Origin of the sequence: Albibacterium sp., assembly GCF_035514885.1 — a bacterium.
In the GTDB taxonomy this organism is placed as follows: domain Bacteria; phylum Bacteroidota; class Bacteroidia; order Sphingobacteriales; family Sphingobacteriaceae; genus Albibacterium.
Window position 1 is genome coordinate 115,343 of sequence record NZ_DATJCH010000012.1, and the last position, 57,671, is coordinate 173,013.

53 protein-coding genes (2 of these 53 running past the window's edge) are annotated in these 57,671 nt (G+C 37.0%); 26 read left to right on the forward strand and 27 right to left on the reverse strand.

What is annotated here, in order from left to right:
• Positions 1–65, reverse strand: partial view of a HAMP domain-containing sensor histidine kinase gene (locus VL047_RS04335; RefSeq protein WP_325358871.1) — the beginning only. Its footprint begins 1,318 nt before the window's first position; the window shows 65 of its 1,383 coding nt (coding positions 1–65); its start codon is at positions 63–65; the stop codon falls past the left edge of the window.
• Between the two features lie 178 nt (positions 66–243).
• Between VL047_RS04335 and VL047_RS04340 the strand changes: the two genes are divergently transcribed.
• Genes VL047_RS04340 through VL047_RS04355 form a run of 4 tightly spaced genes read left to right on the forward strand, consistent with a single transcriptional unit; the run spans position 244 to position 8,308 of the window.
• Positions 244–3,234, forward strand: a complete 2,991-nt coding sequence (locus VL047_RS04340; protein ID WP_325358872.1) for a TonB-dependent receptor — start codon at positions 244–246, stop codon at positions 3,232–3,234.
• 34 nt (positions 3,235–3,268) lie between these two features.
• Positions 3,269–4,897, forward strand: coding sequence for a RagB/SusD family nutrient uptake outer membrane protein (locus VL047_RS04345; RefSeq protein WP_325358873.1), 1,629 nt, complete (start codon positions 3,269–3,271; stop codon positions 4,895–4,897).
• A gap of 39 nt (positions 4,898–4,936) precedes the next feature.
• The gene (locus VL047_RS04350; RefSeq protein WP_325358874.1) at positions 4,937–6,331 is read left to right on the forward strand and encodes a DUF1080 domain-containing protein; all 1,395 of its coding nucleotides are present in this window, start codon (positions 4,937–4,939) and stop codon (positions 6,329–6,331) included.
• Between the two features lie 27 nt (positions 6,332–6,358).
• Entirely contained in the window at positions 6,359–8,308 is a 1,950-nt protein-coding gene (locus tag VL047_RS04355; RefSeq protein ID WP_325358875.1) for a c-type cytochrome, read from the forward strand.
• A 93-nt stretch (positions 8,309–8,401) separates the two neighbouring features.
• Here the strand turns inward: VL047_RS04355 and VL047_RS04360 are convergent, their stop codons facing one another.
• Complete coding sequence (locus VL047_RS04360; RefSeq protein WP_325358876.1) at positions 8,402–9,382, reverse strand: hypothetical protein; 981 nt, start codon at positions 9,380–9,382, stop codon at positions 8,402–8,404.
• 118 nt (positions 9,383–9,500) lie between these two features.
• Between VL047_RS04360 and VL047_RS04365 the strand changes: the two genes are divergently transcribed.
• The 4 genes from VL047_RS04365 to VL047_RS04380 all read left to right on the forward strand — a co-directional run bounded on the left by VL047_RS04365 (position 9,501) and on the right by VL047_RS04380 (position 11,761).
• Positions 9,501–10,064, forward strand: a complete 564-nt coding sequence (locus VL047_RS04365) for a DNA-3-methyladenine glycosylase I (RefSeq protein WP_325358877.1) — start codon at positions 9,501–9,503, stop codon at positions 10,062–10,064.
• 33 nt (positions 10,065–10,097) lie between these two features.
• A complete protein-coding gene (locus tag VL047_RS04370) occupies positions 10,098–10,487 on the forward strand; it encodes a DUF1398 domain-containing protein (protein ID WP_325358878.1) in 390 nt (129 codons plus the stop codon).
• A 52-nt stretch (positions 10,488–10,539) separates the two neighbouring features.
• Complete coding sequence (locus VL047_RS04375) at positions 10,540–11,094, forward strand: Crp/Fnr family transcriptional regulator (protein ID WP_325358879.1); 555 nt, start codon at positions 10,540–10,542, stop codon at positions 11,092–11,094.
• A gap of 76 nt (positions 11,095–11,170) precedes the next feature.
• Positions 11,171–11,761, forward strand: a complete 591-nt coding sequence (locus tag VL047_RS04380; RefSeq protein WP_325358880.1) for an NAD(P)H-dependent oxidoreductase — start codon at positions 11,171–11,173, stop codon at positions 11,759–11,761.
• A 19-nt stretch (positions 11,762–11,780) separates the two neighbouring features.
• Here VL047_RS04380 and VL047_RS04385 read toward each other — a convergent pair whose 3' ends face one another.
• A complete protein-coding gene (locus VL047_RS04385; protein ID WP_325358881.1) occupies positions 11,781–12,122 on the reverse strand; it encodes a helix-turn-helix domain-containing protein in 342 nt (113 codons plus the stop codon).
• Positions 12,123–12,239: 117 nt separating this feature from the next.
• On the opposite strand from VL047_RS04385, the gene VL047_RS04390 reads away from it, so the two are divergent.
• Positions 12,240–12,794: a YceI family protein gene (locus VL047_RS04390; protein WP_325358882.1), complete on the forward strand. Its 555-nt coding sequence runs from the start codon at positions 12,240–12,242 to the stop codon at positions 12,792–12,794.
• Between the two features lie 111 nt (positions 12,795–12,905).
• Here VL047_RS04390 and VL047_RS04395 read toward each other — a convergent pair whose 3' ends face one another.
• On the reverse strand, positions 12,906–13,262 hold the full coding sequence (locus VL047_RS04395) for a helix-turn-helix domain-containing protein (protein WP_325358883.1): 357 nt from the start codon (positions 13,260–13,262) through the stop codon (positions 12,906–12,908).
• Between the two features lie 112 nt (positions 13,263–13,374).
• Between VL047_RS04395 and VL047_RS04400 the strand changes: the two genes are divergently transcribed.
• From VL047_RS04400 to VL047_RS04415, 4 genes are all read left to right on the forward strand, one after another.
• On the forward strand, positions 13,375–14,370 hold the full coding sequence (locus VL047_RS04400; RefSeq protein WP_325358884.1) for an SDR family NAD(P)-dependent oxidoreductase: 996 nt from the start codon (positions 13,375–13,377) through the stop codon (positions 14,368–14,370).
• A 69-nt stretch (positions 14,371–14,439) separates the two neighbouring features.
• Complete coding sequence (locus VL047_RS04405) at positions 14,440–15,030, forward strand: LuxR C-terminal-related transcriptional regulator (RefSeq protein WP_325358885.1); 591 nt, start codon at positions 14,440–14,442, stop codon at positions 15,028–15,030.
• A gap of 484 nt (positions 15,031–15,514) precedes the next feature.
• Positions 15,515–18,589, forward strand: coding sequence for a TonB-dependent receptor (locus VL047_RS04410; protein WP_325358886.1), 3,075 nt, complete (start codon positions 15,515–15,517; stop codon positions 18,587–18,589).
• 12 nt (positions 18,590–18,601) lie between these two features.
• Positions 18,602–20,554 carry a RagB/SusD family nutrient uptake outer membrane protein gene (locus tag VL047_RS04415; protein ID WP_325358887.1) on the forward strand — a complete coding sequence of 651 codons (1,953 nt, stop codon included), beginning with the start codon at positions 18,602–18,604 and terminating at the stop codon, positions 20,552–20,554.
• Positions 20,555–20,636: 82 nt separating this feature from the next.
• On the opposite strand, the gene VL047_RS04420 is transcribed toward VL047_RS04415, so the two are convergent.
• From VL047_RS04420 to VL047_RS04430, 3 genes are read right to left on the reverse strand one after another with little or no spacing between them, the layout of a single operon-like run.
• Positions 20,637–23,492, reverse strand: coding sequence for a glycosyl hydrolase 115 family protein (locus tag VL047_RS04420; protein ID WP_325358888.1), 2,856 nt, complete (start codon positions 23,490–23,492; stop codon positions 20,637–20,639).
• A gap of 45 nt (positions 23,493–23,537) precedes the next feature.
• Positions 23,538–25,673 carry an alpha-glucuronidase family glycosyl hydrolase gene (locus VL047_RS04425; RefSeq protein ID WP_325358889.1) on the reverse strand — a complete coding sequence of 712 codons (2,136 nt, stop codon included), beginning with the start codon at positions 25,671–25,673 and terminating at the stop codon, positions 23,538–23,540.
• A gap of 1 nt (position 25,674) precedes the next feature.
• Entirely contained in the window at positions 25,675–26,712 is a 1,038-nt protein-coding gene (locus VL047_RS04430; protein ID WP_325358890.1) for a LacI family DNA-binding transcriptional regulator, read from the reverse strand.
• A gap of 369 nt (positions 26,713–27,081) precedes the next feature.
• Between VL047_RS04430 and VL047_RS04435 the strand changes: the two genes are divergently transcribed.
• Positions 27,082–27,903, forward strand: coding sequence for an SDR family oxidoreductase (locus VL047_RS04435; RefSeq protein ID WP_325358891.1), 822 nt, complete (start codon positions 27,082–27,084; stop codon positions 27,901–27,903).
• 30 nt (positions 27,904–27,933) lie between these two features.
• Positions 27,934–29,097 carry a mannonate dehydratase gene (gene uxuA, locus VL047_RS04440; RefSeq protein WP_325358892.1) on the forward strand — a complete coding sequence of 388 codons (1,164 nt, stop codon included), beginning with the start codon at positions 27,934–27,936 and terminating at the stop codon, positions 29,095–29,097.
• A gap of 35 nt (positions 29,098–29,132) precedes the next feature.
• Here uxuA and VL047_RS04445 read toward each other — a convergent pair whose 3' ends face one another.
• Positions 29,133–29,738 carry a hypothetical protein gene (locus VL047_RS04445; protein WP_325358893.1) on the reverse strand — a complete coding sequence of 202 codons (606 nt, stop codon included), beginning with the start codon at positions 29,736–29,738 and terminating at the stop codon, positions 29,133–29,135.
• A complete protein-coding gene (locus tag VL047_RS04450) occupies positions 29,719–30,516 on the reverse strand; it encodes a metallophosphoesterase (RefSeq protein WP_325358894.1) in 798 nt (265 codons plus the stop codon). Before VL047_RS04450 ends, VL047_RS04445 begins: the two co-directional genes overlap by 20 nt.
• 244 nt (positions 30,517–30,760) lie before the next feature.
• Between VL047_RS04450 and VL047_RS04455 the strand changes: the two genes are divergently transcribed.
• From VL047_RS04455 to VL047_RS04465, 3 genes are read left to right on the forward strand one after another with little or no spacing between them, the layout of a single operon-like run.
• A complete protein-coding gene (locus tag VL047_RS04455; RefSeq protein ID WP_325358895.1) occupies positions 30,761–31,738 on the forward strand; it encodes a formylglycine-generating enzyme family protein in 978 nt (325 codons plus the stop codon).
• Positions 31,739–31,758: 20 nt separating this feature from the next.
• The gene (locus tag VL047_RS04460) at positions 31,759–33,069 is read left to right on the forward strand and encodes a Gfo/Idh/MocA family oxidoreductase (protein WP_325358896.1); all 1,311 of its coding nucleotides are present in this window, start codon (positions 31,759–31,761) and stop codon (positions 33,067–33,069) included.
• 10 nt (positions 33,070–33,079) lie between these two features.
• The gene (locus VL047_RS04465) at positions 33,080–34,081 is read left to right on the forward strand and encodes an FAD:protein FMN transferase (RefSeq protein ID WP_325358897.1); all 1,002 of its coding nucleotides are present in this window, start codon (positions 33,080–33,082) and stop codon (positions 34,079–34,081) included.
• A 9-nt stretch (positions 34,082–34,090) separates the two neighbouring features.
• Here the strand turns inward: VL047_RS04465 and VL047_RS04470 are convergent, their stop codons facing one another.
• The 6 genes from VL047_RS04470 to VL047_RS04495 all read right to left on the reverse strand — a co-directional run bounded on the left by VL047_RS04470 (position 34,091) and on the right by VL047_RS04495 (position 40,285).
• Positions 34,091–35,068, reverse strand: a complete 978-nt coding sequence (locus VL047_RS04470) for a diaminopimelate dehydrogenase (RefSeq protein ID WP_325358898.1) — start codon at positions 35,066–35,068, stop codon at positions 34,091–34,093.
• Between the two features lie 85 nt (positions 35,069–35,153).
• The gene (locus VL047_RS04475; RefSeq protein ID WP_325358899.1) at positions 35,154–35,729 is read right to left on the reverse strand and encodes a DUF4256 domain-containing protein; all 576 of its coding nucleotides are present in this window, start codon (positions 35,727–35,729) and stop codon (positions 35,154–35,156) included.
• Positions 35,730–35,803: 74 nt separating this feature from the next.
• Positions 35,804–36,271, reverse strand: coding sequence for a hypothetical protein (locus VL047_RS04480; RefSeq protein WP_325358900.1), 468 nt, complete (start codon positions 36,269–36,271; stop codon positions 35,804–35,806).
• 2 nt (positions 36,272–36,273) lie between these two features.
• The gene (locus tag VL047_RS04485) at positions 36,274–38,442 is read right to left on the reverse strand and encodes a sensor histidine kinase (protein WP_325358901.1); all 2,169 of its coding nucleotides are present in this window, start codon (positions 38,440–38,442) and stop codon (positions 36,274–36,276) included.
• On the reverse strand, positions 38,439–39,146 hold the full coding sequence (locus VL047_RS04490; protein WP_325358902.1) for a hypothetical protein: 708 nt from the start codon (positions 39,144–39,146) through the stop codon (positions 38,439–38,441). The genes VL047_RS04485 and VL047_RS04490 overlap by 4 nt, the downstream gene beginning before the upstream one ends.
• 11 nt (positions 39,147–39,157) lie before the next feature.
• Entirely contained in the window at positions 39,158–40,285 is a 1,128-nt protein-coding gene (locus tag VL047_RS04495) for a ThiF family adenylyltransferase (protein WP_325358903.1), read from the reverse strand.
• 193 nt (positions 40,286–40,478) lie between these two features.
• Here VL047_RS04495 and VL047_RS04500 point away from each other — a divergent pair, with 193 nt between their 5' ends.
• Positions 40,479–40,943 carry a response regulator gene (locus VL047_RS04500; protein ID WP_325358904.1) on the forward strand — a complete coding sequence of 155 codons (465 nt, stop codon included), beginning with the start codon at positions 40,479–40,481 and terminating at the stop codon, positions 40,941–40,943.
• A 17-nt stretch (positions 40,944–40,960) separates the two neighbouring features.
• Here the strand turns inward: VL047_RS04500 and VL047_RS04505 are convergent, their stop codons facing one another.
• Positions 40,961–41,383: a hypothetical protein gene (locus tag VL047_RS04505; protein ID WP_325358905.1), complete on the reverse strand. Its 423-nt coding sequence runs from the start codon at positions 41,381–41,383 to the stop codon at positions 40,961–40,963.
• A gap of 187 nt (positions 41,384–41,570) precedes the next feature.
• Between VL047_RS04505 and VL047_RS04510 the strand changes: the two genes are divergently transcribed.
• A complete protein-coding gene (locus VL047_RS04510) occupies positions 41,571–42,278 on the forward strand; it encodes a DUF6266 family protein (protein WP_325358906.1) in 708 nt (235 codons plus the stop codon).
• Between the two features lie 17 nt (positions 42,279–42,295).
• On the opposite strand, the gene namA is transcribed toward VL047_RS04510, so the two are convergent.
• The 3 genes from namA to VL047_RS04525 are packed head-to-tail and all read right to left on the reverse strand — an operon-like array spanning position 42,296 to position 45,032.
• Positions 42,296–43,363: an NADPH dehydrogenase NamA gene (namA, locus tag VL047_RS04515; RefSeq protein ID WP_325358907.1), complete on the reverse strand. Its 1,068-nt coding sequence runs from the start codon at positions 43,361–43,363 to the stop codon at positions 42,296–42,298.
• Between the two features lie 22 nt (positions 43,364–43,385).
• Positions 43,386–44,642, reverse strand: a complete 1,257-nt coding sequence (locus VL047_RS04520; protein ID WP_325358908.1) for a M56 family metallopeptidase — start codon at positions 44,640–44,642, stop codon at positions 43,386–43,388.
• 18 nt (positions 44,643–44,660) lie between these two features.
• The gene (locus VL047_RS04525; RefSeq protein ID WP_325359541.1) at positions 44,661–45,032 is read right to left on the reverse strand and encodes a BlaI/MecI/CopY family transcriptional regulator; all 372 of its coding nucleotides are present in this window, start codon (positions 45,030–45,032) and stop codon (positions 44,661–44,663) included.
• Positions 45,033–45,181: 149 nt separating this feature from the next.
• Here VL047_RS04525 and VL047_RS04530 point away from each other — a divergent pair, with 149 nt between their 5' ends.
• Together VL047_RS04530 and VL047_RS04535 are read left to right on the forward strand one after the other, a co-directional pair.
• The gene (locus VL047_RS04530; protein ID WP_325358909.1) at positions 45,182–45,880 is read left to right on the forward strand and encodes a CDP-alcohol phosphatidyltransferase family protein; all 699 of its coding nucleotides are present in this window, start codon (positions 45,182–45,184) and stop codon (positions 45,878–45,880) included.
• A gap of 6 nt (positions 45,881–45,886) precedes the next feature.
• Positions 45,887–46,294 carry a GtrA family protein gene (locus VL047_RS04535; RefSeq protein WP_325358910.1) on the forward strand — a complete coding sequence of 136 codons (408 nt, stop codon included), beginning with the start codon at positions 45,887–45,889 and terminating at the stop codon, positions 46,292–46,294.
• On the opposite strand, the gene VL047_RS04540 is transcribed toward VL047_RS04535, so the two are convergent.
• Entirely contained in the window at positions 46,295–47,050 is a 756-nt protein-coding gene (locus tag VL047_RS04540; RefSeq protein WP_325358911.1) for a cupin domain-containing protein, read from the reverse strand.
• A 124-nt stretch (positions 47,051–47,174) separates the two neighbouring features.
• On the opposite strand from VL047_RS04540, the gene VL047_RS04545 reads away from it, so the two are divergent.
• Positions 47,175–48,095 (forward strand): SMP-30/gluconolactonase/LRE family protein, encoded by a 921-nt coding sequence (locus VL047_RS04545; RefSeq protein WP_325358912.1) that lies wholly within the window; start codon positions 47,175–47,177, stop codon positions 48,093–48,095.
• Between the two features lie 55 nt (positions 48,096–48,150).
• Here the strand turns inward: VL047_RS04545 and phoU are convergent, their stop codons facing one another.
• The 7 genes from phoU to VL047_RS04580 form a co-directional block, all read right to left on the reverse strand.
• Positions 48,151–48,804 (reverse strand): phosphate signaling complex protein PhoU, encoded by a 654-nt coding sequence (gene phoU / locus VL047_RS04550; RefSeq protein WP_325358913.1) that lies wholly within the window; start codon positions 48,802–48,804, stop codon positions 48,151–48,153.
• A 16-nt stretch (positions 48,805–48,820) separates the two neighbouring features.
• On the reverse strand, positions 48,821–49,612 hold the full coding sequence (gene pstB / locus VL047_RS04555) for a phosphate ABC transporter ATP-binding protein PstB (protein WP_325358914.1): 792 nt from the start codon (positions 49,610–49,612) through the stop codon (positions 48,821–48,823).
• A complete protein-coding gene (pstA, locus tag VL047_RS04560; protein WP_325358915.1) occupies positions 49,588–50,421 on the reverse strand; it encodes a phosphate ABC transporter permease PstA in 834 nt (277 codons plus the stop codon). Before pstA ends, pstB begins: the two co-directional genes overlap by 25 nt.
• Before the next feature lie 22 nt (positions 50,422–50,443).
• A complete protein-coding gene (pstC, locus tag VL047_RS04565; RefSeq protein ID WP_325358916.1) occupies positions 50,444–51,331 on the reverse strand; it encodes a phosphate ABC transporter permease subunit PstC in 888 nt (295 codons plus the stop codon).
• A gap of 4 nt (positions 51,332–51,335) precedes the next feature.
• Positions 51,336–52,319, reverse strand: coding sequence for a PstS family phosphate ABC transporter substrate-binding protein (locus VL047_RS04570; protein ID WP_325358917.1), 984 nt, complete (start codon positions 52,317–52,319; stop codon positions 51,336–51,338).
• A gap of 118 nt (positions 52,320–52,437) precedes the next feature.
• Positions 52,438–53,640 (reverse strand): pyridoxal phosphate-dependent aminotransferase, encoded by a 1,203-nt coding sequence (locus VL047_RS04575; protein ID WP_325358918.1) that lies wholly within the window; start codon positions 53,638–53,640, stop codon positions 52,438–52,440.
• Positions 53,641–53,747: 107 nt separating this feature from the next.
• Entirely contained in the window at positions 53,748–54,131 is a 384-nt protein-coding gene (locus tag VL047_RS04580) for a DUF1573 domain-containing protein (protein WP_325358919.1), read from the reverse strand.
• A 256-nt stretch (positions 54,132–54,387) separates the two neighbouring features.
• Here VL047_RS04580 and VL047_RS04585 point away from each other — a divergent pair, with 256 nt between their 5' ends.
• The 3 genes in view from VL047_RS04585 to ispE are tightly spaced (at most 36 nt apart) and all read left to right on the forward strand, a layout consistent with a single transcriptional unit that may run on beyond the window.
• The gene (locus VL047_RS04585; RefSeq protein ID WP_325358920.1) at positions 54,388–56,781 is read left to right on the forward strand and encodes an alpha-ketoacid dehydrogenase subunit alpha/beta; all 2,394 of its coding nucleotides are present in this window, start codon (positions 54,388–54,390) and stop codon (positions 56,779–56,781) included.
• Positions 56,782–56,793: 12 nt separating this feature from the next.
• Positions 56,794–57,444, forward strand: a complete 651-nt coding sequence (locus VL047_RS04590) for a hypothetical protein (protein ID WP_325358921.1) — start codon at positions 56,794–56,796, stop codon at positions 57,442–57,444.
• A 36-nt stretch (positions 57,445–57,480) separates the two neighbouring features.
• On the forward strand, positions 57,481–57,671 hold the 5' portion of the coding sequence (gene ispE / locus VL047_RS04595; protein WP_325358922.1) for a 4-(cytidine 5'-diphospho)-2-C-methyl-D-erythritol kinase. The gene runs 607 nt beyond the window's last position; the window shows 191 of its 798 coding nt (coding positions 1–191); the start codon lies at positions 57,481–57,483; its stop codon lies off the right edge, out of view.

The window sequence follows — 57,671 nt, forward strand, 5'->3', positions numbered from 1 at the left end:
ACAAAAATTAATATTGCTAAACTTAAGAAGGCAATAACTTTATACAGCTTTATTGTTGAACTCATGTGTTAGGTTTGGAAATAACTAAAATAGAGAAATTTATTTAAGAACAATCCCGTTAAGTATCCATTAACAATTCGTTAGGATTTCATTAACAAAGCCCCCCATCAATAATATCTAATTTTACCCTACAGTTAACCAAATCATTTATAACCAAATCATTTATTGGATTAATCAAATTCTATGAAAAATTCATTACCAAAAGAAAAACTGGTATTTTTTAGATTAAGAGCCCTTTTTACTTTATTAGGTTTTTTCCTGCTTCTTAATTTAAATAATGCCTATTCACAACAAAATTCCATTAAAGGAGTTGTGAGAGATGGAGCTAATCAGGAAACTTTGCCTGGTGTTTCCGTGAGTGTGAAAAACTCTACAAAAGTCGCAGTAACAAACGAAGAAGGACAATTTACGATTGAAGCATCACCAGAAGATGTCCTCGTATTTTCTTACATAGGTTTCCTAGTAAAAGAAGAAACAGTGGGAAATCGTACCGTGATTAATGTTGCAATGCAGGCGGATAAAAAGCTTTTAGATGAAGTAGTCGTAATTGGATATGGAACTCAAAAAAGGAGCGAAGTTACTTCTGCAGTTGCTACTGTAAAAGAGGAAGACTTTAACCAAGGCGGTTCAAGATCTGCAATGGATTTAATTCAAGGAAAGGTAGCGGGATTGAATATTACCAGAGCAGAAGGAAGCAATCCAAATTCAGGTACAGCTATACAACTTAGAGGAATCACTTCACTCACTGGAACACGCGAGCCACTGATTGTAATTGATGGTATCCCCGGTGGAAGCCTAGATTTACTGCAACAAGAAGACATCGAGTCTTTTGATGTTTTAAAAGACGGATCAGCAGCAGCAATTTATGGTACCCGTGGAAATGCAGGGGTAATCTTAATTACTACTAAAAAAGGAAAAGCAGGTGACCCTGTATATGAATATTCAACCTATTTTCAGCGGGAGTTCATTGATAAAAAGCCTGCCTACTTAAGTGCAAATCAGTTCAGAGATTTAATTAAAGACGGTGTAATCAATAGTTCCCAAGACCTGGGTTCCTCTACCGATCTGTATGACCTTCTAGTGGATAAGGATAATTTAAGCCAATATCATACGCTAGCAGCCTCTGGCGGAACAGCGAAAGCAAATTACAGAGCATCTTTGTTTTATAATGATGCAAATGGAATTGCTGTTCAAAACGGGCGTAAACAGTTTGGTGGACGATTAAACTTCAACCAAACTGGTTTGCAAGACCGATTAAAATTGCAAATGAATGTGGCAACGAATTTTAACAGAGCCAATCTTTTAGGTGGTGATCGTGGTTTCTTCGAACAAGCAATTCAACGTAACCCTACTGCACCAATTTATAATGAGGATGGTACTTTTGTTGAAACTCAAGCTTTTAATAATTACAATCCTCTTTCTCGTCTTGCAAACAGAATTAATGAGAGAAATCAACAGACTTTTTCTGGCGACGCAAAATTATCCCTTGAAATAATTGATGGATTAACAGCTTCTGCTTTCGGATCGTATGTTAGAGACAACTACAATGACAGGCAATATAGATCAAAAAATGATTGGGATCAACGTCCTAACTCGGATTATCAAGGAATGGGTTATGCCTATAAAAGCAATTTTTTAAACTGGACTCAAACTTTTGAATCCACAATTGATTATAGTAAAACCTTTGCCGAGGTTCATGCTTTAAGTGCAGTATTAGGTTATAGTTACCAATATAGTTCTGAAGAAACCTTTAACGTCAATAACAATGGGTTTACAACAGATGGTTTTCTTGATTGGAATATCGGTGCAGGAAGTGCAATTAATAATGATTTATTACCTAGACCCGGCATGGGCAGCAATAAATTTGATAATCGTCTAGCTGCATTTTTTGGTAGAGTTAATTACGCATATAACGGAAAGTATTTTGTACAGGCAATATTACGTAGAGAAGGTTCTTCCCGTTTTGGTGCCAATCACAAATGGGGTAATTTTCCTGCTATGTCTTTAGGATGGACACTTTCGGAAGAAGAGTTTATGCAGGGAATTACTGCCATCAACAATTTGAAGCTTCGTGTAGGATATGGTGTAACAGGTAACCAAGGTATTCCAAATTACCAATCCTTAGTAACACTTGGAACTGGAGGAGTATATCCTATTGATGATGTTTACTATCAAACATACGGTGCAGCCAGAAACCCTAACCCTGATTTGAAATGGGAACGTAAAGCAGAATGGAACTTTGGTTTAGACTTTGGTGCTTTTGCTAATCGTATTACTGGATCCATCGACGTATATAGAAGAAATACTACCGATTTATTGTATCGATATAATGCACAACAACCTCCATTTGTTAGAAACACGTTATATACTAATGTAGGCTCAATTAGTAATAAGGGAGTAGAAATTTTACTTTCTGGAACGCCTATTCAAAATGACGATTTTAGTTGGAATGTAAGCTTAACTGCAAGCTCTCAGTTCAATAAACTTACCAAGTTGTCTAACGATGTTTTTCAAGCAAACTACTTAGAGTTTTACGGACTTCCATCTCCCGGTAATTTAGGAAACGCATTCCGATTGGAAGAGGGGGGAGAAGTAGGAAACTTTTACGGAAAACGATTTGCAGGATTCAATGATGAAGGAAAATGGCTTTTTTATAAGGCAGATGGAAGTGTGGCACTGGCAGGTGAAATGAATAACGATGATTTAGCCATCATTGGCAATGGGGTTCCTAAATACAATGCCGGTTTAAGTAATACCATTAACTATAAAAATTTTGATCTAACAGTGTTTTTCAGAGGAAAATTTGATTTCGATATCTTAAATACTAAAGAACTTTATTTCGGAAATAAGAAGTGGTTGCCAAATAACGTGTTAGAAAGTGCAATAGGAAAGAATAGTGAACTAAATGATGATCCACAATACTCTGATTATTATTTAGAAAGAGGAAACTTTGTGAAATTGGATAACCTTACATTAGGATATCGATTTAACTTAAAAACTCCTTACATACGAAATATGCGCCTGTATGTTTCAGGAAGGAACTTAGCGACCATAACAGGATATAGTGGAATAGATCCTGAGTTACAAGATACCGGATTCGAAACTGGAGTAGATAGAAGAGATTTTTATCCAAGAACGAAATCATGGACAATCGGATTAAATGTCGGCTTCTAATCTATAATTCCTAACAATTTTAAATAAGACATCAATGAAGAAATATATAAATAAAGGCCTTTTTATAAGCATGTTAAGCTTATGTATGGTATCGCTAAGCAATTGTACAAAACTAGATGAAAAACTGTACAATGAATTGAACGAGAATAATTTCTATAATAATAAACTTGAGGTAATGCAGGCCTCTTTAAGACCATTTACTCATATGCAAGCTTGGCTTGCACCTACAGGCCAAAGTGCCTATTATTATCATTCTGAACTTTCGTCTGATCAGTTGGCATGGCCTCAGAAAGGTCGTCATGGTTACGATGGAGGAGACCATTTTCGCCAGCATTATCATACTTGGACCTCAAATGAAGGTAGAATGAGAAGCACGTGGGAATTAATGTGGACAGGAGTAGGTTATGTGAATTCAGCCATAGAAGATTTATCAAAATTAGATTACGTTAAATTAGGTATGACCGAAACTGAAATGAACTCGGTTTTAGCTGAGCTAAAAGTATTGAGAGCTTTTCATTACATGAAAATTATGGATTTATGGGGAAATGTACCTATCGTAACCACCGTTGGTGAACCTGTAAACCCACCAACCCACCCTCGTAAAGAAGTATTTGAATTTGTTCAAAGCGAACTGGAAACTTATGTTCCCGCTTTACAACCTTATTCAAATGAATTAATTGGTCGAGTTTCACAAGCAGCTGGTTATGCTATGTTATCAGAACTGTATCTGAATGCAGAAAAATGGTATGGAACGCAGATGTGGGATAAGTGTATTGAAGCATCTAACAAAATTATTGATGGATCTGCCGGAGGTATTAATGGTGGACCAAAATTAGCCCCAGATCTAGAATTAAATTTCAGTAATGTCAATAAAACTTCACCAGAGGCGCTTTTTCAAGTTGCTTATAGCCGTAAAGGTGGTTTTGAATTTGGTTGGGGTGGATTCTTTATGGGTTACGATTCGATGAAAGAAGTGTTAAACGTAGGGTACGGAGGTTGGAATGCATTTGTAGTAGTGCCTAGTGCATTTGATGCCTATGCAGAAAATGATTTACGTAAAAAAGAATGGTTCCTATTTGGCCCTCAGTATAAATACCAAACAACTACTCCAGTTATGGGAAGTGAAGAATGGAGCGGAAAACCTCTTGTTTTCGTAAACAGTATTCGTCGTGAAAGTGAAGGTGATTTAACAAGTGAAGGTAGCATGGCTGAAGGAGAAGAAAATAGCGGTGCACGTTTCAATAAATATAAATCTGGAACCTTAGACGATCCTAATTACTTAGAAAATCATTATATCCTTTACCGTTTAACTGAAATCTACTTTAATAAAGCAGAAGCCATTATGCGAAAAAATGGAGGATCAGCAACATCCGAAGCAGTTGAATTGATTAATGCAAGTAGAAAGAGAGCATTCTCGGCCGCTGATTGGCCAGCTGCAAGATACACTACTGCCACACTAACTTTAGATGAATTGCTTGCAGAAAGAGGTAGAGAGTTTGTCTTTGAAGGAAAAAGGAGAACTGATTTAATTCGATTTGGCGAATACATCAATGGAACCTGGTGGGATCATAAGCCAACAGGAGATGTAAATAGGGAGATTTATCCAATTCCTCATACACAAATTGCAGCAAATCCTAATTTAATTCAGAATCCAGGATACTAAATCTTATTATTGCGAATAAAAAAACTAAAACCATTTACTTTGAAAAAAAACTTAATTAACGTCTACTTATTAATGCTGAGTACCACATTGGTCTTGACTAGTCAAACAAATGCAGTATTTGGACAAGAAAAATCAAATCCGATTCCATTACAGAATCTTAATGCCTTTAACGATCCAGGTAAAAGCTGGACTATTGTTGGAGATGTAAATGGCTACATTAATGTAGCCAATACTTTATCTGCCGTTAACGGAGAAGGCGTATTGCTTAATTTACCAACTAAAAAGGTGAAAGGAACAGACCTTTATACCTTGCTCGAATACGGTGATGTAGATGTTGAAATGAAGTTTTTAATGTCTAAAAACGGGAATTCAGGTATTTACTTACAAGGTCGTTATGAGGTACAACTCGGAGACTCATGGAATTTATCAAACAGTACTTCAGCTAGCAATGGTGGAATTTACAACTTGAAAGCACCTCGTATCAATGCATCAAAAGCACCGGGTTTGTGGCAGGATTTGAAAATTTCTTTTCAAGCCCCACGCTTTAATTCTTCAGGAGAAAAAATTCAAAATGCGAGAATCTTAAAAGTATTGTTAAACGGAGTATTGGTTCAGGAAAACGTGGAATTGTTTAATCCTACTCCGGGGGCAATCAGTAACCAAGAAGTAGCAAAAGCTGCATTACGAATTCAAGGAGACCATGGCGCTATTGCATTTAAAGACCTGGTTATCTCCGAAATAAAAGAGAAGGATGTGAAAGAGAATGAAGGGGGTTATGCCGCTGATCCTATTCTTGTAGAGGCAAATGAAAATACGATATTAAGAAGTTTCATGGATGTAGATAAAGACGTTCGAGTGGTACATGCAGTTTCTGTAGGTAGCGCTAATAACGTTCATTATACTTATGACATGGATCACGGTATGTTGGTGCAGGCTTGGCGTGGCCAATTTCTAGACGCAACACCTATGTGGGATGGTCGAGGTAATGGAACCTCGATTCCTATGGGTGCTGTTCAATATTTTGGCCATCCGGCTTTTACCCTTGCAAAGCTATCCAATCAACAGGAAGCTTGGCCTATAGATACATTGAATTCGCATTACAAGCCCGATGGTTATACAGTAGATTCTGTCGGTATTCCCACTTTTGTTTACAGAATCTTCGATTCAGAAATTAAAGACAAATTAAGTGTCTTAAATGATGGGAGTGGAATAAGTAGAGAAATCACGGTTGAAAATGGGAACGATATGTATGTAAGATTGGCGAAGTCCTCACAGATTTTAGAAATTAAAAACGGGTACTATCTTATTGGCGATAAAGAATATTATTTGCAATTACAGGATCCAAAGAGCCAAGTTGTTTTACGGGATGTAAATGGCGAGAAAGAGTTGATCGCTCCAATTAAGGATCATCTTAATTATTCAATATTATTTTAATCGAAATCAGATAAAAAAACTTGTTATATGTTATCGAATCTTATTCATTTTTATACTAAAAGCATCTTAATAGTTCTCCTTTCTTTTGGCACAATCTTAACATTTGCACAAGAAACACCTAAAGAGGAAGATTTCTATAAAATAGTAAAGTTGCCCGCTCCGGAGCATGTTTTACTTGAAGTAGGAGGTTTGGTTACTTTGCCGAACGGAAACTTGGGCGTATCCACTAGAAGGGGTGATGTTTATATTGTTGAAAATCCGACCAGTGCTAAACCTTATTTTAAAAAGTTTGCATCAGGTTTACATGAAATTTTAGGATTAGCCTATAAAGACGGTGCATTCTATGCTGCTCAGCGTGGAGAACTCACTAAATTAATAGACACAGATTTAGATGGTAAAGCTGATGTTTATAAAACCATTTACGCATGGCCTCTTTCTGGACACTACCATGAATATAGTTTCGGCCCAAAAATAGCACCTGATGGATCATTTTTTGTAACGGGCAATGTTGCCTTTGGAGATGAAGAATGGTGGCGTGGCGAAAGTAGAGTGCCTTGGAGAGGCTGGACCATGCAAATCTTTGAAGACGGAACCATGAAACCTTGGGCGACTGGTATGCGCTCGCCAGCTGGACCAGGTTTTATCAATGGAGAATTTTTTTATACCGATAATCAAGGCGATTGGTTTGGATCAGGAGGTCTTTGGCGAGTTCCAAAAGGCTCATTTACAGGACACCCAGCAGGATTGGTTTGGACCGGAGAGGCAAATTCTCCATTAAAGCTTAAACAGCAGACTCTCTTTGATTTAGTTGATGAACGTAGGATTAGAGATGAAAATGGAAGAGCAATAAAGCCTGAGAATATAATTCAAGGTGAATTTAAAACCAGAGCCGAAGCAAAGATGTCAATACCAGAACTTCAGCTTCCGGCAGTATGGCTTCCGCATGCAATTTTAGGTATTTCAAACTCTGAACCTATCGAGATTCCTGAAAATACTTTTGGTCCCTTTGCCGGTCAGGTCTTAATCGGAGACCAAGGGATGAGTATGATTACTCGAGTTATGTTAGAAAAAGTAGATGGCGAATATCAGGGTGCAGCAATTGCATTAAGAAGTGGTTTTCGTTCAGGAGTACTAAGATTAGCCTGGGCTAAAGATGGCTCCTTATTTGTTGGAGAAACGAATCGGGGCTGGGGCTCTGCTGGAGATGCAAACGAAGGTTTACAACGCTTAATTTTCAATCAAAAGGACATGCCTTTTGAAATGAAAAATATAAAAGCAATGCCAGACGGTTTTGAAATCGAGTTTACTTTACCTGTGGATAAAAATTCGGCAGAAGATCTTGCCTCTTATTCATTAGAGACATTTACCTATAAGTACAACTCGGTTTATGGTAGCCCAACGGTCAATCAAGAAACTTCTGTAATTAAAGGAGTAAAATTATCAAACGATGGATTAAAAGTTCGCATTGTAACCGATGATTTAAGAAAGCATTATATACATACTCTTACCTTAAATGGAATACGTTCTAAAGAATCTTTCTATTCTTTGATTCACCCTACAGCTTATTACACCTTACATAATATTCCAAGTGGAGCTAAATTGTCGTTGGCAGAATTAAGTACAAAAGATTCTTCAATTCCTGTCAAGAAACCATCGACCAAGTCAACTACTAAGGTAATACCGGAAAAGAAAACTGAAGCGAAAGCAAATGTAGAACGAGTGCCTACACTTTCAGAAGTACAGGGATTGTTAGCTAAAAACACTTGTATTGCATGTCATAATGCCGATACTAGACAAGTAGGCCCTGCATTTAAAGAAATTGCAAAAAGAAAATACACCAATGAAGAAATTGTAGAGTTAATCTATAATCCAAAACCTGCAAATTGGCCTGGTTACGCTACTGAAATGCCACCCATGCCTCAAGTTTCAAAAGGTGATGCTTTAAAAATAGCTGCATGGATCAATTCTTTAAATTAATTTAAGATAGCTCTCGCACTGTCTTAATAAGCATAAAAAAAACCTGTAATCTTTTGATTGCAGGTTTTTTAAATTTCAATGGGTATTCTTAATTTACAGCCAGATAAAGGATTCTGATGCACATGCGTGAATAACCTCACCCTTTGAATCCAAAGGTTGTAAAGGGTCCACTGGTTTATTATTAACACCATCTTCTGGTACGGGTATCGGTTCATTTGGATTCGCCGGCATGATGCGTATTTCGCCACATTCCGCTACTCCTGTAATATTTGCTGTAAAAATAATGGATTGTCCGTCCGGACTCCATGCCGCGTCAGTTTCTCGGAAACGTGATTGCGTTATTTGCTTTGGCGTGTTATCTTTCTGAACAGTTGTTGTAAACAGATGATCGGATTGTGTAAAGACGACTTGTTGTCCATTCCGTGATACTGCTATTCCTTCCGGTAATTGAGCATAATCGGGATATTCATGAATGATAATGCTTTGTTGATCCTCCTCAGATTGATAATTCTTTAAAATCGCTAATGCAAAACCTATGGATTCTCCTTGGGTATTGAGCGCTTCAGCAGATAATACCAAATCTTTGCCATTAGGTAAAAATACAAAATCTTTGACATGAGGAATACGTCCGGTAATTTGATTCTCAGTGTTAAAGAAAATAAGATCTGTCCGACTGATGGGGTCGTCTTCAGCTCTTGCAAGTGCTGCAAATAGATCTGTTTTTCCTATAGCAAAACGTGGAGTGTGTTCAATGATCACAGGAATCTCAATAGTTTGATACTCGGTTGGTGTTTGCAGGTTATGAACTTGGATCTGCGTATTCCCGCTAGTAAAATCGTTTTTATACCAGAGGAATTGCTTTGCATTTTCAGAAATTCTATAATTATCCCCTCCTGAAAAGAGTGTTATTTCCTGTTTTGATTGAAAATTATATTGAACCAACGCGCTTGCAGAAGAGTAATATAGCGTGCCATTTTTCTCTTGAATGTTAGAGTCAGTCTTTTTACATCCCACGGCTATAAAGAGAAGTATTAACACACAATATCCGGTTTTTTTTATAGGTAGCTTTTTCATAAAATTATCTTTAATTTCAACTGGATAGACCAAAGTTACTGAGAATGAGAGCTAAAATCATTCCATAAAAGGACTATTTTTGTAGTAATTTCATACTATCTAATATATTTAAAAAGCTATGTCCTACTGTTCTGCTATTGAAGCCATGCAATCTGAAGAAAAAAAGGCTTTACATAAGAAATATCACGATTTTCATTATGGTTTCCCGATTCACGACGATAATGAATTGTTTGGCCGGCTGATTCTGGAAATTAATCAAGCTGGTTTGAGCTGGGAAACTATCCTAAAGAAAGAATCTTCCTTCCGAAAAGCATACAATAATTTCAACATTGAGAAAGTTGCTGCTTATACAGATGCAGACAGGGAAAGGCTTTTATCGGATGCTGGTGTTATTCGCAACAAACTAAAGGTAAATGCAGCTATCGACAACGCGAAAGCTATTCTTCAATTGCAAAAAGAGTTTGGCTCATTTGAAAAGTGGTTGGAACATCATCATCCGAAAACGAGAGAGGAATGGGTAAAGTTATTCAAAAAGACATTCCGCTTTACAGGTGGCGAAATTGTAAACGAATTTCTAATGAGTATTGGTTATTTATATGGAGCTCATTCTGAAAATTGCCCTATTCACAAAGCGATTCTGAAGCAAAATCCAAAGTGGGTGTCGGGACGGCGATCTGATTAGCAATCCACAAATTTGACAATTAAAATCAATAAAATGTTTACAATAGCACAAATCAAGCAGGCGCACAGTAAAGTGCAATCAGGTGCAGATTTTCCCGCATATATTCAGGAAATTAAGCAATTTGGGGTAATGTATTTTGAAACATTTGTTTCAAATGGACGAACTGATTATTATGGTTCTAATGAATATAAAATAGCTGGACCGGCAGAGTACCCAGAGCTAACTATTGCAGATAGATGCAATATAGAACAGTTCAAGCAAGGCTTACAAGAGCATCAGCAAGGAAAGACAAATTATTTGACTTTTGTTGAAATGTGTGCAGAGTTTGGCATTGAAAAGTGGCAAATGCATATAGGAAAAATGACTTGTACTTATTTTGATAAATCAGGAAATGAAATCTTGAAAGAGCAAATCCCTCAATGATAAGAACAAGTTTTTTAAATTTGTTCTAGAAAGACGATTGAAGAAAATAAGAATGAACGAAAGAACGATAGCCAAAATTAATGAATGGGATAAATTCAATCATCTCTTTAAACGTCACGAATTACCTGCTAAAACAGTGCTTTTGCGTGAAGGAGATATTTCAAAAAATCTCTATCGTATAGAAAAAGGTTGTTTACGCACTTGGTTTAATAATGACGGAAACGATATAACAACCCAGTTCTTTTTCGAAGGAGATAGCGTCTCATCTCTTGAGAGTTTTAAAATGAATCAACCCAGTCTTTTTAGTATCGAAACCATAGAGCCTTGTATTCTACAATCTATATCAAGAAAGGATTTTCAGTTTGTTATGGACAGTACTCCAAGCATAAAATTGGATATTGAAGAGCATCTATTCAAAAGACTTGTCTACTGCCAAAAACTGCTTCTTTCACATATTAAAGACAGTCCTCAAAAACGTTATGAAGAAATACTGAATCAACGTCCGGATATTATCATGCGTATACCTCAACATTATATCGCTTCCTTTTTAGGTATTACAAAAGTTCATCTTAGCCGTATAAAAAGCAAATTGGCCAGAAAGGAATAATTGCGACGTTTAATAACAAATGTTATCGCTAGCCGCCCTTGGACGGTTTAATTTTGCTCTATAAAATAATATAAAAATGAGAGTAGCGATCGTATTTAATCATCCTTATGAAGGAAGTTTTGGAAACGCAATTTTAAATGCAATAACAAAAGGACTTAACGGTGCCAATCATGAAGTTGACCTTATGCATCTTGATAAAGACGGATTTAATCCTGTAATGTCAAAGGCAGACTTAAAAGCTTTTGTAGAACACAAACCTATTGACCCGCAGGTAATAGATTATAATGAACGCCTGAAGAAAGCAGACCACTTGATTTTTGTTTTCCCAATTTGGTGGGATTTGATGCCCGCAATGACCAAAGGGTTTATTGATAGGGTTCTTGCTCCGGGTGTTGTTTATGATCATCATCCAAGAGGTTTTGGATTAGTGCCTCTTTTAAAAAACATGAAAAGCGTAACCATTATCACAACAATGAATAAACCCAAAATAATGTATTCCTTACTTATTGGCAATTTAATCAGAAAAGCAATGTTAAGGAGTGTCTTTAAAACAATGGGTTATAAAAATCTTAAATGGATAAGCTTCAACAGAATAAAGGTCGTAAGCCAAAAGAAAAGAGTAAAATGGTTAAACGATCTTGAAAAACAATTTTCAAGATTTAAATAAGATTGTGTAATTGACAGTCTTATTTCCCAACAACTTCTTTTCGAAAATGAACGCCCCAATTTATAATCTCATCAAGTAGTGTATTCATTGACTGTCCCAAAGGAGTTAGAGAATATTCAACAGTTACAGGCATACTATCGTAAAGCTTTCTACTGATAATTTTGTTTATTTCTAAAGCCTTTAACTCTTGCGATAGCATTTTGGGTGATATGTCAACAATCTCTCGTTGTATCTCTCCAAATCTTTTATTCCCAAATGTTAAAGAAATGATAATGGGTATTCTCCATTTGCCTTGAATTACTTCCATGGTATCCCGCGTAACCATTAGTCTTTTTTGACAAACTGTATCCTTCTGATTCATAAATGTTTAATAAAATACTTACTTCTAGGTAACTACTTACCTATAGGTAACAACTATTCTTTAGATACCAAATGTAATTACTTTTGTATTGTATTTTAAAATTTAAATAAAAAAACAATGGCAAATTCAACAACATGGGCAATTGATCAAATGCACTCCGATGTGTTATTTAAAATTAAACATTTAGTAATTTCTAATGTAACAGGCTCATTCAAAAAGTTTGACGGAAAAATAGTTACTCAAGGAGATACTTTTAATGATGCGAAAATAAATTTTACGATCGATGTAAAAAGTATTGATACAAATCAAGCTGATCGTGATGGACATTTGAAGACAGGAGATTTTTTTGCTGCAGACTTATATCCCCAAATTACTTTTGAATCAACATCATTTACACATGTAGTGGGCGATGATTACAAAATGGCTGGTAATTTAACTTTAAGAGGAGTAACAAAGCCGATTGAACTCAATGTTGAATATGGCGGTTCTGAAGATAATGGATACGGAGTTCTAAAACACGGCTTTGAAGTAACAGGAGTAATTAATCGTATGGAATTTGGAATGACTTGGAATACGCTCACAGATACAGGTGGTCTCGGATTAGGAGAAACCATTAAGTTAATTGCGAACATCCAAATTGCAAAATCAGTTGAAGAAACAGCTGAAGCATAACACACAAAATTTAAAAGCCCTTGTTCGGCCCGAGAGCGAACAAGGGTTTGATTTGTTGCTCTACCAATTGTTGCTCTATATTTGTACCTCTATCACAGAAAAAAACAAATTTTAATCTCTCCCTATAATTTCTTTTCGATGTTCTATTCCCCAATCTGTCAGATTATTAATGATGGTCTGTAAGGTCTTGCCATGTTTCGTTAGTTCATATTGAATAGTCACCGGATGTGTGTCTAAAACTGTTCGTTTAACCAGTTTGTTTATTTCCAACTCCTTCAATTCTTTGCTCAGCATTTTGTTCGAGATGCCGATTACATCATTTAAAATATCAGAAAATCTTCTTTTATTATAATGGCAAATAGATGAAATAATATAGATTTTCCATTTCCCACTCAGCACATCCATCGCATCGTGGATAGCCATCATTTCCTGCTTACGATCCTGCTCAAACTCTTTTTTGCACTCCATAGGTTACTTTGTTACTTCAAGGTTACTGTTACTTTTATATACAAAGTTACTAAAATAAACTTCACTATAATACCTTTGTAGCTCAAACATAAATTAATAAATAATAAACAAAATGGCACAAAATAATTATGAAGGAGCGTTACAGAAACCGATTGGTTCAGGGTTTAGCGCTACATCCATTACAAGTGATGTAATTAAAGGTGTAAATCTTAACGGAAAAATCGCGATTGTTACAGGTGGTAACACAGGCATTGGATTGGAGACTGTAAAAAGCCTTTCTAAAGCTGGCGCTACCATCATCGTACCTGCACGAGATGTTGAAAAAGCAAAGAAGAACCTGCAAGGACTTGCCAATGTTGAAATTGAAGAGATGGACCTGGCAAATCCTGACTCTATCGATGCTTTTGCTGAAAAGTTTTTAAGTTCAAACAGACCCTTACACTTACTTATAAACAATGCAGGAATTATGTTCGTACCCTTACGTCGTAATTCAAAAGGATATGAATCGCAGCTTGCCATTAATTACCTTTCAATCTTTCAGCTTACTGCCAGATTGTGGGTAGCGTTAAAAAAAGCGAATAATGCAAGAGTGATAAACGTTTCTTCTCAAGGGCATCATTTTGCAGCTTTTGATTTTGATGATCCGAATTTCGAAAATCGAGCTTATGATATGTTGCAAGCGTATGGCCAGTCCAAAACTGCTGTTAATCTGTTTACCCTTGAATTGGACAGCCGTGCCAAGGCATCCGGCATCAGAGTATATTCAATTCATCCCGGGAATATTTGGGGAACAGAATTAGCCAGAGAGGCTCCAATAGAAATATTACAACAATTCGGCTTCTTGGATGACAAAGGAAATCCTGTTCCTGAAGTTGTCGCATGGTTAAAAACCATTCCTCAAGGTGCGGCTACAACGGTTTGGGCTGCTACAAGTCCTTTATTAGAAGAAATAGGGGGTGTGTATTTGGAAGATGTTGATATAGCCGAGTTAGCTACAGATCCGTCAATAGCCAGTGGCGTAAAACCCTATTCATTAGGTGAAAATTCTGCGAAACAATTGTGGAAATTGACAGAAGAATTGACCGGTATTATATTTAATATTGGTTAATTCATGAGTTATATTTCTTAACAGTAGAGTAGTAGAGGCAGAAAGACAAAGAAAATGTCTATTTCTCATATGAGCGAATCCCTATTTGAAATGCATGACTTCGATTCGGAAAATATTTCGTTTAATGATATATTGGGTGCTATTCATCCAGACGATATTGATTTTGTAATTAGAGCAGAAAATTTCTTAACCAAGTTTTTTCTTGAGAGAGTTAGTCGGAAGAAGTTAATGAGCTATAAAATTAGTTACAATCACAGGGCTAGATTAAAGAATGGAGAATACGTTTTGTTTAATCACCAGGCACTCATGCTCACGCTGGATGAAAGTGGAGGCTATGGTAAATCGCTAAATATTCACACCCGAATCGACCACATTAGTAATATTTCCAACTATAAGATTTCGCTTATCGGTTTACATGGCGAACCCTCATACATGAATTTAAGTATCGATGGAAATACCGAAGATCCTAAACCATTTTCTAAAAGAGAAATAGATATCATTAGAAATATTGGCGACGGTTTAAGTAGTCAGGAAATAGCGGAAAAGCTTTTTATAAGTGAGTTTACAGTTAAACAGCACCGCAAGAATATCTTGAATAAATCAGACTGCAAAAACACGGCTCAGTTAATCAAAAATAGCATACTGCAAGGACTAATCTGAGTCATTTCTAATAAAGTAATAACATTCCTCGAATTTCATAGAATCTTTTAGGGACATCCAAAGGATATTGTTAGGACCTGTTCCTACAATGTCCTTTGAATATTCCTTGAGCTATAATTGAATAATAGGATAGTTTAATGCCGAAGTCTTCTTGTTTATTTGCAATCGATAACAACGTTTTTGAGGTCAGAATCGATGTTATATCGGTCTGTTTTGTCATAGTATATTTTTATTTTATGCAATCGGTTGCAAAAATAAAAACTAATTGATACCTTTAATTTTACAATCGTTTAATCTATTATGAACATACAATAATGGAAGCGATAGTAAATGTTTTTTTAACCGCTTAAATTTTAACCCTTTATGAAACACAAAATGATCTCTGATGCAGAGTGATTTCTAGCAGTCTTTATCCCTGACAGAAACTCTGGATTAACTTTTAATCAGCCCGGTCGAATGCTGAAAACTATTTAAATTCTTAATTATGAAAAAAACTAAACAAAAAACTTATTTAAAGAGTATAACGCTAGCCATGTTTTTGGTAGTGTTTACACCATACTTCCTCTTTGCTCAAAGGACGCTTACTGGGAAGGTGATAAGTGAGGATGGAATGCCTCTTCCAAATGCAAGCGTGCAGCTTAAAAATAGTGCTACAGGAACGCTAAGTAAAGATGATGGAACATTTACGCTTACAATCCCCGCTTCTGAAACAACCTTGGTAGTTTCTTTTATCGGGTATTTTAGTCAGGATGTTGATATTACTGGTAAAACAGATATACTGGTTGCATTGCAATCTGAAAGTACCAGCCTGCAAGATGTTGTAGTTGTTGGTTATGGAACACAAAGGGCAGAAGCAGTTACCGGTTCCGTTTCTTCTATACAGGGAGATGCGTTACGAGAGGTTCCTGCTGCTAATATTTCCCAGGCTTTACAAGGTCGTTTACCTGGAGTAGAGCTTTCGCAAACTTCATCTCAGCCTGGTGCGGCTATGCAGATTAGAATAAGGGGTACTCGCTCCTTATCTGCAAGTAATGATCCATTAATTGTGTTGGATGGAATACCATTCGCAGGATCAATCGGAGATATTAACGCTAATGATATTAAAAGTATTGATATTTTGAAAGATGCGTCGGCAACTGCTATTTATGGTTCAAGAGGTGCAAATGGGGTTATCATTGTAACAACTAATAAAGGCCAGATAGGTCAAAAGGCTAGATTTAACTATAACAGCTATGTTGGTACTAAAGATTTGTTTGCTAAATTTCCAATGATGAACGGTTCTGAGTTTGCTGCTTTACGTAAAGCAGCAGGTCAATACAGCAATTCATTAGATGAGTCGGATGATACGAATACCGATTGGCAAGACTTACTATACAGAACTGGAATGACAACTAGCCATGATTTTGGTGTTTCTGGTGGAACAGAAAAAGGCACTTACTATTTTAATGCTGGTTACTTCGAAGATCAAGGCGTGATTCCTACTCAAGGATATAAACGTTATTCTATTCGTGGTAGCATTGATCAGGGAATTGGTGAATATTTCCGTGTTGGGTTTACTACAAACAGTAACTTCAATATCACTCAAGGGTCTAACGTAGGTTTATATGGTGCATTAAGTATGTCACCCATCGCAAATCCTTATAATGAAGATGGTAGCTGGAAAAGAACTATTAGAATGCCTTTAGATGAGACATGGTCTTATTCAAGAGATATTGTAAATAGTTTAAAAGATGAATGGTTAAGTCAGAATAGAGCATACGGAACCTATAATACATTATATGGTGAAGTGAAAATACCTGGTGTAGAAGGTTTAAAATACAGAGCTAATTTAGGCTTAAACTATCGTCAGGCTAATGGTGGTAGCTACACAGGTACTGGAATAAATAGTTCTAACCCTGAAACGGTATCGACGGCATCTATTAGCAATGCAATGACTACAGATTGGACGATCGAGAATTTAGTAACCTACGACCGCACTTTTGCTGAGAAACATGATTTTAATGTAGTTGCATTATATTCTGCTTCTCAAAATCGTTTTAATGATTCTAGAATCTCAGCGAAAGATATTCCTGCTGATGCTTTCCAGTTCTATAATTTAGGACAAGCTGCCGGAGAGATTACTGTTAATCCGAATGAGCAAAACTATCGTGTAAGCGGTTTGATGTCTTGGATGGGAAGGGTAATGTATTCTTATGATAACCGATATATGATATCTGCTACATTACGTTCAGATGGTTCATCAAGATTGGCAAAAGGACATCAATGGCATACATATCCTGCTGTTTCTGCCGGTTGGAATATCAGAAATGAATCATTTATGCAAGACGTTTCATTCATAAATATGTTAAAAATAAGAGCTGGTTATGGACAAACATCTAATCAGTCTGTTGCACCATATGCTACACTTGGTCGTTTAAGTACTCGCCCATATAACTTTGGTGACGAATATTCTACAGGATATTATGTAACTGAATTGCCGAATGCTGATTTAGGATGGGAGTATTCAGAAACATTTAACTATGGTGTTGATTTTGCATTATTAAATAATCGCTTGTCAGGTACAATCGAATACTATACTACAAACACGAAAGATCTTCTTTTAGGAGTTAGTTTACCTTCTACTTCAGGAGTTGGCAGCTATACTGCCAACGTTGGTCAAACTCGTAACAAAGGTTTAGAGCTTTCTCTTAATGGTGTAATTGTCGACAATAATAATGGATGGACTTGGGAAGCTGGTTTTAACCTTTATGCAAATAGAAATGAACTGGTTTCATTGGCATCCGGAGCTACAAGAGATGAAGGTAACTGGTGGTTTGTTGGTCATCCTATTGATGTTGTGTACGATTATCAAAAAGTTGGTCTTTGGCAAGAAGGTGATCCTTACTTAAGTACACTTGAACCAGGTGGAAATGTAGGTATGATTAAAGTAAAATATACTGGTGAGTATGCGGAAGACGGTACGCCGCTCAGAGCAATAGGTGCAGATGATAGACAAATCATGAGTATAGAACCTAAGTTTCAAGGTGGTTTAAATACACGTGTTTCGTATAAAGGTTTTGATTTGTCAGCTATTGGTTCATTTAAAAGCGGTGGTACATTAATCAGTACACTTTATTCATCATCTGGTTATCTTAATATGATGAGCGGACGTAGAAATAATGTGAAAGTTGATTACTGGACTCCTGAAAATACCGATGCTACGTATCCTAAACCAGGTGGAATTACAAGCGGTGATAATCCGAAATACGGAAGTACTTTGGGTTATTTCGATGCATCATACTTAAAAATAAGAACGCTATCGTTGGGTTATAACTTTGACAATAATAATTGGTTAAAGGATATCGGTGTTAGCAGACTTCGTGTTTATTTAACTGCTCAAAATCCATTTGTTTTATTCTCTCCTTACAAGAAAGAATCTGGTATGGATCCTGAAACTAACTCGTATGGTAATGAAAATGCGGCAGTTGCGTATTCTCAGAACTTAAGGAGGTTACTAACAATAGGTACAAATGCTCCGGCAACTCGTAGCTATTTAGTTGGTATTAATTTAACATTTTAAAGAATGATGATCATGAAATATATTAATATAAAGACATTATTAGGAGCGGCTGCGATTGTTGCATTAACAGCAACAAGCTGTAACAAATTATTGGATGAGCAGCCGCGAAGCATTTACGAACCAGGCTTCTTCAAAACTGAAAAAGGAATCAGGGGTGGAATAACATCTATGTATGCTCACTTACGCTATATATATGGACAAGCTTACTACTATAATGCTACACTTACAGGTACAGATGAAGTAACATATGGTCAAAGTGCCGATGGTAACTTTAAGGATATGGACCTTTCGGGTGTAGGAGAAATCACACCTTCAAGTAGCCGGGCTGATGTTTTATGGGGTGCTGCCCTATCAAATATAAATACGGCCAGTGGTATTATCGAGAATGCAAGTGAAGTAGGTGTTTCTGATGCTCTTGTTGCAGAAGCAAGGTTTTTTAGAGCATTTGACTACTTTCAATTAGTACAGACCTTTGGTGGGGTTCCATTAGATTTAGGTTCAGGAGAGCTGATGCCTAATGATAAACCTGCAAGAACGTCTGTTCGTAATACAGTTCCTGAAGTTTATACTAAAGGAGTATTCCCAGACCTAATAAAAGCAGTGAATGATTTACCAATGGTTGGAAGAGTTACCGGTGGGGCTACAAAAACCCTTGCCCGTCTTTATTTAGCAAAAGCTTATCTTACCTATGCATGGTGGTTAGAAAATCCAAATAATATTCCTACTTATCCTGAAACTGATAGAACGGATCCGGATGGACATAATGCTCAATGGTATTTTCAACAAGCTTATGATATAGCAACTGAGGCGATTGATAATCCTGGACCATTTGGATTACAGCCAACTTACTATGATGTAAACGTTGGTTCAAATGACCGGAATAATGAGATTCTTTTATATGCTGATCATACAGAAGCAAGCGAATTCTATAATGCAAGTAGCCTTACCTATGCTAATGGAGGTGGAGCTGATAATTTCGCAGGATGGATGATGACATGGAACTATACAGATATAAGAAGTGCTTTAGATACTGATTGGTCTGCTTTAATAAGTTCTGTTCAACGTGAAGCTGATCAACATTTAGGTCGTCCCTGGACTCGTATGGCTCCTACAATTGGTGTAATCAAAAACACCTTTGCCGATAAAACGCTTGATTCAAGATACGATGGAACTTTTACAACTGTTTACAGAGCAAATTGGCCTAAAGGTGGAATCAATGAAGAGTTTGTATACAATGCTAATAATATGCAAGTTCGTCCGGGTGAGCCAATCTTAACCTTTTTAGATGAAGAGCCTGCTGCAGCAATTGATTATTCTAATTCTAAATATAAAAGTAATATTGGTGCTGGTGTATTACCTGGCAGAGCAGATTTCGTAGTGTCGCCGGATGGTATAAGCAGAATTGTATATCCTGGACTTTGGAAGCTTGGCCCTTACCGTACAGATAATGGAACAGGTTTGGGACAACCGAATGCTGCAAGTACACGTCCTTTTAGTATTGCTAAGTTTTCTGAGCTTTACTTTATTGCAGCAGAAGCTGCTGTGAAAGGTGCTGCAGTAAAAGGAGGCAAGAGCGCTAGAGACCTTATTAACGTTATTAGAGCGAGAGCTGGTAAATGGAGATGGGATAATAATGGAAACGTTGCTAAGATTGAAGATAACAGTGCTGCAATGACTGCGCTTACTCCGGCAAACATCACCATTGATTATATTTTGGCTGAACGTTCACGCGAATATTATGGAGAAGGCTACCGTTGGTTCGATTTAGTTCGTACTCAAAAATGGAATGACTTAGCTTCTACTTATAAAATAGCAGGAACTGCAAAAGGAGATCATAATGCAGTAACCGTTAATAGAACTATTCTTCCACATCACTACCTTCGTCCTATTCCGCAAGGTCAAATAGAGTCGATGTTATTGACTCCGGATGAAAAAGAGAAATATCAGAATCCGGGATATAATTAATAGATCCTAAGTTCTAACACAAACAAGAATGGCCATTCAATTATTGAATGGCCATTCTTGTTTGTGTTAATTAGTAATTGAACTATGGATTACTTACGAAGGTTTCCTCCGGGCCAAGAAAGCTATATTTTAATCCGCCTGTATCCAATACTAGTTTCTGTAATACAACTGCCGCATCAACCATCCAGTATTTGATGGTATGCTTTCCTGCTTTATTGAAGCTCAGTTTGGTCTTTAATATTTTGATATTATCGGCAACAGACTTTCCCCAAGCTCTATCATTCTTATAATCTTCGCTGATATTTACAATCACAGGTTCTTCATCGTCTATTGAAACTGCGAACTTCAGACCGTCACTGTTTGTGAAGTCTATCGTTGGAGAGATATAACTATTTAGAGTGAAAACTCCAGCGTTATTCAAATAAATTTCATATTCCAGATGCGGAGAATCTTTTGTTAGTTTTTCAGGACTTGCCGTTACAGGAAAGGTGGTCATTCCTCCGGAAGTCTTACCATAACCATTTAGCGCTTTCCAGAAAATAGGACGACTATCAACTGCTTTACTGTAATTCACACCTTCTATTGACACATAGCCATTTTGTTCTACAAAGATATTGATGTGAGCATGATTGTTATCTGTGTTGTTGGTTTGAATAGGCAAAGTTACAACAGAGTGATCACTTCCTTCAATCGTCAAGGCTGATTGTTTAACCCCTTTTGGTGCTTTATCCCAGTTAATACTTAGAAGAACCTTTTGTTCTCCATCGATTTGGCCCTTTGGATGGCTGATATTAATATAATCTGCACCTTGAATGGTATATGTAATTGGTTGAGCACCTTTGTTAAAAAGCTCTAGGTAATGGCTTTCATTGGTAATGGAATAGAAAATAGGGAAGGGCTCGTTGATCTCTGTTGTGCCTGTCCAAGAAGTTTCGCTGCCTTCTATTGCTACACCCATTTCTCCATTTTCGGCTATTTCTATTTTTTCAGTTTTAGGAACCACATCTACAGGCGGTTGCTGCCAATACGTATAGCTGATATGGGTTTGATCCATCATATGATCCCATTTTCCATTGGCTAATATCTTATTATAATAATGACTGATGGTTGAATCTTTCTTAAAGAGTTCTGTTACTTTCAGACTCAATTTATTCGTGCTGTTTCTTCCTTGTTTTGCATATAAATGATTCTTTGCAACCGTATAGTAAAGCTCATTTAAGTTTGCAGAAGCTTGGATTGGATGAAGAACCAGCTGATAAAAGGCATCCTTTTGCTCTGCTGGAATTTCATTATAAATAAAATTTGCCTGATCTACTAAACGGTTATAATCATTTACAACTCTGCTGAATTCATTATAGTTTACAAGGCTATAGGTCTTTTCGTTTAAAAGTTCCGGTTTTATTCTTCCATTGTATTGGGTGTATTTGTTTAATAAATCTCCAATTTGAGGAGCATATTTCTCTCCAAATTGCTTGTCGGCCCATTTAATAGTATATTCCATTAATCTATCAAAAGGTAAAGCATCCGGATTCCAGGCATAATCTAAGAAGAACTCAATGGGGAATTCCATTGGTTTCAGATCTCCAACATTAACAATCCATAATTGGTTTGCATCGTAACGATAAGCCAGGTTCATCTGTTCCCAGATTTTTTGAATAGGGTTGGTGTTGATCCATTTGTAATTTCTTGGTCCGCCAACATAGTCAAAATGATAATAGATGCCATATCCTCCTTTGCGCGGTGCCTCGTTTAATTTCGGTAACATTCGTAGATTCCCCCAATTATCATCGCATAAAAGAAGAGTCACATCATTAGGTACGCGCATTCCTTTCTCATAATAATCTTGGACTTCCTTATACAATGCCCACACTTGTGGAGTTTCACTGGCGGGTTTACCACTTACCTTTTCAATGATTTCACGTTGATCTGATACAATCTTCTCTAATAGAGCAGTGGCCGTACCTTGTGTCATAGGTTCATCCCCGTCACCTCTCATACCTATAGTAATCACCTGCTCGTTACCGATTGTTCTTTTCAAACCGCTTTCCCAGAATTCTTTCAATTTCTCAGGATTCTTACTGTAATCCCACTCTCCGGAACCATATCTTTTCCACTCATCATGAGCACGCGTTAAAGGCTCGTGATGAGAAGTTCCTATTACGATTCCGTATTCTTCTGCTTTTACAGGATTCAGTTTATCATCATCGTTAAATGCACTACCCCACATTGCCGGCCATAAGTAATTACCTTTTAATCGAAGTATGAGTTCAAAAACCTTCTCATAGAATTGATGATTGAATCCGCCAAATTCTTTTCCTGCCCATCCTGATAAGGCAGGCGCTTCATCGTTTAAAAAGATGCCTCGGTATTTTACAGCCGGCGAGTTGATAAGATGCCGGCCAGGTAAAGCGTAAATGTTCTCTTGTCTTTTTACAGGTACATCTGCCCAATAATACCAAGGAGAAACGCCTATCTGATAGGAAACTTCGTAGATTCCATAAATAGTTCCTCTTTTATCACTGCCCACAATTACCAATGCACTATCAACATTAGGTAATGGATTTTTAACAACTTCAATGAGTGTGCTTTCCCATCGGCCGGCTATGCCTGCTACATTTATTTTGTTATCTCGGATCAGTTGATCGATGATCTCGTTATGACCAATGGTGCCTATAATAATAGCATAAGCAGCATCGCTTTTGTTTTTTAGTACTGGCTTTACACCAGTTACTTTTTCAATATCAGTTTGTAGGTCTGACGCGGCTCTAAGAACCCCCTTATAATCGTTATTGCTTATTAATATTGGACTTGCTTTTCCATCCTTCGCAATTGTAAAGCTGCCTTTTGAGTAAGAACCGGATATAAAAGGATCACTTTCAGCTTTTAGGCTGAAAGTGACTCCAATAATTAATAAACATGCAAATAGTAAATTTTTCATACTGGTTTATTTGAAAATGAGTGAATCTCATTTTACAGATGAAACTTAGATACCCGGAACATATTTAAATTCAAGATTCTCGTAGTAATCTAAATCGTGTGCCGGTTTAGGAAGATTTTCTGGTATAGGCAATTTTGAAAAAGACTGGAAATATAAAACGCAAGAGTTTCTCCACCAAACAGCTTCATCATATTGGATTGCTAATAACTGTTTAACTGAGTTATGCCATTCCGGATCTACTTTTCCTTCCAAAGCATTCCAGGTTTCCTGCATTCCTTTAACCTGCTCTGCCCCTAAATAATAATGTTTTACGATTTCATTCCAAAGGGTATTACCAGATTTAAGCTTATAATCCCATGGAAGATGGTGAAACCATAATAGGTATTCTTCCGGACAGGTATCTAGATTAGCGAATTGCCGAGCTACTTCAGGGAAGTATTGTGCCACAGCGTTGCTTCCTGTTGCAGTTCTGTCAAAGCCAATTCCTTTGCCATCAGCCTGATGGTAATAAACGGATGTCCAGTCTGCTCTTGGTTTATTCTTGATCCATGGTCCCGGACCATAATGGTGGTTCCAGCCCATCAAGTGATGAAGTCCTAAAGGAGTCATATAATTTACAATAGCTTCTCTAGAGCCCATCATCATTTTTTCAATTGAATCAGCAGAAGCTTTGTCGGTACTGAAGGTCATGCCGATCCATTCAGAAGCAATTTTTTCAGAAGTAAGCTCATGATCCCAGGCAAGGCGGCCATAGGCATACCAGTTAGATTGTGCAAATGGGTGACCAGTCCAGTTGATATCATTTCCAATGTTTGCAACTCCAGCGATAGCTGATAAGGAGTGATTTTCCAATGATCCATCAATGATTTTCCCTACGGTTGATCCCTTTCCTTTTGCATAGGTGTCTGCTTTAAAGACTTCCTCGAATAGAGTTGCCAAATAGGCCAGGTTAGTAGACATCCCTAAGTATTCTTGGGTTAGCTGAAGTTCTGCCATTAAGGGAGTTTTAGGCATTGCACCAAATAGTGGATGAAATGGTTCTCTTGGCTGAAAATCAATAGCTCCGTTTTTTACTTGAACAAGTACATTTTTGTCGAATTTCCCATCAAGAGGGGTAAATTCATTATAGGCTTGTTTTGCTCTGTCGTCTGGAACTTCATTGCTATAAACAAATGCTCTCCACATAACTATACCATTAAAAGGTGCTACCGCTTTTGCGAGCATATTGGCACCATCGGCATGATTGCGGCCATAATCCTGTGGACCAGGCTGCCCTTCGGAGTTTGCTTTTACTAAGAAACCACCAAAATCAGGTATTTCTTTATAAATCTCTGCTGCCTTTTTCTGCCACCAATCAATTACTTGTGGGTCTAAAGGATCTGCTGTAGGCAGTTTTCCAAGCTCCATTGGAGAGCTGAAGCGGGCTGTTAAATATACCTTGATACCATAGGGACGGAAAGCATCTGCCAGAGCTTTTACTTTTTGAATCCATTCTGGTGTAAGTATGGTTGAGTTGGCATTCACATTTGTTAATACTGTACCATTGATTCCAATAGATGCGTTTGCTCTTGCATAATCGATATAGCGCTGCTCTATATGTCCGGGAAGAGTTTGCCAGTTCCATAGAGAAAATCCTGCGTAACCTCTTTCAACTGTACGATCCAGGTTATCCCAATGGTTTAAGATTCTGTTTTCTATTTTTGGTTCTTCAGTAATTGAAAGATTCTGTATAGGTAACTCAAGTTGCAGGGTCTTTAAAAAGTTAAAAACGCCGTAAAGAATTCCTACATCGGATTTTGAACTAATCAGAATTACAGGCTTTTTATTAATAAGGATATTTTTAATGATATAGCCATCCTGATGGTCAGGTACATCTGCCGATACTTTGTAAGTAGATAGATCTTCTTCTTTAAGGAGTACGATTGACCCGGCGTTTATAGCCTGATCATGTGGAATTTCCTTTTGTATAAGTCCTTTTAATCCGGTCTTTAGTTCATTTATAGCAATGTTTATTGTTTCAGAAGATTTAGGAGAGTATATAGAACTTATCTCTTTACGATAATCGTCTACAACCTTAGTTTGTCCTATCGGGTCATATTTCAACCATAATCGATATCCATTATCGGCAAATGCAGATAAGTTCAATAGAGTAAGTAAGATAATTAATTTTAACGCTTTCATATTATTCTGTTTTTGATTTTTTTAAAGAAGATTTACGGATAACTAAATCGGTATTCAACACGACTGTATTTGTTATGCCAAGATTTCCATTTCCTTCTAAATGGTTTACAAGGATACGCGCAACACTTTCTCCCATTTCTTTACCTGGATAATTAATTGTGCTGATAGCTGGTTCAGTTACTTTACAAATTAGATCATTGTTAAAACCAATGATTGCTATGTCTTCAGGAATTCTGATGCCTGCTTGTTTTAAAGTCGTAATGGCGAATGCCGCAGAAAAGTCGTTGGTTATAAAAATACCGTCCGGTAGGGTTTCTCTTTTTAACACATTATTTTCAATGCAATCTATAATTGCTGATTCACTTAGGTCATTTGTAATAAATAAATCAGGATCGTACTCTATATTAGAATCAATAAGGGCTTTTTTATAGCCTTCAAAACGGTCTTTATATACGTTTCTGTTTAAATCACTAGTGATGTGAAGAATGTTTTTACAACCTTGTTCTACCAAATGACGGGTTGCATTGTATCCTGCTTTGAAATTGTCAATGACAACCTTAGTGGATGGAAGGTCTTCGGCAATACGGTCAAAGAGGATAATTGGTACACCCTTCTTAATGAAGGTTTTAAAATGACTGAGATCTTTTGTTTTGTTTGATAAAGAGACAATAAGTCCATCAACCCGGCTATTAAACATAGTGGTAGCATTTTTCTTCTCTTTTTCTTCAGATTCAAATGACTGGCTTATAATAAGATTGAAACCTGCATTGTTTGCTACCTTTTCGATTCCTGAAATTACCGAAGACATAAATAAACTGTCCAGTTTAGGGATGATTACTCCAATCGTATGGGTGTTTTGTTTTCGTAAGTTGCTTGCAAATTTATTCGATCTGTAATCTAATTGTTTTGCAAGGTCGGCTACCTTGGTCTTGGTCTTTATGTTAATTGCAGGATGATCATTTAATGCCCTACTTACCGTGGTTGGAGAAATATTTAACTGTTCAGCAATATCATAAATTGTTATTTCTTTTTTGGCCATATAATTTAATCTGAATTTAGGTTTTTAAAAGTACAAAAAAAATTGATTGCTTGCAACCGATTGCAATATGGTATTATTTAATGTAATTTAACAGAAAATGATACAATAACCTATTTTAATATCTTGTAATATAAACCGATTTGCATGGGAGAGAGGCTCCCTTGATACGATTATTGGACTTGAATTTTTATTTGTTACTTTGTTAAATTGAATAATTATTCTACATTTATGCAATCGGTTGCAAACTACAATAAGGTATTTAGCACAAATGAGTAAAGATATTTTATTAACTGACAATTAAAGTTTGTAGATTGTCTTGTATTAGATATAAAACATAAGAGTAATTTAAAAAAATAGCTTAAAGATTAAATGGAAGGTTTAAACAAGTTCTCATTAAAAGACAGAGTAATAGTAATTACGGGCGCAACAGGAATATTAGGCGCTTCGTTTTCATTGGATGTGGCCAAAGCAGGGGCCAAGGTTGTAGTACTGGGAAGAAATAAGGAACGCGCAGATCAAAGAGTGAACGCAATCAAGGCAATAGGTGGAGAGGCGTTTTCTATATTGGCAGATGTCTTAATAGAAGAGGAAATTTATGCAGCCAAAGAACAAATTATAAATACCTGGGGCACTATTGATGGACTTGTGAATGCTGCAGGAGGTAATATTGCCGGTGCAGTTATTCAACCTGATCAGAATTTGTTTGATGCAAAAATGGAATATACACGTCAGGCAGTTGATTTGAATTTATTTGGAACGGTCATTCCCACGCATGTTTTTGGCCGGGTGATAGCAGAAAAGGGAAAAGGATCTATTGTTAATATCTCTTCCTTAGCTGCACAACAATCTATTACCCGGGTTTTAGGTTATACCATGGCAAAGTCGGCAATTGAAGCTTATACCAAATGGATGGCTACCGAGCTTGCATTAAGATATGGAGGAGGAGTGAGGGTTAATGCAATTGCACCCGGAGTTTTTCTTACAGAACAAAACCGCGATTTATTAGTGAATTCCGATGGAACTAACACAGATAGGACACAGCGGTATATAAACAATACTCCTTATCAACGTTTAGGAGAACCAGAAGAATTGAGTGGAACTCTTATTTATTTGTTAAGTGACGCTTCTGGTTTCGTAAGTGGAGAAACCATTTTGGTAGATGGAGGCTTTAATGCCTACAGCGGTGTATAAAACTCACTATTAATTTATTAATATAAAGACATGGCTTTATTACAAAGTTGGAGATGGTATGGTCCGGACGATCCGGTATCCTTACAAGACATTAAACAGGCAGGTGCTGAAGGAATTGTGAGTGCATTGCATCAAGTAGCACATGGTGAAATATGGCCAATAGAAGAGATTTTAGAGAGAAAGAAAATAATAGAAGAGGCTGGTCTTAAATGGGTCGTAGTAGAAAGCGTACCTGTTCATGAAGAGATTAAAACGAAGGGCAGCCAATGTGAGTTATACTTATCCAATTATCGGCAAACATTGCAGAATCTTGCAGCTTGCGGACTTCAGGTAGTATGCTACAATTTTATGCCTGTTCTAGATTGGACCCGTACCAAGCTGGATTATGTATTACCAAACGGTTCAAAAGCTTTATATTTTGACTGGGTTGATCTATCCATTTTTGACTTGTTTATCTTGAAGCGGGAAAATGCAGAAAAGGATTATTCAGAAAAAGTATTGCTGCAGGTTGAGAAAAGGTTTAATCAGATGACTGAAGCTGAAGTTCAATTACTAAAAGAAAATATTCTGATGGGGGTTCCTACCGAAGGTGGGGTTACTCTTGAACAACTTACAGAAAGCATTGAAATATATAAAAAGATAGGATTTGATGGCTTGCGAGAAAATTTAGCTTATTTCTTACAGTCTATCATGGATACTTGTCAGCAATTAAATATTAAAATGACTATCCACCCAGATGATCCTCCTTATTCTATTCTTGGGTTACCTCGGATAGCCAGTTCTAAAGAAGATTTATTACATATCATTGAGTCCGTAGACCATCCTTCAAACGGTATTTGTTTATGTACCGGATCTTTGGGCGCGAATCCTGATAACGATGCTGTAGAGATACTGAAAGCAGTCGGACACCGGGTTTATTTTGCACATTTACGAAATGTCCAAAAAGATGAAAATGGTAACTTTTATGAATCAGATCACCTTACAGGTGATGTAGATATGGCTGGTGTAATGAAGGAGTTAGTAGCCATTAATAAGCAAAGAGCTAATTCTATTCCATTTCGGCCAGATCATGGGCATCAGATGCTTGATGATTTGAATAAGGTTACAAACCCAGGGTATTCTGCTATTGGCAGACTAAAAGGTTTGGCAGAATTAAGAGGGTTGGAGATGGGAATTGAAAGCATGACCAATTAATCAGAATGAGAGACTACATGTGGATCGGTGTTTGACTAGAATTTCAATCGAATACCGATCCCCAGTTGAAAAACATCCGATAATGATAGAGAGGAGGTGTTCTGAAGGTAATTGACAATGTAGAAATCGTTTGTATTGAATTCTGAATAAATACCAACCTTCTTAATACCCGTACCATTCCAGATTTTATCCATAGAAAATTCTATTTCATTTGAAACCGACAAATGTGGCCTTAATGCAGGAGACCAGTAATAGTAGCCCGGTGGATAATCATTTGGGTGATATAGAAAATCCAGATCCTTATGAAAGGTATAACTGAGAAAGAAACCGGGATTGAAGGGATAAAGTTTTCCCCAATCGCTTAATTCTATTTCAAATGGCTTATAAGCTAATTTTACCGTAACAGCATGCAGTTCTCCTCCTTTAGATGCAGGAACATAACCATAATTAAAGTCCAGATTACCTTTTTTATTTTTGAAGATTTCGTACCCTGCACCTATGCTGAAGTACCCAATACTTCCTGCATATTGAGCAATCGCCTCATCAGGAATTAAGAATTTTAGTTTTTGTGCATAACTCATTGCGGTCCCTAGAAAGAAAAATAAGATAGCAGCAGATGTTTTAAAAAGATATTTGTTCAAAACTTAATTTTTTATTTATAATCTCCACCAGTAGGAATTCACGTTTTCCCATAGCACTGGTAATTACATAAGGAATATTGGAATTATTCAATTTAAATTTTTCGAAATTGTGTGTGTGGCCATGAAAGGAAGCAAGGAATCCTGGAGTTTCATCAAAGGCCGCAGCGTATTCTTTGATAAGGCTTTTATCGAAGTCATTAGATGTCGGCGGCACATGAGAAATGGCGACATAATTACTGATCCCGGCATCAGGTTTTAATTCATTTTTAAGCCATGATATATTGGGTACGCTTCCATTAAACTGGTATTCTCTGCTATTTGTATCATGACAAATAAACTTTATCCCACCATTTACAAAGGAAAAATTCAGATCTCCGTACATTCTGGCAAATGCATCCCTTCCACGCGAAGTAAGGTCGTGGTTTCCAATTACGGTTACATAAGGAGGATTCAAATGATTAAGCTTTTCCGCAAGCCATTGCATTTCCTTTAATGTTCCGAATTCGGTAACATCGCCAGCTACAATGACGAAGTCAATTCCAGGCATAGTGTTAACTTTCTTATAGAATTTTACCGTTTCATCGTACCATTCCTGGGTGTCGCCTGTAATAATGAACCGAACAGTGTCGTCTTGATTGCCGTTACTTATTTTTTTTAGGTTCTTAGCATTAATATTTTTATACGAGTTTTTATCGAATATTTGATTGGGACTGTATTCGATATTTTTGCAACTGAGGATGCATATAGAAAAAAATAGAAATATATAAAATACCTTCATTGTTAAGTTTGAAATTCATTTTGGTAATGTAAATCGCAAAATTCGCTATATGATGAGGGTTATAAAAGGTTAAAATATCGGATAAATAGGTCATATTGGAATATAGAGACTTGATATGAGAAGTATGACATTGTGATGTCAGTAGAAAGATGCAATTAATTCGTTCTTAGCTTTTGGTTTTTAGAATAATCATGTTAAATTGGGATTCTTTTAAACATTTAAAGGTTTAACCGACATTGAATACATGAGTTATAAATATTTATTAGTAATACCAATCTCGTTAATTAGTTTTCTTTCAGTAGCTCAACAAGAAACACCAACACCTGATCATCAGAATTATAGTCAAAAAATTGACGGCACGAATCTATCTTTTAAGATGCAAGCTATACCCGGCGGAGTTTTTAAAATGGGAAGTGATAATGGAAATGCAGATGAAAAACCTGTACATGATGTAAAACTAGATCCATTTTGGATGAGCATGTTTGAGGTCACCTGGGATATTTTTGAACCATTTTTATATAAAGATTATGAAGTCACTCAAAGTTTAGAGCCAATATCATCAGAAGTAGATGCAGTAACCAGACCTACCAAGCCTTATTTAGACATGACTTTCGGTATGGGCAAAGAAAATCACCCAGCTTTAGCAATGACCCAATACAATGCTATCCAGTTTTGTAAATGGTTATATGCCAGAACAGGGATCTTTTATCGATTACCTACGGAAGCAGAGTGGGAATATGCGGCGAGAGCCGGCAAACAATCTGCTTATTTTTTTGGCGAAGACCCTGCACAATTAAACGACTTTGCATGGTTTAAAGATAATAGTAATAACAAAACTCATGAAGTTGGTAAGAAAAAACCTAATCCTTGGGGTTTATATGATATTTATGGGAATGTAGCCGAGTGGACTTTTGATCAATATATAGACAACTATGATGCTTTTGCAGGCAAGGTTAGCTCTAATCCGGTAGTTGTACCGGAAACTCTTTATCCACATAGCATTCGTGGTGGTTCCTTTCAGGATGAAGCCAAAGCTTTGCGTTCAGCTGCCCGCCTTGCTTCTGACCCTATATGGAAGCAGATTGATCCGCAAATTCCTAAAAGTAGTTGGTGGATGCCAGAGGCTCCTTTTATAGGACTTCGACTTGTAAGACCGGCGGTTACGCCTTCTAAAGAAGAGATTGAAGCTTATTATGATAAAAAACCAATTGAAGATTATTAAAAACCTAAAACTAAATAACTATGAAGAATAAATATGATCGTCGAGATTTCCTAAAGTCGACAGCTATGATTGCAGGAGCTACTGCTATTGGCACAGCGCCAATTAACGGAGTTTTTGCTTCAAATGATGATACTATCAAAATTGCGTTAGTTGGTTGTGGTGGTCGGGGCACCGGTGCTGCGTTTCAAGCATTAAGTACGAAGCAAAATCTTAAGATTGTGGCATTGGCTGATGCTTTTAGAGACCCCTTAGATGAGTGCTATAAAAGACTTGTTGCACGGTTTAAAGATAAGGTTGATGTGCCTGAAGAACACAAATTTGTAGGCTTTGATGCTTATGAAAAAGCAATTGCGCTTGCAGATGTTGTATTATTTGCTACTCCTCCGGGTTTTAGACCTATGCATTTTGCAGAAGCTGTTAAACAGAACAAGCACGTATTTATTGAGAAACCTTTAGCTGTAGATGCACCGGGTATTCGTCAGGTATTAGCTACAGCAAAAGAAGCAGAGAGTAAAAAATTGAATGTTGTTGTTGGTTTGCAACGTCGTTATCAAAAGAACTATCGTGAAACGATTGAAAAAATTCACAATGGAGCAATAGGTAAAATTCAATCCGGACAAGTTTATTGGAATAGTGGTGGTGTATGGGTAAGACCTCGTACGGCTAATCAAACTGAAATGGATTATCAAATGAGAAATTGGTATTATTTCAACTGGTTATGTGGTGACCATATCGTTGAACAGCATGTGCATCAATTAGATGTTGCAAATTGGGTGATAGGAGGATATCCGGTATCAGCACAAGGAACAGGAAGCCGAGCTTGGAGGACTGGAAAAGAATATGGTGAAATCTATGATAACCATGCAGTTGAATTTACTTATGCAGATGGATCAGTAATTTATAGTCAATGCCGGCATTTTGAAGGAACTTCCAATCGGGTAGATGAAACTTTCCAAGGTACAGGTGGTAAAGTCTATCTTTCAGCTTCTAATGTAGGAACTCTTTGGGATAAGGATGGTAAGGAAATTTTCAATCATCAGGGAAAAGGTGATCCTAATCCATACCAAACAGAACATGATGAGCTTTTTGAGGCGATTGCAAAAGGAGAATATAAGTTTGCTGATGGGGAGCGTGGAGCAAAAAGTACATTTACCGGAATATTAGGCCGACTAGCTACCTATTCAGGACAAGTTTTGAGTTGGGATGAAGCATTAGCTTCTGATATTAGCTTAATGCCAGATAAATTAAGCTGGGATGCTTTGCCAAAAGTTTTACCAGATGCAAATGGTTTATATCCTTACGCTCAACCGGGTAAAACAAAAGTTATTTAAATGTGAAGGGTTGAAAGGCTTTCTTAGCATTCTAATACTAAGTACTTGTTTGGTTTTCTGGTCCTTCCAGGATTCCAAGCAGGTACATTTTTCATTTAATGGTCGGGCACAAGGTACCACTTATTTAATTTCGTATTATCATGATAATGAGAAGGTTACTCAAAATCAGATTGATAGTGTTCTGCAAGTGATTGATCATTCTATGTCTTTATACAGATCCAATTCATTGATTTCAACTATCAACGAATCTACACAAGGAGGAGAATTAGACTTCCATTTTCAACAAGTCCTGAAAAGAGCTTTTCAAATTAATAAAGAAACGGACGGTATATTTGATGTCACTGTTGCACCACTCGTTGCAGTCTGGGGTTTCTCTGCTGACAAAATCACAAAACTTCCGGACAGTAATCAAATAGCGCAAATTCTGCCATTTGTTGGTATGGAAAATATTCAGCTAACTGGAAGCTATTTAAAAAAACTAAAGCCCGAAGTTAAAATTGATTTAAATGGGATTGCTCAAGGTTATACGGTTGATGTTATAGCAAATTTTTTACTAGCCAACGGCATAAAGAACTTTTTGGTTGAACTGGGAGGGGAGCTAAGAGTTGAAGGTAATAAGCCGAATGGGGAAGATTTCAAAATAGGTATTGAAGGGCCTGTAAATTCTAATGAAGTTACTATAAAGCATGTCGCTATTATCAAAGGAAAAGCATTAACGACCTCGGGAAGTTACCGAAATTATATAGAATATGGAGCAGAGAAACTGCCCCATATTATTAATCCCAAAACAGGTTATCCTGTGCATTCAGAAATTTTATCTGTCACTGTACTTGCCAAAGATGCTATATCTGCCGATGGTTATGACAATGCTCTTTTATCTATGGGGATAAAGGATGCTTTTAGTTTTTTAGATCAGCACACTGATTTAGAAGCCTACTTTGTGTATAAAAATGAACAAGGTAGTATCGTTGATACCATGACTAATGGTTTTAAGGCAATCTTAAAAAACTAAGCCGTTATGCTATAATAAAGATTTTCGAAGCTCTTCTGCCGACTTTGGAGATAGATACCCTAATGGAATATCAAATACAGTTCGAGCTCCTGTTTGTCCTTCTTTTGCCATCTTGCCTATCGCTCTTGTATAAGCTACCAAAACGCTGGCTGTAAATTCAGGATTGCTTTCTAAATCTAAACTAAATTCAATTCTTTGTTTCGATCCATTTCCAGTAATGCCAGAACGGAAGACAACCCCTCCATGAGGCATACCCGAATGATTTGCTAGTAATTCTTCTTCAGTGATAAAATTCACAGTAGTTTGATACTCATCAAAATAATGCGGCATTGTAGTAATGTTGTTTTCAATTTCTGATAAATCGCTGCCCTCTTTTGCAACAACATAACAAACTCTTTGATGTTTCTCGGCTGTCGAAAGTTGAGGGTTTTCCCCAGCACGCACCTTTTCAATCGCGCTGTCAATGGGTATAGTATATTGAACCGCATTTTTAACACCGGGAACTCGCCTTACTGCATCCGAATGACCTTGACTTAAACCCTTTCCCCAAAAAGTATAATCTTCTCCTTGTGGTAAAATGCTCTGACCAAGTAATCTAGCCATCGAAAATAGCCCAGGATCCCAGCCTGTAGAAATTAAACTCAATGTATTACTAGATTTAGTGCTTTCGTCGACCAGTTTGAAGTATTCTGGGATTTTAGCATGTGTATCAAAGCTATCTACGGTATTAAACAGTTTGGAAATCATTGACACTTGCTCTGGTAAATCCTTTGCAGAACCTCCACAGAGAATCATTACATCAATTTTGTCTTTGAAATTTTCAATTTGCGAGATGGAAACTACTTTAGAGTCAGTATTCAATTCAGTAGGAGTTCTTCTTGTAAAAATAGCAATCAGCTCCATATCCGGATTTTGCAGAATTGCTAATTCAACGCCTTTTCCTAGGTTACCGTATCCAACAATACCAACTCTTAAAATATCATTCATAATGTTCGTCTTTTTATTTGTTTATGCAGCGAAGTTAAATAAAAAGTAAATATGAACGGATATTCAATTGTCGGGGGTATAAAACTCAGATTCTTAATGACCCGCGAAACCCCCTGGCAGCATAATACGAGTCTGCACCGTTGTGATATGTGAAAACCTTGTCGTAGCGACGATCGCAAAAGAGAGCACCGCCACGTTTTCTCACATCCGAAGGAGTTATAATCCAGCTCGATGTTTTTGTGTCGAAATCTCCCAACTGCTGCAATGTTCGATACTCTTCTTCGGTTAAAAGTTCTATTCCCATGGCAGATGCCATATCTAAAGCAGTATTTTCAGGTTTATGAGCCTTTCTTGCATCCAGCGCTTCGCGGTCATAGCAAATACTTCTGCGACCTTTTGGGCTTTCTGCTGAACAGTCGTAGAAAATATATTCGTCAGTTTTTTTATCGTACGCAACCACATCTGGCTCACCACCGGTTATTTCCATGTCATCCAGTGACCATAGTTTTTCAGGGTTGGCTTCTAGTTTGGTTTGAATTTTACTCCATTCTAAGCCCTTATGGCGAATTCTATTTTTCTCAAAGCGTGATTTTAATACGGCAAGTAGTTCTTCGCGCTGCTCTGATGAAAGTTCCTTTTTATTACTAATTCTGTTGCTCATAACTTATAGATTAAATTATTTCGATTCACAGCTCTCAAGTACTAAGATACAAAAGTCATAATTAGTGCTGATCCTTACTCAAAAAATCTAAAATAGGGTCTGCTTGTAAAAGGAGAAAACTCCCAGGGGATGGATGTGAAAATAATAAACAGTGCTATAGAATACCAAATTGCTGTTGATTTGAATTTATCTCTATCATTCTTTTTTCTTCTGGCTATTCCTGCACCCGCAGTTATCAGAGTCATCGCTATCATCATCATCGTTATATGCTCCATTCCAAAAAAACGAAGTTGTGTTTGATGGATGCTTTCTTTAAAGTTATGTAGAAAGTAATCAACTATCGGACTAATATAATAAAGCCATAAACCAATAATTAATTGTGTATGAGCAATAGAAACTGTGATAATCCGTATTGTTTTATCAGATTTAGTATAGGGTTTGTTTTTTAGCCAACCTCTGTAGGCGAGGTAAATAGAAATAATTAAACTTATCAAAACAAACCATCGAATTAAGGAATGTAATGTTAATAGTGTTAAATACATGTTTAGATATCACTTTGTTTAATAGGTATTTTTACAATAAACTCAGAGCCCTCTCCAAGTGTTGAATTAAGGGTAATCTCACCTTGATGCTTTAGCACAGTTTGATGTACAATCGACAAACCAAGACCTGTTCCTTCTCCAACATCTTTGGTTGTAAAGAAAGGATCAAAGATTTTATTTCGGATACTCTCATCAATACCGTCACCGTTGTCCTTTATTGTAATGTAGACAAAATCCTCTTCCTGATAAGTGCTAACTTCTAATTCTGCACCCGGTTTGTTGCCAAATTTCTTTTTTAAAGCATAAGATGCATTCGTTAATAAGTTCAGGAATACTTGATTAAGCTTACCCGCATAACACTCTACAAGAGGTAGCTTGCCATAATTTGTTTTTAAATTGATAGTATCCTTCAATGAGCTATCAAGAATCACCAAAGTTGATTGCATTCCCAAGTTAATATCTGCCAATTTTAAATCATCTTCATCAACGCGCGAGAAGATGCGTAAGCTCTTCACAATACCTGCAGTTCTATTGGCACCTTCCTCAATCCCCATTAAAAGAGATTGGATTTCTTCTTTTACATATTCAATTTCTAAATCTTCTTTAATTTTTTCTATTTCATCCTTTTTGTCAAAGAAAGGAGAAGGGGATAGACCAATACGTTCTAATTCTCCAAGAGCTTGAAAAACCTGATCCAAATCCCTTCTCAGAGGTGTTACGCTAGCCGTAACGAAGTTAATAGGGTTATTGATTTCATGCGCAATACCGGCAGTTAACATACCCAGAGAAGCCAGCTTCTCAGTTTCGATCAGCTGTGTTTGTGCTAGCTTTAGATCCCGTAAAGACTTCTCAAGATTATCGTTTGATTTAACCAAATCAATGGTTCTGGCGTTTACTTCCTTTTCAAGAAAAACATTCTGTTCTTTGATAATTCTTTCGTTCTCTTTTAAAGTTTCTAAAGCCTGTGCCTGCGAATCTTCTTTTTCTTTTCGATAGGTATTTATTTCATCCGCAAGAGCGAAAGAAAGTAATACAATCTGAATAATGGATCCCAACATCAAGATATAGGGAGAATATACGCTATAAGGGATAATAATTGTGAAATTCGTCAGTACAAAAATGATAATACATACAAAGAATAAAGCAAATGCTATTAAGAAAAATTTAGCAGGCTTATAATTCATTCGCATGATAACAAAGGCAATATACATAGCATATATAGCACCTGCCAAGGCAATAAGCTGAAGTATTTTTACTCCAATGACATTGAACCCAGACATCCCCAGAATTGTTGCCCCGATACATAAGAAAATATAGATATTAATACCTTTATCCAGTTTGGGAGTAAACGAACGTGTATGTAAAAAACTCTTGATAAAAAAGGCTGTTGATAAACCAGATAGCATAGGCACTAGAAAGGTGCTGTTTAATGCTAAAAAGGGACTGTCAGGCCATAGGTATTTGAATGCAAAACCGTGAAAGTTTATTTGAACTAAACCAACACATAATATGAATAATATGTAATAGATGTAGCTTACGTTTTTTACTGTAAAGTAAATAAAAATATGGTAAAGAGCCATAATAAGGATCATTCCAATGTAGATTCCGATCAGAAAGGACCTGTTCGATTCCCAACGCGATATAGTTAATTCATTACCCACATAAAAAGATGTCTGCAGTTGATCTTTTGATTGGATACTAATGTAAAAGTCGCGTGAGGTATCATAGGGTATCGTTACTGGGAAAATAAAATTAGGGCTTTCCCTGAAGCGATCTTCATACGGTTTATATTCCCCTAAATCTCTACTTTTCCATTCACCAGATGTATCATCTCTCGTATAAAGGCTAATCTTATCAATAGAAGGCTGAGATGCCATTAAAAAGAGATCCTCATCTTTCGTTTGGTTCTTAATCTGAAATTTAATCCAAACTTTGTAATCTGTAATTCCGTAATTGAGATTGGAATCGTTATCTAACAGGAAGGGTTTATCAACAATCTCATTAATTGTTAATTCTCGTGTTTTGTCAATATATACACTAACACCTTTGTTAATCCCTAAAAGCTCTTTATTATTATCAAAAATATAATTGACTATACCATCCCTGGCATAACTAATATTGCTATTGAGAAGCAGCAAAATTAGGAGTAAATAATATTTTTTAATAATCATATTTTCTTCACCAAGTTAGGTATCTTTAAATTGTATTCAACTTCAAAAGTTCCTTTTGGTCCTTTTTCCATTATGAATTGATGAAAATTTTCCCGAAGAGAAAGAATTTTCTCTCTTTCTGTAGGATCGGCAGTGCTTAAATCATAAATATTTCTTAACCTCATTGCAGTAGCAATCAGATCATCTTTCGGATAGAAAAAGAGACCCTTATCTCCCAAAGACTCTTCAACAACTGCACCCACTCGTTTACCCATTCTAACAGTAATGGGTGCGCAAAGAACAAAAATGCTTTTTAAAGATAGCTGCGATGCGATGGCAGCTCCCACACGAGATAAAATGTAACTCCCGATACCCATTCCTGCAACCTCTCTCGAATTCCAAAGACCACATAGCTCACAAGTTCCACCCGATAGCTGATCTTCTTTCACCATCTCGTAAATTCCATTATCATATTTACCCAAGGCATCTTCTATGGGTAAACTATATTGGCCGGTAACAACCTGTAGTCTTGCGCCGCCGTATACAATTTTTGTTTTCGGGTCCTCAACTAAAATAACATTGGTATTATAGTCATCTACCCATTCTTGTCTATTGGAGGTAATTTTGGTTATACCAAAGATTTCAAGTAGTTTTTTATGACCAACAATAAATTTCTCACAAGCTTCTGGATCATCCGGGGCTCTGAAGGTTCTTATCTGAATCATTTTAGAAAAGGTTATGAGGGTTGATTTACCTTATTATTACTTGCTACTACCAATTCGTCAAAATCTACGAAATATCTTCCCGAATCTTTAAAATGATTCAATAAAATCCGTCTGCAAGTATCTGTTACCATCGCTCCACCCAAAGTTACAGCTGATGCTAATTGCGGCCAGCCTACAATTGTTTTGTTCATATTAGCTAAAGACTGTTTCATCTTTGTGGAAACATTTTCGATTCCGATGATTTGAGCCAAAAAAGATATCTTTTGTTCCACAGCCAAGTCTGCAAATTTAGCAATTAATTCTTCAGGTGTTAAATTTTCAAGCTCTTTTGTTCTTCCATGAAATATTGGTCTACTTGGTTCTAAATCAAATCGTTCCACATCCAGCATTCCCCGGTCATTCGTGTCCATTACGACTGGTATTTGGTGCTTTTTAGCCATAATTCTACTTAGCACTTTGATTTCCAAGCCATCACATTCTTCTACCAAAATATCAATGGCGCCATTATCTCTAAAGAACTTATCAATGTTATTGATCGTTAATCCTTCAGTAAAACAAGTTACCTCAATAAAAGGATCTAATTCGGCAATTTGTCGCGCGGCAATTATTACCTTGCTCATTCCCAAATCCTGTACGCCAACTCTTAGCCGGTTCATATTGCTTAACTCAATATCGTCAAAGTCGGCTAAATGCAGTGCACCAATGGTGCGTTCCATTGCAAGCGTAAGTGCAATACTTTGTCCTACCGATAAGCCGATAATGCCAATCTTCTTTCCTTTCAACAGTTCAATTTCTTCTGGCGTAATCTTATACATATTCCTGTTGGTTCGCACTTTAATAAATTCCTCTTTATCTAATAAGTGGACTAAATTATTTGACCATGGATAGTATACCCAAACGCCATATTTGCTTAAATCCTGCGATTTAATATGATCTTTTACTAAATCATCCATCTCATCCTTGTTTAATCTTTTTCCTGGATTCGACAGTTTTATGAGCTCCGTAAGTTGACTATATATTGTATCGTACTGTATTATGTTATTATTTGAACGAAGCAGCTCTTGAAATGCTTCGTAGTCGTTAGAATCATTCAATCTGTAAAACAGAGGCTTATAGTTTGAATTTAGGTTATTAGTCATTCGTGAACGTATAAAAGGGTTTAGTATGAATAAAGATACTTTCTTTTTGGGAAATAAGGAGCTAATATTGAACATATTAATTTTGAAATAATAGCTCTTTGATAGAAATCGGCAACCTATCGAAAAAGTTTTTTGTGAAAAACACTATTTTAGTATTAACTTTATTGGATATAACTATTAAGTAGGGAAATTTATGGCAGAGAAGGCAATATCAATATTATATGTGGATGATGAGATGATTAATCTGTTATCCTTTCGGGCTGTTTATCGATCCAAGTATAATATCCTTACAGCTATTAGTGGCGAGGAAGGCCTAGAGATCCTGGATAAAAACGAAGTGCATATTGTTATTACCGATCAACGTATGCCCAATATGACCGGAGTTGAGTTTCTTGAAAAGGTCATTGAAAAGCATCCGGCCCCTATGCGAATACTTTTAACTGGTTATACAGATATGTCTGCTATTATAGCGGCAGTTAATAAAGGAAACATCTATCATTACTTAAATAAGCCTTGGGATGATAAAGAAATGGCAAGGATTATTGAAGAAGCCTACGATGTTTATCTTAAAAAAATTGAAATCATGAATGAAAATAAGGAACTCTCAATTACCAATTCTCAGCTAGAGTTTCTGCTTCGTCAAAAACTGCTCTCTTAAAAAATATAAGTAAGGTCTTATTTCTGATGCATGTTACCTTTAGCAATAAGGGCTTTATAACTTTGCTCGTTTTCAAAATAGGCTACTTCTCCATGGTCTCCGACCAAGACAATATAGGCATCCGCTTTATCTACCCCTTTTAACGTGTATAAATCAATCGAAGTGCGTGTTGCTTTCTCTTTGGGTATGCGTTTTTGACACAATTCACAACTGGCATAATATGTTTTTCCTTCAAAAGTCACCGCCGTCTGTGGTGCGCCCATATAGATGTTGGTGACCATACAAACTTCGTTGTTTGGGACATGATCGCCTATTTGAGGAACACTTGTTGCCTGTTCTGTAGATGCTTCGCTACCTTTATTGCCAAAATTACAAGCAGTTAAAATTACCGATGTTAATATAGCGATACTGAAATATTTTATTTTACTTATCATATCCATTCTTCAAATTTAAGCTTTTCCATTATTCAATTATACTCCATTCGCTAAAATATAAACTCTCCGAGAATGACTTCTATCTCGATTTATTCAAACAGGGACCAAACAGGGACCAAACAGGGGCAAGACTCGCATTTTGCCCCTGTCTGAACCTTGGTTGATCCTTGTTCAACCCTTGTCTGATTTGTTTATGAGTAAAGGAATGGTTATCTTAAGGGTTGATCAATTTAAGAATAAGGCTATGGCAAGGTTGAAAAATGGAATAAACGGTTCGATATCGGGTAAGGTTGGTAGTGTGATTGGTAGCAGCTGGAGAGGAATCGATTACATTAAGAGTTTACCCAGGAGGAGAAAACCAGTAACTGAAAATGAATTGAAAAGTCGGTTCAGGTTTGCGCTTTCGCAAGCATGGTTGAGTCCGCTGTTGTTATTTGTCAGGGTTGGGTTTAAGGGTTATACAGAGACCTTTGAAGGTTTTGCGGCAGCGAAATCCTATCTGTCTAAAAATGCTTTTGAAGGAGAAGGTTTTGAAACCACCGTAAATCCTGCTTTAATGAAAGTGAGCTATGGCGACTTACCTTTATCGAAAGATATAAGGTTTGAGAAGATCAGCGATACAGAGCTAATTTTTAAATGGAATACAGAGATACCTCGTGGTGCTCATCCGGATGATCAGGTGATGCTATTGGCGTATAATGTTAAGGAGGAGGATGAGCCAAATAGCGGAGATGCGGTTTTTAATCTCACAGGCCAGTTTAGAAAAGTAGGAAGCGATACGCTTAGTATAATACCAGATAGCTATAATCCGAATTTGACCTATCACATTTATGTGGCTTTTTCTGCATTCGACAGAAGTAGTCAATCGGATAGCGTTTATTTAGGGACAGTTGAAATATAATTGATTTAAGAATGTAGTTACTTGGGTTTAGCACGTTCGTATTGAATTGGCCATTCCATATCTTCGTTTAGTTTTTGTGCAAAACTTAAAGGTAAATGGGGATTGCGTAAAGATTCTCGGGCAAATAAAATCATATCGGCTTTTCCATCCTGTAAAATTTGTTCAGCTTGTTCAGCATCGGTAATTAATCCAACTGCCCCCGTTAATATATTGGCGTTCTTTCTTACTTCTTCCGCAAGGGGGGATTGGTAGCCTGGAACCAGTGGGATTTTTACGCCCGTGATGACTCCTCCGGATGAGCAATCAATTAAATCAACTCCAATTGTCTTTAATATTTTACTCAGATTTATGGAATCTTCAATCTGCCATCCATTTTCAACCCAATCTGTAGCAGATATGCGTACAAAGAGGGGGTAGCTTGGTGGCCAAACTTCACGGATGGCTTTTATTACTTCTAAAAGTAGCCTGATTCTGTTTTCGAAGGATCCTCCGTACTCATCTTCGCGTTTATTGCTTAGGGGTGATAAGAATTCGTTGATTAAATAGCCATGAGCAGCGTGGATTTCGATCAATTTGAAACCCGCATTTAAAGCGCGTTTAGCAGCAGCTTGAAAGCTATCGATAATCTTTTTTATTCCTTCAGTGTCTAAAACTGTTGGTATGCGGTCTGTCTCTTGAAATGCTATTGCACTGGGAGCGAGGGTTTGCCATCCACCTTCTTCCAACGAAAGTTGTGTTCTGCCATTCCAGGGAGAGGAACAACTTGCCTTTCGGCCTGCGTGCGACAGCTGAATACCGGCAACTGATCCCTGCTGATGAATAAAGTCAGTTATCTTTTTTAGCCCGGTTATGTGTTCATCTTTCCAGATCCCCAGATCTTCAGGTGAAATCCTACCTTCAGGTGTTACTGAGGTAGCTTCTGTAATAACTAATGCGGCACCGCCTACTGCACGACTTCCAAGATGAACCAAGTGCCAGTCGTTAGCAAAACCATCCTGAGAAGAATATTGACACATAGGAGAAACAACGATTCTGTTTTTGAATGTTATTTCTCCTATGCTAAGTGGACTAAATAGTATTGACATGCATTAAATATAAAGATTATATTTAAGATTCGGTCTGGTTATTACTCGGATTAAGTTGGATAGGCAAGGTAAATTTTACGCGGACGGGTCTTGTGTTTTGTATACCAGGATTCCATTTTGGTGCGTTCTCTAATAAGCGTTTTGCCTCTTCAAAGGTTCCATAGCCAGGATCTCGTAGGCTATTTATATTTGATAAGGAGCCATCTTTTTCTACAATAAAGCTAACAAGTATTCTAACATTAGAGTTACTACCATTTGCTGGAAAGGCCTCTTTTGAAAATTCGGCATTTTCACCTATGTACTTATAGAATTCATTTAATCCACCGATTGGTTGAGGGGGTACTTCAACAGATGTAAAAACTCTTGAAGTATCTTCTTGTAAAGAAGGTATGTTGTTTTCTTCTACATAGTTTAGCTGTGAAATTGCACTCTTGTTTATAACTGCGAGAGATTGCGGATCTTCTTGAATCGATTTGCTGGATTGAAATGTAAAGGCAAGTAACATGATAGGAATCAATAATGAAAATCGTATCAAAACTGATTTCTTTGATTTGTTTTTGAATAGCATCATAACTCTGTTCTTTAAGAATGGCTTGTTAAAAAAATTGTTCATTATAGAATGTACAGGAGTTGAAAAAGCATGGCTTACCAATAGATTGGCATAGTTTATTCTATCATCGTTAGATTGAGTAGCTTTTTCATCCGCAATGTATTCATGATTGAGTTTGACAGACCGGAGCAGTAAATAGACAATAGGGTTGAACCAGTTGATAATCTGAATAAGTTCAAAGAATAAGACATCAAGACTATGGTATTCCTGGGAGTGAATATCCTCGTGTGCTACAATTTTGGTATATCCATCCATATCCGGATCAACTCTTACGATACTAAGAAACGAATAAGCATCGCCCGAAGAAGGTTTGTTTAAGTTCTTTTGAAAGATAAATATTCGATACAATAACCAAATAACAGATAGTATGCAGCCAATAATATAAATAAGAGTTAATAACGAAAGAGTACTTTCTGAGCTACTTTGTACTGTAGCTTCGGGATTGATTTCTGCAAGGGGGAGTGTTATAGAAAGAGGGAGTACGGTGGAGAGTAATTCGGAGCTGGCTTTGAATATTTTTAGGTCTAAGAGGGGAGCGAGGAAGGAAAATAGTGCCCCGCTTATCAAATACACTCTGTTTAACTGAAAGAATGTTTCTTTTCTTAAAAAGAACCAGTAGAACCCGTAAAATATTACCAGGTAGGCATTTGCCCATAATAGATATTCCATAGCTTTAAGATTTAGTATTTACTTCTTTTTTGCTTCTTCAATTATTTTTAGGATTTCATCCATTTCTTTGATATCCAACTTTTCTTTTTTAAGAAAGAAGGATAGCATGTTTTGTGTAGAGTTATCGAAATAGGAAGATATCAGCTTGCCTGATGCAAAGGTTTTGTAAGCATCTTTTGTTACTAGAGGATAGTAGCGATGGCTTTTTCCAAAGCTTTCATGACCGACAAAACCTTTGGTTTCTAAGATTCTAATGATGGTAGATACCGTGTTATAAGCAGGTTTAGGTTCAGGGAGCTCTTTAATGATATCTTTTACAAAAGCTTTTTCTAATACCCATAGCTTTTGCATAATCTCTTCCTCTGCTCTTGTTAATTCTTTGATTTCCATGTTGTGTTTCATATGTAAACAATCTGACCTTTAGTGGTCAGGTTTTATATAATCAAATGTAAGACTAATTTTCTAGTTTATCAACTAATTTGTTAGTTATAATTATAGATGCTTCTCTTTATGTATATTTGCAGGCAAAATAATTGTTAATGACAGATTTAGAAGTGGCTGAAAGGGCAAAGAAAAAAAAGCTTTTTAAAGATAGAAAGCGAACTAATATATTAAGTGTTCCGGAACAAAAGTTTATATCCTTTTTGGTTTCGAGGATTCCCTCTTATATAACACCTAATAAACTTACGGCTATCGGTTTGTTTGGGTCTTTGCTGGTTATGCTTGGTTTTATATTGGCATATTATGGCAGTCAGTTTTACCTTTTATTAGGTGTAGTAGGGCTTTTCGTAAATTGGTTTGGAGATTCATTGGATGGTAGAATTGCCTATTTCAGGAATATTCCTAGAAAATGGTATGGCTTTTCGCTTGATATTATCATGGATTGGGTGGGAACCGTATTAATAGGTATGGGTTATTTCTTTTATGCCAAAGATGGTTATGAGGTGTTTGCCTTTCTGTTTGTAGTGCTTTATGGTTGGGCAATGATTATATCGCAGCTTCGATACCGGATTACCGATGTTTATACAATCGATGCCGGTTTAATGGGTCCTACAGAGATACGAATTATAATAGCCATCATGATTTTGATTGAGTTGGCCTTTTTTAATACCATCCATTTCTTTGTTGCCGGTATTTGCGTTATTCTCTTTATTATTAACATTATTGATACCCGTAAGCTTTTGAAGTTGGGTGATGAGCGTGATATCGCAGATAGGAAGGCTAAGGAATTAAATTAGTTTGTTTTGAATAAGAAATCTTCCTTTCTGGTTTTTATAAAGGCTCAAGCGTCAGCTTTTATCGGAGGATTGGTTGATTATTCAATCATGATAGTGTGCACGGAGCTGGCTCATATTCACTATACTGTCTCAATTTTGATTAGTGGTTTGATTGGTGCGGTTGTTAATTTTATGATTAATAGATATTGGACCTACCAGGCAGATAAGATAGAAGTGAAGGGACAGCTATTAAAATTTATTGCAGTAGTAATCGGCAGTATTCTTTTAAAGTCTTCGGGTACATATTTATTTACCAATTGGCTGAAGGTCGATTATAAAATAAGCCGAGTTATAACCGATATTCTGGTTTCGCTCGGCTTCAATTATACATTGCAGACCTACTGGGTGTTTAGAAAAGGAGAAGCCCTGAAATAACTATTCATTTTTTGACTGAATAGCCATTGTTAATAAAAACGACGACTCTTCATAAGCTAAAACGCTATGAGGTATCCCAGCATGTAATGTCAGCATTTGTCCTTCACTTAATTCAGCGGTGCGTTGTTCTGTACGAAAGTTAATTCGACCGCTTAATACCTGAACACTGATTATACCGGGTGCAGTATGTGTTTTCATTTCGGAACCTGCATGGAGAGCAATTAAAACAACGCGCATACTATCTGATTTAAATAGAGTAATGGCTGTTCTTTCACCTTCTTTCCAGGTCTTTTCATCTTTTATTTTTTCTCTGAATTCCGACAGATCCATTATTACCATTTGAGCGTCTAGCAGACGGTCTCCTTCTGGTCTTAATGGGGTAGCCTGATTGTATTTTATTTTATCGTATTCGGCCTCTGTATCATCATCTGTATCTGTTTCTTGAAAAGGGTTTGGATTTTCACGGAGTGCCTGAACCATTTCATCGGCAAGCTTGTCGGCATAAACACCGTATCCGTTTACTAATGTACCTTTTACGTTATGTTTATCTGAAGAGATGGCATACACAATGGCTTCATCCCCAGGATCAGACATACCTTCAAAACGATAATGTTTGTCTACAACAAACTCGTCCGGATAGATTTGTAGAGAATTTTGATGACAAACGAGGCAGTTATCATTCAGATTAAAATCTACAGTATATCCTCTTTCCTTTAATACATTCAATACCTCTGAAACGGTGGTCATTGTTTTCATAAACAGTTTTTCTATTAATAACCAATGGAAATGGCTAAATGTTTTTAGTTCTAATAATTCGGTGTTAATGTAAAGATATTAAAGATAAATATTAACTTCGTTAGTAACCTAATCAATAATCATTATGAGTAAATCTTTTAAAAATGTATTTGCAGCGATTGCTTTTCTTGCAGTCCCTTTTTTATTTGCGCAGAAGAGCCAGGCTCAAGGACTAGATAGCATTAAGGTAGTTGCACCAGGTGCTGCTGTGAAAGAAATTTCCAATCAGTTTTCTTTTACAGAGGGTCCGGCGATCAGTAAAAACGGTGATATCTATTTTACAGATCAGCCGAATGATAAAATATGGAAATATTCTACTGATGGACAATTATCAGTTTTTATGGAGAATTCAGGTCGTTCGAATGGATTGTTTTTTGACCGGAAAGGCAATTTGATTTCTTGTGCCGATGAGAAGAATGAACTATGGTCCATTAGCCCGGATAAGAAAGTTACAGTATTATTAACTGACTTTAAAGGTGATAAGCTGAATGGTCCGAATGATTTGTGGGTTGACTTTAAAGGTGGCATTTATTTTACAGATCCTTATTATCAACGAAATTATTGGGCAAAAGATGCATCGAGGGTTGATGGAGAGAAAGTTTATTATTTACCAAAAGGTTCTAAAGAACCGATTGTAGTAGATAGCACCATAATTAAACCGAATGGCATCGTGGGTTCTGCTGATGGTAAATATTTATTTGTTGCTGATATCAAAGATAATAAGACCTATAAATACCAAATTAATAAAGATGGAACTTTAAGCAATCGGCAGCTTTTTGTTAATCAAGGTTCGGATGGAATAACTTTGGATAATGAGGGTAATTTGTATTTAACCGGACGAGGCGTTACCATATATGATAAAAATGGTAAACTGTTAGGAAATATCCCCGTTACAGATGCATGGGTTGCTAATGTGTCTTTTGCAGGAAAAGATCGTAAAACATTATTTGTAACAGCCTCTAAAGGTGTTTATACCTTGCAGATGAATGTTAAAGGTATTGAATAATTTTTTTGATTTAAAAGAGAGCATTCATGCTCTCTTTTAAATCAAAATGTGTTGCTTAGAGATGCTTGAGAACTTTGGCTTCATGTGAGAAGATAATCTCTTCCGCAATGTTTGTGATTTGATCACCTACGCGTTCAAGCTTTCTTATAATGGATAAGAAATTCAATCCTGCTTCTATCTTTGATATATCTGAACCAATATATTCTGTTATGTTTTTAGTCGCCAGCATATTGATTTCGTTTAAGATTTCATCTTTTTTGAAGATGGTGCGTGCAAGTTTGGTGTCTTCTTTAATATATGCCTGAAGAACATCTTTCATGATTTCAATAACAACATCATACATCTCCTGAATATCGGAAGCCTTTAAAAGTTCTTTGTCGAACGCATTTTCCTCACTGAGTATATGCTTACAGATACCTTCAGCGAGATCTCCGATTCGCTCCAGATTCGTATTGATTTTTAGAGTTGCAAGGACTGTACGCAGGTCGCTGGCTACAGGGCTATACAGTGCGAATAGGTCTTCACAATCACTATCGATCTTCAACTCCATGGAGTTAACGCGCTTTTCGTTTGCTATTACTTCTCTTGCCAGGTCTTTATCGTTTGCCGCTAAAGCTTTATAAGCCTTTTCTATTTGAGACTGTACTAAGATCCACATGGCTGTGGTACTCTTTTTCAATTGCTCAAGTTCTCTATCTAAGTGTATCATATTCTGTAATTATGGATTAACCAAATCGACCGGTAATGTAGTTCTCTGTTTCTATTCTTGCCGGATTTGTAAAGATCTTTTCAGTTAAATCATATTCAATCAATTCTCCCATATAAAAATACGCAGTTTTATCACTAATCCGAGCAGCTTGTTGCATATTATGCGTAACGATTACGATGGTATAGTTATCTTTTAATGTATGTATCAGTTCTTCAATTTTGGTAGTAGATAGTGGATCGAGGGCCGACGCAGGTTCATCCATTAATAAAATGGATGGTTTAACTGCAATGGCACGAGCAATACAAAGACGCTGTTGTTGTCCGCCTGAGATTGCTATGGCTGATTTGTGGAGACTGTCTTTTACTTCATTCCACAAAGCTGCTTGTTTTAAAGCATACTCAACGGTATCTTCTATATAGGACTTTGATTTTTCCCCGTTAATCCGTAGTCCAAAAGCAACGTTTTCAAATATTGATTTTGGAAAGGGATTGGGTTTTTGGAAAACCATTCCCACTTTCTTGCGGTATTCGTAAACATCGATTTCATTTTTGTAGATATCTACATTGTCGATCAATACCTCACCATCGATTTTTACTCCTTCAATAAGGTCGTTCATTCGGTTGAAACAACGTAAAAAGGTGGATTTTCCACAACCGGATGGACCAATAAATGCAGTAACGGTATTTGCTGACATTTGAATAGAAACATCTTTTAAAGCTTGTTTCTGACCGTAAAACAGATTTAAACCTCTGCTTTCCAGCTTATATTCGGGGTTGAGTTCTTTTACAGATTTGTTTTTTTGTACCATTTGTTCCTTAAATAGATAGCGATCCCATTTAATATAAATGTAAATAATAATAACACAATAATGCCGGCTGCAGCATTTATAATGAATCCCTGCTGTGGTCTGGATGTCCAGTTAAAAATTTGAATAGGTAGCGAGGTATATTGATCTAATGGCCCTTCTGGGATAAAAGGAACATAGGCCAATGCGCCTACTACGATTAAGGGAGCTGTTTCACCGATGGCTCTGGAGGTTGAAAGGATAATCCCCGTCATGATTCCTCCAAAAGATGCAGGCAGTACTATTCTACGGATGGTTTGCCATTTTGTAGCCCCTAAGCCTAATGCTGCCTGCCGTAAAGAATCTGGAACGGCTTTAATAGCTTCGCGGGTTGATACAATGATGATGGGCATAATTAGTAGGGACAGGGTTAGTGATCCTGCAAGGATGCTGTTTCCGAGTCCAGCCATACGTACGAATACCTGTAAGCCTAAGATACCATAAATAACCGATGGAACGCCGGCCAGGTTTGAAATATTGATTTCTACAAATCTCGTAAGTCTGTTCTTTTTACCATATTCTTGCAAATAGATCCCTGCCATAATGCCAATTGGCAAAGCAATGATCAATGTAAAGAGAAGCAAAGCAACCATGCCGGCTAAAGCTGTATAAATACCTGATTCTTCCGGATGCCTTGAAGGTAGATTGGTGAAAAATGACCAGTTGAGACGAGTTGCTCCTTTGATAGTTATGTCGATCAATAAAACGGCTAACATAATTAAAGCGAACGCTGTACAAGCGATGGCATAGATCCGAAAGATTCTGTCTTTCATCTTGATAGAGAAGAGGGGCTTTCTAGTCATAGCGGTTTTGATATTTCTTTTGAATCCAGAAAGAGATATTATTAAGGATAAAGGTGAATGCGAACAGCGTAATACCAGCAGCAAAAATAGTTCTGTACTCTAGAGAATCCTGTGGTACATCACCCATACTTACCTGTACGATATAAGTTGTAATGGTTTCAACAGACTTAAGCGGGTTGAGCGTTAGGTTGGGTTGCTGACCTGCTGCAATAGCTACAATCATGGTTTCTCCTAATGCCCTTGAAATAGCCAGAATGATGGATACGATGATTCCTGAACTGGCTGCGGGAACCATTACTTTGAAAGCTGTCTGAAGTTTGTTTGCACCTAATCCATAGGAAGCTTCTCTCAATGATTTTGGAACCGCACGTAAGGCATCTTCACTTAATGAGGTAATGTAAGGGATGATCATAATTCCCATAACGATACCCGGTGAAAGTGCGTTAAAGCCCGACAGGCTAGGTATGAAGGTTTGCAGAAGAGGTGTTACAAACTGTAAAGCAAAGAAGCCATAAACAACCGTTGGTATAGCGGCTAATATTTCCAGAATTGGTTTAACTGCTGCAGTAAATTTCTTGGATGCATATTCGTTTAAATATACGGCGATGCTAATTCCGACAGGTACTGCAACGATTGTAGCGATTATAGTTGTTAAGATGGTTCCTGTAAGAAGAGGAAGGATTCCGAAATGCTTATCTGCGAAAAGCGGAGTCCATTGTGTATCGGTAATAAAGCTAAAGAAGGATACCTCTGCAAAGAATTTTATCGTATCGATTGAAAGGACGAGAATGATGCCAAGAGTAGTAAGAACTGAGATCAGACTGCAGGCAATCATGAGTAGTTCAATAAATTTCTCGGATTTTATAGATGATTTAGCCATTCCTTTATTGTGCGTCTTCGTGTAATAAATTTAGGAGATTTGCTCCTACAATGGATGTGTTTTCAAAAATAGAACCTGTTTTTTTATTTTTGAATCTTTCATAAGACAATTTATAAACTTCTGAAGGTAAAGCCACTGAGCCAATTTCTTCTGCTAAAGCTGCTGCATTTTCCAGGTAGAATTTTACATAATCCTGAACATAGGGTATTTCTGCTGACTTTACATTAATATATATAAATTCAGGACGTGCTAATGGTTGGTAAGCGCCGGTTCTAACGGTTTCATCTGTTGGGTAGATTGCTTCACTATCCTCATCTACTTTGATTGGAACAAGTTTTAATTTGTCTTTATTTTCAGTGTAGTAAGCTAATCCAAAGTATGCCAAACCATTCACATCGGTAGATACTCCTTGTACCAGCACATTATCATCTTCACTTGCTGTATAATCACCTCTGGAAGCTTTTGCTTTTCCATTAATAGCTTCGGTAAAATAGTCATATGTTCCGGACGATGTACCTGCTCCATAAAGATTAAGTGGTGCATCTGGCCATTCAGGTCGGATCTGATTCCAACGGGTAATTTTTTGTTGACTTTCCGGTGCCCACATTTTGTGAAGTTCTTCAACAGTTAAGTAGTCGACAAATGTGTTGTTTGGACTTATAACTACCGCTAAGCCGTCATAAGATACGGGGATTTCGATAAATCCGATATTGTTTTGTTTGCTTAGTTCAATTTCACTTTTGCTTATCGGACGAGAGGCGTTGCTAATATCTGTTTCACTTCTTAGAAATTTTTTAAAACCTCCTCCGGTTCCTGAGACACCGACAGTAACGCGTATCTGTGGACGTATGTCACGAAATTCTTCTGATACGGCTTCTGTTAAAGGATATACCGTGCTGGAGCCATCGATGTTGATCTTCCCTTCGTAGCTCTTAAAGCACGATGAGAACAATAGGAGCATGGTTGCCAGCGAAATAAATCTATACATATTATGAAATAGGATTTAATACGGTGCAAAGATATTAAGGTAATGTATACCGTGGGTTATGGATATGTTAACTTAATGTTAACAATACCCATATAGATAAGTTTTCCTTAAAAGTATTTTAAGGTCTCGCGGAAGAATTATAAGCAGTTAAACCCTGTTCTATGCATATCAAGGCTTTTCTTAAATCGTCTTGATTAATTACATAGGCTAGTCTTACTTCTTTCAGGCCCATGCCGGGTGTGCTGTAAAATCCTGAGGCAGGAGCCATCATAACCGTTTCATTATTATAGTCGAATTCCTCCAGCATCCATTGACAGAATTTTTCAGTATCATCAACCGGTAATTCGGCTACAATATAGAAGGCTCCGCCAGGAACTGAACAACGCACACCTGGTATCTTATTTAGTCCGTTGGCAAGAAGATCTCTGCGTTGAGTATATTCTTTTTTAACTTCAGTGAAATAACTATCAGGGGTGTCTACTGCTGCTTCTCCGGCTATTTGTGCAACCAAAGGAGCACTTAAGCGAGCTTGGGCAAATTTTAAACCTGCTTTATAGATAGCTTTGTTTTTAGTGATTAAACAGCCTAGACGTGCTCCGCAAGCACTATAGCGCTTTGAAACACTATCTATAATCACCACATTTTCATCAAATCCTTGTAGATTTAGAGGTGAAATAAACTCTCGGCCATCGTAGCAGAATTCGCGGTATGCTTCATCCGAAAATAGAAATAAATCGTATTTTAAGCAAAGATCACGTAATGATTCTAGTTCCTCTTTGGAATATAAATAGCCTGTTGGATTATTGGGATTGCAAATGAAGATAGCTTTTGTCTTTTCTGTAATTACCTTCTCGAATTCTGAGATAGAAGGCAGTGCGAAGTTATCGTTCATCTCCGATAGAAGAGGTTTAACGACAATGTTAGCCATGCAAGCGAATCCGCTGTAATTGGCATAAAAAGGCTCCGGAATAATAATCTCATCACCACTGTTTAAACAGGTTTGCATGGCAATGGTGATTGCTTCTGATGCACCATTGGTAACCAGGATGTCATTCGCAGTTATGTTGTAATTAAGCTTATTATAATATTGAGCTAATTTGTTTCGGTAAGACAGAATCCCTTCTGAAGGAGTGTATGCCCAAACTTTGAAGTCTATGCTTTTTATGGCATCAATCATTCCCTTCGGCGTTTCAATATCTGGTTGCCCAATATTTAGATGATATACTTTCTTTCCTTTTTGTTTAGCTGATTCAGCATAAGGAGTTAATTTGCGGATTGGAGATGCTGGCATATCATAGCCCTTCTGCGATGTTTTAGGCATTGTTGGTATTGGAGTTTATAGGTTATTTGTTTAATTGCTATTTGTTTGAGTATAAAAAAAAGGCTGAATGAATAAAATCAAACAGCCTTTTGTATTAATTTTATTCTTTAGTTCTTTTGGACCACACCCTTAATATATAATGCTTTAACAGGTGTTTTCGCATTGGAGCGAATGGTTACCATTTTAGAGAAAGGACTCGCCGCGGAGGCATCAAAAGTTACTTTTATTTTTCCTTGTGCACCCGGTTGCACAGGGGCTGTAGTAAATTCAGGAACTGTGCATCCACAGGTAGATTCAACTTTGCTGATAATAAGTGGTTCTGTTCCTGTATTCGTAAATTTAAACTCATAGCTTACCGGTGTTCCCTGAACAATCTTTCCAAAATCATGCGTTTCGTGTTCGAATTTAAATTCTGCTTTATTTTGTAGAGTCAAGGAAGTTAAACCCATGAATGATAGGGCAAGAACCAAAACTGAGATTATTTTTTTCATCGTTTTCCAATTTATATCGTTGATTATAGAACGATATTGTTTAATTGTATCCATTAAATCAAAAGTACGTAAAATAATGTGTTTAAAACAATGGAATAGTTGTTAAATTAATCGTTTCGATATTTTATTCTGATAAAATCGCGCTAATTGATATATAATTCTGACTTTAAAGCTCTTTCTCCATTTATTATATTTTTTTTATCTTTGAGTTTTTACTGATTTCTATTGAGTTTACACCAACGCTATGTCAGAAACCATGAAACTATTTTCTAAGGTCGAATTAAGCTATAATGAATTTAAAAGTCAGTTAATCGCTGATTACAGGATAGCATTTGAAAGCCGACAAATTAGTATAATTGGAAGAAGGGAGGTTCTGACGGGTAAGGCGAAGTTCGGTATTTTCGGTGATGGGAAGGAGTTGGCTCAGATTGCAATGGCCAAAGTTTTTAGAGACGGAGATTGGCGCTCAGGCTATTACCGTGATCAAACCTTCGCATTTGCTTCTGGAATAACAGATTACCATAAATTTTTCGCACAGCTTTATGCTCATCCTGATATAGATGTAGAACCTGCTTCTGGTGGGCGGCAGATGAATTGTCATTTTTCTACTCAAATCATAGATGCAAACGGTAATTGGCTGGATCATACACAGCAGAAAAATTCTTCGTCGGATGTTTCAACTACGGGTGGACAAATGCCTCGTTTAGTTGGTCTGGCTCAAGCATCCAAGATATATAGGGATCGGGAGGATTTGCAACATATGACTACCTTTTCAAATATGGGTAATGAGGTTGCATTTGGCACGATCGGTAATGCGTCTACGTCAGAAGGAGTGTTTTTTGAAACATTGAATGCAGCGGGTGTTATGCAGATACCAATGGCTATTTCAATCTGGGATGATGGATATGGTATATCGGTTCCCAATGAAATTCAAACCACTAAAGAAGATATATCAGAGATATTAAAAGGGCTGCAGAGAGATGAGAAGGGAGAAGGTTTTGAAATTTTTAAGGTGCGAGGCTGGGATTATCCTGCTTTGGTTGCTACCTATGAGAGGGCCATTCAGGTTTGTAGAGAAAAGCATATTCCTGTAATGATTCATGTAACTGAAATGACTCAGCCTCAGGGGCATTCGACTTCCGGATCGCATGAACGTTATAAAACGAAAGAGCGTCTGGAATGGGAGCGTGAATTTGATTGCATCAGTAAAATGCGTAGTTGGATGCTTGAAACGCAAGTTTGTTCTAATGAGGAGCTTGAAGAACTTGAAAAGGAGTCTAAAGATAAAATTAAAACGATTCAACAGCAGGTCTGGAAAGACTATCTTGCTGTATTTGCAACAGAAAAAGAAGAAGCGATTAAGCTTGTATACGATTTGAATAATGAACAGGCATATAAGTTGGCTGAAGAGTTAAGGTTGATGTACGAACCAAGTCTGAAAGATATATATGGACTTGTTCGCAAGGCTTTGCGGATCGTACGAAAGGAAGATTCGACTGCAAAGAGCCGTTTGTTAAGATGGTATGAAAGACATCAGGAAGTCAATACAGATCGTTTTCATTCAAAGGTGTTTACTGAAAGTATTGAGGGTGTTGAGTATATAACGGAAACAGCTGTAGAGTATCCTGCTGAGGTTAATTTAGTTGATGGCAGAGAGATTTTAAATGCTTGTTTCATCGCTAACTTTGAAAGAGATGCAAGAATTCTTGCCTTTGGTGAGGATGTGGGTGCGATTGGTGATGTGAACCAAGGCTTTGCCGGTTTACAATTAAGGTTTGGAGAGGAACGTGTTTTTGATACGGGTATTCGGGAAAATACAATTATCGGACAAGGTATTGGTTTGGCATTAAGAGGTTTAAAACCGATCGCTGAGATTCAATATTTAGACTATATACTTTATGCGATTACTGCTTTAAGTGATGATTTAGCGTCGTTAAGTTATCGTACCAAGGGTGGGCAGAAAGCACCGGTTATCGTTCGTACGAGAGGTCATAGGTTGGAAGGTATCTGGCATTCAGGGTCGCCGATGGCTATGCTTCTGGATACGCTTCGCGGAATGCATATTTGTGTACCGAGGAATATGACGCAGGCTGCTGGAATGTATAATGTATTGCTTAGGTCTGATGAACCTGCACTGGTCATTGAAAGCTTGAATGGCTATCGCCTGAAAGAGCCCTTACCGGAGAATGTGGGTGAATTTACCGTTCCTTTGGGTGTGGCGGAGATCATGAAAGCCGGATCGGATGTTACGGTAGTTTCTTATGGATCAACCTTAAGGATTGTTGAAGCAGCTGCTGAAGAACTAGAAGGGCTAGGAATTTCTATCGAGATTATTGACCCTCAAACATTACAACCTTTTGATATTAGAAATACCTGCGGAAAGTCACTGAGTAAAACAAATAGACTTCTAATAGTGGATGAAGATATGCCAGGTGGTGCTTCGGCCTTTATTCTTCAGCAGATATTGGAAGAACAAAAAGGTTATTTTCATTTAGATGGTCAACCTCGTACATTAACTGCAAAAGCTCACCGGCCTCCTTATGGTTCGGATGGTGATTATTTCACAAAACCGTCTGTAGATGATGTTGTTGAAGCAGTTTATGCTATTATGAATGAGGCGAATCCGGAAAAGTATCCAACTATATTTTAGATAAATTTCATCATGAGTAAATATAAATTAGGAGACTTCGTGCGCCTTGTAGAAGAAGATGCAGAAGGCCATATTACTGCCATTTTGAATGATGGAATGATTGCAGTTACCGGAGAAGACGGTTTTGAAATCCCTGTACCGGAAACAAAGGTAACTTTGGTTTATGGAAAAATGGATACTGAAGAGGATAGGAGGACAGAGGTTGTTGAGGTTCCTGAAACTGAATTCAAGAATGAAGGGATATATTTGGCAATAACAGGTGATCAGAAGCAGGGGGTGGTGGAGTTTTTTATTGTTAATGAAAGTTCGTATCAGTTGATGCTCGGCATGAATATAAAAAAGGCTGATCAGATAAAAGGAGAATTCAGTGGTCAGGTTGCACCTCATAATGCTGAAAGAGTTTATACTGCTAATGCTTCCTCTGTTGGAAACTGGCCGGTATTTAATTTTCAGTTTCTTTTCTTTTCGAAGAATTTACTTGATATTAAAAAACCATTGGTCTGTAATAAGAAAATCAGGCCGGTTGATTTGTCGACTTCTAAAAAAGAGGTTTCTCTTCTTGGAATGAAAGCTTGGGTATTTCGCTTAGATGAAGATGAAGCGAAAATAGATACTGAAAAATTACAGGAGCATTTCTTTTCTCACCGTCCGAATAAAAAATAACTTTATTATTGATGATTTTCTGATCAATTAATCAAAATGATTACTTTTCCGAATGCTAAAATAAATTTAGGTCTACAGGTCTTGAGGAAGCGGTCGGATGGCTATCATGATATAGAGACAGTTTTGTATCCTATTCCCATATATGATGCATTAGAAATTGTTGAAGCTTCTGGTTTTCAGATTTTTGTTTCTGGAATTCCAATCCCAAATGAAGGTGATAATATATG

Excerpts from the sequence above, each read along its gene's own strand:
- VL047_RS04570 (WP_325358917.1), bottom strand. The coding sequence starts at position 52,319 with ATGTATAGATTTATTTCGCTGGCAACCATGCTCCTATTGTTCTCATCG.
- VL047_RS04585 (WP_325358920.1), top strand. The coding sequence starts at position 54,388 with ATGAAACTATTTTCTAAGGTCGAATTAAGCTATAATGAATTTAAAAGT.
- pstC (WP_325358916.1), bottom strand. The coding sequence starts at position 51,331 with ATGGCTAAATCATCTATAAAATCCGAGAAATTTATTGAACTACTCATG.
- VL047_RS04435 (WP_325358891.1), top strand. The coding sequence starts at position 27,082 with ATGGAAGGTTTAAACAAGTTCTCATTAAAAGACAGAGTAATAGTAATT.
- VL047_RS04575 (WP_325358918.1), bottom strand. The coding sequence starts at position 53,640 with ATGCCTAAAACATCGCAGAAGGGCTATGATATGCCAGCATCTCCAATC.
- VL047_RS04480 (WP_325358900.1), bottom strand. The coding sequence starts at position 36,271 with ATGTATTTAACACTATTAACATTACATTCCTTAATTCGATGGTTTGTT.
- VL047_RS04530 (WP_325358909.1), top strand. The coding sequence starts at position 45,182 with ATGACAGATTTAGAAGTGGCTGAAAGGGCAAAGAAAAAAAAGCTTTTT.
- VL047_RS04365 (WP_325358877.1), top strand. The coding sequence starts at position 9,501 with ATGTCCTACTGTTCTGCTATTGAAGCCATGCAATCTGAAGAAAAAAAG.
- VL047_RS04400 (WP_325358884.1), top strand. The coding sequence starts at position 13,375 with ATGGCACAAAATAATTATGAAGGAGCGTTACAGAAACCGATTGGTTCA.
- VL047_RS04450 (WP_325358894.1), bottom strand. The coding sequence starts at position 30,516 with ATGAAGGTATTTTATATATTTCTATTTTTTTCTATATGCATCCTCAGT.
- VL047_RS04360 (WP_325358876.1), bottom strand. The coding sequence starts at position 9,382 with ATGAAAAAGCTACCTATAAAAAAAACCGGATATTGTGTGTTAATACTT.
- VL047_RS04355 (WP_325358875.1), top strand. The coding sequence starts at position 6,359 with ATGTTATCGAATCTTATTCATTTTTATACTAAAAGCATCTTAATAGTT.
- VL047_RS04580 (WP_325358919.1), bottom strand. The coding sequence starts at position 54,131 with ATGAAAAAAATAATCTCAGTTTTGGTTCTTGCCCTATCATTCATGGGT.
- VL047_RS04590 (WP_325358921.1), top strand. The coding sequence starts at position 56,794 with ATGAGTAAATATAAATTAGGAGACTTCGTGCGCCTTGTAGAAGAAGAT.
- namA (WP_325358907.1), bottom strand. The coding sequence starts at position 43,363 with ATGTCAATACTATTTAGTCCACTTAGCATAGGAGAAATAACATTCAAA.
- VL047_RS04370 (WP_325358878.1), top strand. The coding sequence starts at position 10,098 with ATGTTTACAATAGCACAAATCAAGCAGGCGCACAGTAAAGTGCAATCA.
- VL047_RS04495 (WP_325358903.1), bottom strand. The coding sequence starts at position 40,285 with ATGACTAATAACCTAAATTCAAACTATAAGCCTCTGTTTTACAGATTG.
- VL047_RS04460 (WP_325358896.1), top strand. The coding sequence starts at position 31,759 with ATGAAGAATAAATATGATCGTCGAGATTTCCTAAAGTCGACAGCTATG.
- VL047_RS04425 (WP_325358889.1), bottom strand. The coding sequence starts at position 25,673 with ATGAAAGCGTTAAAATTAATTATCTTACTTACTCTATTGAACTTATCT.
- VL047_RS04485 (WP_325358901.1), bottom strand. The coding sequence starts at position 38,442 with ATGATTATTAAAAAATATTATTTACTCCTAATTTTGCTGCTTCTCAAT.
- VL047_RS04390 (WP_325358882.1), top strand. The coding sequence starts at position 12,240 with ATGGCAAATTCAACAACATGGGCAATTGATCAAATGCACTCCGATGTG.
- VL047_RS04380 (WP_325358880.1), top strand. The coding sequence starts at position 11,171 with ATGAGAGTAGCGATCGTATTTAATCATCCTTATGAAGGAAGTTTTGGA.
- VL047_RS04470 (WP_325358898.1), bottom strand. The coding sequence starts at position 35,068 with ATGAATGATATTTTAAGAGTTGGTATTGTTGGATACGGTAACCTAGGA.
- VL047_RS04405 (WP_325358885.1), top strand. The coding sequence starts at position 14,440 with ATGAGCGAATCCCTATTTGAAATGCATGACTTCGATTCGGAAAATATT.
- VL047_RS04430 (WP_325358890.1), bottom strand. The coding sequence starts at position 26,712 with ATGGCCAAAAAAGAAATAACAATTTATGATATTGCTGAACAGTTAAAT.
- VL047_RS04375 (WP_325358879.1), top strand. The coding sequence starts at position 10,540 with ATGAACGAAAGAACGATAGCCAAAATTAATGAATGGGATAAATTCAAT.
- VL047_RS04520 (WP_325358908.1), bottom strand. The coding sequence starts at position 44,642 with ATGGAATATCTATTATGGGCAAATGCCTACCTGGTAATATTTTACGGG.
- VL047_RS04415 (WP_325358887.1), top strand. The coding sequence starts at position 18,602 with ATGAAATATATTAATATAAAGACATTATTAGGAGCGGCTGCGATTGTT.
- VL047_RS04410 (WP_325358886.1), top strand. The coding sequence starts at position 15,515 with ATGAAAAAAACTAAACAAAAAACTTATTTAAAGAGTATAACGCTAGCC.
- VL047_RS04500 (WP_325358904.1), top strand. The coding sequence starts at position 40,479 with ATGGCAGAGAAGGCAATATCAATATTATATGTGGATGATGAGATGATT.
- VL047_RS04505 (WP_325358905.1), bottom strand. The coding sequence starts at position 41,383 with ATGGATATGATAAGTAAAATAAAATATTTCAGTATCGCTATATTAACA.
- pstB (WP_325358914.1), bottom strand. The coding sequence starts at position 49,612 with ATGGTACAAAAAAACAAATCTGTAAAAGAACTCAACCCCGAATATAAG.
- VL047_RS04340 (WP_325358872.1), top strand. The coding sequence starts at position 244 with ATGAAAAATTCATTACCAAAAGAAAAACTGGTATTTTTTAGATTAAGA.
- VL047_RS04510 (WP_325358906.1), top strand. The coding sequence starts at position 41,571 with ATGAGTAAAGGAATGGTTATCTTAAGGGTTGATCAATTTAAGAATAAG.
- VL047_RS04525 (WP_325359541.1), bottom strand. The coding sequence starts at position 45,032 with ATGGAAATCAAAGAATTAACAAGAGCAGAGGAAGAGATTATGCAAAAG.
- pstA (WP_325358915.1), bottom strand. The coding sequence starts at position 50,421 with ATGAAAGACAGAATCTTTCGGATCTATGCCATCGCTTGTACAGCGTTC.
- VL047_RS04345 (WP_325358873.1), top strand. The coding sequence starts at position 3,269 with ATGAAGAAATATATAAATAAAGGCCTTTTTATAAGCATGTTAAGCTTA.
- VL047_RS04395 (WP_325358883.1), bottom strand. The coding sequence starts at position 13,262 with ATGGAGTGCAAAAAAGAGTTTGAGCAGGATCGTAAGCAGGAAATGATG.
- VL047_RS04455 (WP_325358895.1), top strand. The coding sequence starts at position 30,761 with ATGAGTTATAAATATTTATTAGTAATACCAATCTCGTTAATTAGTTTT.
- VL047_RS04475 (WP_325358899.1), bottom strand. The coding sequence starts at position 35,729 with ATGAGCAACAGAATTAGTAATAAAAAGGAACTTTCATCAGAGCAGCGC.
- phoU (WP_325358913.1), bottom strand. The coding sequence starts at position 48,804 with ATGATACACTTAGATAGAGAACTTGAGCAATTGAAAAAGAGTACCACA.
- uxuA (WP_325358892.1), top strand. The coding sequence starts at position 27,934 with ATGGCTTTATTACAAAGTTGGAGATGGTATGGTCCGGACGATCCGGTA.
- VL047_RS04490 (WP_325358902.1), bottom strand. The coding sequence starts at position 39,146 with ATGATTCAGATAAGAACCTTCAGAGCCCCGGATGATCCAGAAGCTTGT.
- VL047_RS04545 (WP_325358912.1), top strand. The coding sequence starts at position 47,175 with ATGAGTAAATCTTTTAAAAATGTATTTGCAGCGATTGCTTTTCTTGCA.
- VL047_RS04540 (WP_325358911.1), bottom strand. The coding sequence starts at position 47,050 with ATGAAAACAATGACCACCGTTTCAGAGGTATTGAATGTATTAAAGGAA.
- VL047_RS04385 (WP_325358881.1), bottom strand. The coding sequence starts at position 12,122 with ATGAATCAGAAGGATACAGTTTGTCAAAAAAGACTAATGGTTACGCGG.
- VL047_RS04420 (WP_325358888.1), bottom strand. The coding sequence starts at position 23,492 with ATGAAAAATTTACTATTTGCATGTTTATTAATTATTGGAGTCACTTTC.